The 57,671-nt window shown below is 45.0% G+C and carries 45 protein-coding genes (2 of these 45 running past the window's edge); 22 read left to right on the top strand and 23 right to left on the bottom strand.

What is annotated here, in order from left to right:
* On the bottom strand, positions 1 to 2,028 hold the 5' end (the start) of the coding sequence (locus HUX74_RS08490) for a hybrid sensor histidine kinase/response regulator transcription factor (protein WP_174646493.1). Its footprint begins 2,046 nt before the window's first position; 2,028 of the gene's 4,074 nt are visible here — the first part of the coding sequence; it begins with the start codon at positions 2,026 to 2,028; its stop codon lies beyond the left edge, outside the window.
* Positions 2,029 to 2,217: 189 nt separating this feature from the next.
* Between HUX74_RS08490 and HUX74_RS08485 the strand changes: the two genes are divergently transcribed.
* Both HUX74_RS08485 and HUX74_RS08480 read left to right on the top strand, forming a co-directional pair.
* Entirely contained in the window at positions 2,218 to 3,300 is a 1,083-nt protein-coding gene (locus HUX74_RS08485; protein ID WP_174646492.1) for a phosphotransferase enzyme family protein, read from the top strand.
* Positions 3,291 to 4,025, top strand: coding sequence for a carbohydrate-binding family 9-like protein (locus HUX74_RS08480; RefSeq protein ID WP_117599835.1), 735 nt, complete (start codon positions 3,291 to 3,293; stop codon positions 4,023 to 4,025). Before HUX74_RS08485 ends, HUX74_RS08480 begins: the two co-directional genes overlap by 10 nt.
* Before the next feature lie 562 nt (positions 4,026 to 4,587).
* On the opposite strand, the gene lpxA is transcribed toward HUX74_RS08480, so the two are convergent.
* The 4 genes from lpxA to HUX74_RS08460 all read right to left on the bottom strand — a co-directional run bounded on the left by lpxA (position 4,588) and on the right by HUX74_RS08460 (position 11,545).
* Complete coding sequence (gene lpxA / locus HUX74_RS08475; protein ID WP_117599834.1) at positions 4,588 to 5,355, bottom strand: acyl-ACP--UDP-N-acetylglucosamine O-acyltransferase; 768 nt, start codon at positions 5,353 to 5,355, stop codon at positions 4,588 to 4,590.
* A gap of 99 nt (positions 5,356 to 5,454) precedes the next feature.
* A complete protein-coding gene (locus HUX74_RS08470; RefSeq protein WP_117599833.1) occupies positions 5,455 to 6,840 on the bottom strand; it encodes a TolC family protein in 1,386 nt (461 codons plus the stop codon).
* Positions 6,841 to 6,859: 19 nt separating this feature from the next.
* On the bottom strand, positions 6,860 to 10,279 hold the full coding sequence (locus tag HUX74_RS08465; protein ID WP_174646491.1) for an efflux RND transporter permease subunit: 3,420 nt from the start codon (positions 10,277 to 10,279) through the stop codon (positions 6,860 to 6,862).
* A gap of 90 nt (positions 10,280 to 10,369) precedes the next feature.
* A complete protein-coding gene (locus HUX74_RS08460) occupies positions 10,370 to 11,545 on the bottom strand; it encodes an efflux RND transporter periplasmic adaptor subunit (RefSeq protein WP_117599831.1) in 1,176 nt (391 codons plus the stop codon).
* Between the two features lie 307 nt (positions 11,546 to 11,852).
* Here HUX74_RS08460 and HUX74_RS08455 point away from each other — a divergent pair, with 307 nt between their 5' ends.
* Positions 11,853 to 13,808, top strand: a complete 1,956-nt coding sequence (locus HUX74_RS08455; RefSeq protein ID WP_117599830.1) for an Ig-like domain-containing protein — start codon at positions 11,853 to 11,855, stop codon at positions 13,806 to 13,808.
* Positions 13,723 to 14,637, top strand: coding sequence for a DUF3108 domain-containing protein (locus HUX74_RS08450; RefSeq protein WP_174646490.1), 915 nt, complete (start codon positions 13,723 to 13,725; stop codon positions 14,635 to 14,637). Before HUX74_RS08455 ends, HUX74_RS08450 begins: the two co-directional genes overlap by 86 nt.
* On the opposite strand, the gene HUX74_RS08445 is transcribed toward HUX74_RS08450, so the two are convergent.
* Positions 14,582 to 15,025, bottom strand: coding sequence for a PaaI family thioesterase (locus HUX74_RS08445; RefSeq protein ID WP_005826009.1), 444 nt, complete (start codon positions 15,023 to 15,025; stop codon positions 14,582 to 14,584). The two genes, HUX74_RS08450 and HUX74_RS08445, sit on opposite strands and share 56 nt — an antisense overlap.
* Before the next feature lie 178 nt (positions 15,026 to 15,203).
* Between HUX74_RS08445 and HUX74_RS08440 the strand changes: the two genes are divergently transcribed.
* The 3 genes from HUX74_RS08440 (at position 15,204) to HUX74_RS08430 (ending at position 20,122) form a co-directional block, all read left to right on the top strand.
* Positions 15,204 to 16,403 (top strand): glycoside hydrolase family 88 protein, encoded by a 1,200-nt coding sequence (locus tag HUX74_RS08440; protein ID WP_117599828.1) that lies wholly within the window; start codon positions 15,204 to 15,206, stop codon positions 16,401 to 16,403.
* Positions 16,400 to 17,944 (top strand): sulfatase, encoded by a 1,545-nt coding sequence (locus tag HUX74_RS08435; protein ID WP_117599827.1) that lies wholly within the window; start codon positions 16,400 to 16,402, stop codon positions 17,942 to 17,944. Before HUX74_RS08440 ends, HUX74_RS08435 begins: the two co-directional genes overlap by 4 nt.
* Before the next feature lie 147 nt (positions 17,945 to 18,091).
* Positions 18,092 to 20,122, top strand: coding sequence for a patatin-like phospholipase family protein (locus HUX74_RS08430; protein ID WP_174646750.1), 2,031 nt, complete (start codon positions 18,092 to 18,094; stop codon positions 20,120 to 20,122).
* Between the two features lie 140 nt (positions 20,123 to 20,262).
* Here the strand turns inward: HUX74_RS08430 and cysS are convergent, their stop codons facing one another.
* On the bottom strand, positions 20,263 to 21,738 hold the full coding sequence (gene cysS / locus HUX74_RS08425; RefSeq protein ID WP_008662079.1) for a cysteine--tRNA ligase: 1,476 nt from the start codon (positions 21,736 to 21,738) through the stop codon (positions 20,263 to 20,265).
* A gap of 125 nt (positions 21,739 to 21,863) precedes the next feature.
* Between cysS and mnmA the strand changes: the two genes are divergently transcribed.
* Positions 21,864 to 22,916 (top strand): tRNA 2-thiouridine(34) synthase MnmA, encoded by a 1,053-nt coding sequence (mnmA, locus tag HUX74_RS08420; protein ID WP_174646489.1) that lies wholly within the window; start codon positions 21,864 to 21,866, stop codon positions 22,914 to 22,916.
* Positions 22,917 to 22,938: 22 nt separating this feature from the next.
* Here mnmA and HUX74_RS08415 read toward each other — a convergent pair whose 3' ends face one another.
* The gene (locus HUX74_RS08415; protein ID WP_174646488.1) at positions 22,939 to 24,450 is read right to left on the bottom strand and encodes a GH3 auxin-responsive promoter family protein; all 1,512 of its coding nucleotides are present in this window, start codon (positions 24,448 to 24,450) and stop codon (positions 22,939 to 22,941) included.
* A gap of 122 nt (positions 24,451 to 24,572) precedes the next feature.
* Here HUX74_RS08415 and HUX74_RS08410 point away from each other — a divergent pair, with 122 nt between their 5' ends.
* Positions 24,573 to 25,583 carry an ATP-dependent 6-phosphofructokinase gene (locus HUX74_RS08410; protein ID WP_035447667.1) on the top strand — a complete coding sequence of 337 codons (1,011 nt, stop codon included), beginning with the start codon at positions 24,573 to 24,575 and terminating at the stop codon, positions 25,581 to 25,583.
* Here the strand turns inward: HUX74_RS08410 and rnc are convergent.
* Genes rnc through HUX74_RS08395 form a run of 3 tightly spaced genes read right to left on the bottom strand, consistent with a single transcriptional unit; the run spans position 25,542 to position 27,951 of the window.
* Complete coding sequence (rnc, locus tag HUX74_RS08405) at positions 25,542 to 26,420, bottom strand: ribonuclease III (protein WP_226791290.1); 879 nt, start codon at positions 26,418 to 26,420, stop codon at positions 25,542 to 25,544. The two genes, HUX74_RS08410 and rnc, sit on opposite strands and share 42 nt — an antisense overlap.
* A gap of 7 nt (positions 26,421 to 26,427) precedes the next feature.
* A complete protein-coding gene (fabF, locus tag HUX74_RS08400; RefSeq protein WP_117599822.1) occupies positions 26,428 to 27,693 on the bottom strand; it encodes a beta-ketoacyl-ACP synthase II in 1,266 nt (421 codons plus the stop codon).
* A 21-nt stretch (positions 27,694 to 27,714) separates the two neighbouring features.
* Positions 27,715 to 27,951 carry an acyl carrier protein gene (locus tag HUX74_RS08395; RefSeq protein ID WP_004291965.1) on the bottom strand — a complete coding sequence of 79 codons (237 nt, stop codon included), beginning with the start codon at positions 27,949 to 27,951 and terminating at the stop codon, positions 27,715 to 27,717.
* Between the two features lie 149 nt (positions 27,952 to 28,100).
* Here HUX74_RS08395 and purN point away from each other — a divergent pair, with 149 nt between their 5' ends.
* Entirely contained in the window at positions 28,101 to 28,688 is a 588-nt protein-coding gene (purN, locus tag HUX74_RS08390) for a phosphoribosylglycinamide formyltransferase (RefSeq protein WP_117599821.1), read from the top strand.
* Here the strand turns inward: purN and HUX74_RS08385 are convergent.
* The 3 genes from HUX74_RS08385 to HUX74_RS08375 all read right to left on the bottom strand — a co-directional run bounded on the left by HUX74_RS08385 (position 28,679) and on the right by HUX74_RS08375 (position 31,953).
* Positions 28,679 to 30,436 carry a sulfatase-like hydrolase/transferase gene (locus HUX74_RS08385; protein WP_254592862.1) on the bottom strand — a complete coding sequence of 586 codons (1,758 nt, stop codon included), beginning with the start codon at positions 30,434 to 30,436 and terminating at the stop codon, positions 28,679 to 28,681. The genes purN and HUX74_RS08385 overlap by 10 nt on opposite strands.
* Before the next feature lie 211 nt (positions 30,437 to 30,647).
* Entirely contained in the window at positions 30,648 to 31,691 is a 1,044-nt protein-coding gene (gene pdxB / locus HUX74_RS08380) for a 4-phosphoerythronate dehydrogenase PdxB (RefSeq protein ID WP_174646486.1), read from the bottom strand.
* 46 nt (positions 31,692 to 31,737) lie between these two features.
* Entirely contained in the window at positions 31,738 to 31,953 is a 216-nt protein-coding gene (locus tag HUX74_RS08375; RefSeq protein WP_254592847.1) for a hypothetical protein, read from the bottom strand.
* 489 nt (positions 31,954 to 32,442) lie between these two features.
* On the opposite strand from HUX74_RS08375, the gene HUX74_RS08370 reads away from it, so the two are divergent.
* Positions 32,443 to 33,246: a hypothetical protein gene (locus HUX74_RS08370; protein WP_174646484.1), complete on the top strand. Its 804-nt coding sequence runs from the start codon at positions 32,443 to 32,445 to the stop codon at positions 33,244 to 33,246.
* Positions 33,247 to 33,428: 182 nt separating this feature from the next.
* On the opposite strand, the gene HUX74_RS08365 is transcribed toward HUX74_RS08370, so the two are convergent.
* The 4 genes from HUX74_RS08365 to HUX74_RS08350 all read right to left on the bottom strand — a co-directional run bounded on the left by HUX74_RS08365 (position 33,429) and on the right by HUX74_RS08350 (position 37,166).
* Entirely contained in the window at positions 33,429 to 34,475 is a 1,047-nt protein-coding gene (locus HUX74_RS08365; protein ID WP_129643291.1) for a CDP-glycerol glycerophosphotransferase family protein, read from the bottom strand.
* Positions 34,476 to 34,572: 97 nt separating this feature from the next.
* Positions 34,573 to 35,379, bottom strand: coding sequence for a phosphorylcholine transferase LicD (locus tag HUX74_RS08360; RefSeq protein ID WP_129643289.1), 807 nt, complete (start codon positions 35,377 to 35,379; stop codon positions 34,573 to 34,575).
* 9 nt (positions 35,380 to 35,388) lie between these two features.
* Positions 35,389 to 36,120 (bottom strand): sugar phosphate nucleotidyltransferase, encoded by a 732-nt coding sequence (locus HUX74_RS08355; RefSeq protein ID WP_016272077.1) that lies wholly within the window; start codon positions 36,118 to 36,120, stop codon positions 35,389 to 35,391.
* Positions 36,117 to 37,166, bottom strand: a complete 1,050-nt coding sequence (locus tag HUX74_RS08350) for a histidinol-phosphate transaminase (protein WP_129643287.1) — start codon at positions 37,164 to 37,166, stop codon at positions 36,117 to 36,119. The genes HUX74_RS08355 and HUX74_RS08350 overlap by 4 nt, the downstream gene beginning before the upstream one ends.
* A 212-nt stretch (positions 37,167 to 37,378) precedes the next feature.
* Between HUX74_RS08350 and HUX74_RS08345 the strand changes: the two genes are divergently transcribed.
* Positions 37,379 to 38,377 (top strand): glycosyltransferase family 9 protein, encoded by a 999-nt coding sequence (locus HUX74_RS08345; protein ID WP_174646483.1) that lies wholly within the window; start codon positions 37,379 to 37,381, stop codon positions 38,375 to 38,377.
* Here HUX74_RS08345 and hldE read toward each other — a convergent pair.
* The 5 genes from hldE to HUX74_RS08320 form a co-directional block, all read right to left on the bottom strand.
* Positions 38,358 to 39,788 (bottom strand): bifunctional D-glycero-beta-D-manno-heptose-7-phosphate kinase/D-glycero-beta-D-manno-heptose 1-phosphate adenylyltransferase HldE, encoded by a 1,431-nt coding sequence (hldE, locus tag HUX74_RS08340; protein ID WP_174646482.1) that lies wholly within the window; start codon positions 39,786 to 39,788, stop codon positions 38,358 to 38,360. The genes HUX74_RS08345 and hldE overlap by 20 nt on opposite strands.
* Positions 39,785 to 40,273: a D-glycero-beta-D-manno-heptose 1,7-bisphosphate 7-phosphatase gene (locus HUX74_RS08335; protein WP_174646481.1), complete on the bottom strand. Its 489-nt coding sequence runs from the start codon at positions 40,271 to 40,273 to the stop codon at positions 39,785 to 39,787. Before HUX74_RS08335 ends, hldE begins: the two co-directional genes overlap by 4 nt.
* Positions 40,266 to 40,847, bottom strand: a complete 582-nt coding sequence (gmhA, locus tag HUX74_RS08330) for a D-sedoheptulose 7-phosphate isomerase (protein WP_174646480.1) — start codon at positions 40,845 to 40,847, stop codon at positions 40,266 to 40,268. The genes HUX74_RS08335 and gmhA overlap by 8 nt, the downstream gene beginning before the upstream one ends.
* A gap of 36 nt (positions 40,848 to 40,883) precedes the next feature.
* Positions 40,884 to 41,633: a lipopolysaccharide kinase InaA family protein gene (locus tag HUX74_RS08325; RefSeq protein WP_174646479.1), complete on the bottom strand. Its 750-nt coding sequence runs from the start codon at positions 41,631 to 41,633 to the stop codon at positions 40,884 to 40,886.
* 83 nt (positions 41,634 to 41,716) lie between these two features.
* A complete protein-coding gene (locus HUX74_RS08320) occupies positions 41,717 to 43,531 on the bottom strand; it encodes an LTA synthase family protein (RefSeq protein WP_129643279.1) in 1,815 nt (604 codons plus the stop codon).
* A gap of 261 nt (positions 43,532 to 43,792) precedes the next feature.
* Here HUX74_RS08320 and HUX74_RS08315 point away from each other — a divergent pair, with 261 nt between their 5' ends.
* The 10 genes from HUX74_RS08315 to HUX74_RS08270 all read left to right on the top strand — a co-directional run.
* The gene (locus HUX74_RS08315; RefSeq protein ID WP_117599812.1) at positions 43,793 to 44,857 is read left to right on the top strand and encodes a CDP-glycerol glycerophosphotransferase family protein; all 1,065 of its coding nucleotides are present in this window, start codon (positions 43,793 to 43,795) and stop codon (positions 44,855 to 44,857) included.
* Between the two features lie 12 nt (positions 44,858 to 44,869).
* Positions 44,870 to 45,868: a glycosyltransferase gene (locus tag HUX74_RS08310; protein WP_174646478.1), complete on the top strand. Its 999-nt coding sequence runs from the start codon at positions 44,870 to 44,872 to the stop codon at positions 45,866 to 45,868.
* 20 nt (positions 45,869 to 45,888) lie between these two features.
* A complete protein-coding gene (locus tag HUX74_RS08305; RefSeq protein WP_174646477.1) occupies positions 45,889 to 46,866 on the top strand; it encodes a glycosyltransferase family A protein in 978 nt (325 codons plus the stop codon).
* 86 nt (positions 46,867 to 46,952) lie between these two features.
* Complete coding sequence (locus HUX74_RS08300; RefSeq protein WP_117964283.1) at positions 46,953 to 49,211, top strand: glycosyltransferase; 2,259 nt, start codon at positions 46,953 to 46,955, stop codon at positions 49,209 to 49,211.
* A 68-nt stretch (positions 49,212 to 49,279) separates the two neighbouring features.
* Complete coding sequence (locus HUX74_RS08295; protein WP_117964282.1) at positions 49,280 to 50,197, top strand: glycosyltransferase; 918 nt, start codon at positions 49,280 to 49,282, stop codon at positions 50,195 to 50,197.
* Between the two features lie 14 nt (positions 50,198 to 50,211).
* Positions 50,212 to 51,519: a glycosyltransferase gene (locus HUX74_RS08290; protein WP_174646476.1), complete on the top strand. Its 1,308-nt coding sequence runs from the start codon at positions 50,212 to 50,214 to the stop codon at positions 51,517 to 51,519.
* A 64-nt stretch (positions 51,520 to 51,583) separates the two neighbouring features.
* Positions 51,584 to 53,425 carry an ABC transporter ATP-binding protein gene (locus HUX74_RS08285; RefSeq protein WP_117599806.1) on the top strand — a complete coding sequence of 614 codons (1,842 nt, stop codon included), beginning with the start codon at positions 51,584 to 51,586 and terminating at the stop codon, positions 53,423 to 53,425.
* Between the two features lie 171 nt (positions 53,426 to 53,596).
* Positions 53,597 to 55,435, top strand: a complete 1,839-nt coding sequence (locus HUX74_RS08280; protein ID WP_119961736.1) for an ABC transporter ATP-binding protein — start codon at positions 53,597 to 53,599, stop codon at positions 55,433 to 55,435.
* Between the two features lie 491 nt (positions 55,436 to 55,926).
* The gene (locus HUX74_RS08275) at positions 55,927 to 57,006 is read left to right on the top strand and encodes a Gfo/Idh/MocA family protein (protein ID WP_117599804.1); all 1,080 of its coding nucleotides are present in this window, start codon (positions 55,927 to 55,929) and stop codon (positions 57,004 to 57,006) included.
* Between the two features lie 66 nt (positions 57,007 to 57,072).
* On the top strand, positions 57,073 to 57,671 hold the beginning of the coding sequence (locus HUX74_RS08270; RefSeq protein WP_005825899.1) for a Gfo/Idh/MocA family protein. The gene runs 889 nt beyond the window's last position; the window shows 599 of its 1,488 coding nt (coding positions 1–599); its start codon is at positions 57,073 to 57,075; the stop codon falls past the right edge of the window.

Raw genomic sequence — 57,671 nt, 5'->3', positions numbered from 1 at the left:
GGTCTCATCTCCCACTTGTATTTCCGTTCCGTTCACAATGAGGCGGGAGAGGATGATTTTGTAGGGGTTCGGCGTGAAGTTCAACTCCATTTCATGGAAGGAAATCATTCCCTGCGTGCCTCCCAGGAATATTTCTCCGTCACGGGTCACGCAAAGGGCATTCTCATTGACGGCAGTCATTGGGAAACCGTTTTCGGCACTGTAGTTCAGGAATACCTTCTGCCGGTAGTCGAAGATGGAGAAGCCTTCGTTGGTGATGAGCAGCAGTTTGCCGCTGGTGGGGGATTCCTGCGTCTCGTAGATGCAGTCGCTGGAAAGACCGTTCTTCGCTTGGTCAAAGTTCTCGAAGTCGTTGCTGGCAGGGCGGTATAAGTCCAGTCCGCTGCCCGAAGTGGCGAACCACAGATTGCCTTTGCTGTCTTGGGTAATGTTGTTTACATTGTTGTTGCTGATGCTGTGTGGGTTGGCAGTATCATGGCGGTAGTTGGTCAGTTTGCCGGTATCGAAACGGTAGCTGAACACACCTTCGCCCGTGGCTGCAATCCAGAGCGTACCGTTGCTGTCGAAAGTGATGTCTGCCACCATCTTGATTCTTTTGCCTTCTTTGCTGTCCTGGAACAGTTGTTGGCATTTCCCGTTGGCAGGGTCGAAGAGGCAGATTCCGTTTTGGGTGGCCACTACCAGCTGGTGCTGATAAGGCACGATGTCGCGGATGATGTCGGAAGGCAGGGTTTCCGGATTGTCTGCTTCCATGCGGTAGTGTGTGAATCGGCCTGAGTGTATGTCCAGTCTGTTCAGTCCGCCCAGATGGGTTCCTATCCAGATGATGTCTTTGGAGGCATCATAATAGAGAGCCTTGATGTTGTTATGGGAAATGCTGTTGGGACTGCTTCCCGGGCGGAACCATTTGAATTCACGGGTACGGCGGTTGTAATAGTTCAGTCCGCCCCCTTCGGTGCCAATCCACAGATTGCCGTTCTTGTCTTCGATGGTGCGGCCTACAACCGGATTGCTCAGTCCTTTCTTTTCGATGGGCGAATACATATAGCGGCTGTATATCTCGTACTCGGGGTTGAAATAGTTGACGCCGCCAAAGTAGGTTCCTAGCCACAGCGTTCCTTGGTTGTCCTTTACGATGCACCAGATGGAAGAGTGTGTCAGTCCGTCGCTCTGGGCATCACTGGCAGTGTGGTTCTGGAAGAGTCCCGTACTTTTGTCATATCGGTTCAGACCGTTGAAGGTTCCAATCCAGATGTTTCCCAGATTGTCTTCACAGCAGGCTCGCACGAAGTTGGAAGAGATGCTGTAAGGGTTCTTTGCGTCGTATTCAAAGATTTCGATGGTTCCGTCGGTCTTTACATGGTGCAGCCCTTCTTTCCAGCTGCCAATCCATAACTCGCCTTCGCTGTCTTGGTATATGCTGGTGATGTTGCCTTTCAGGATGGGGTGGGTCAGCTCGTTCTTGTCCAGTTGCAGGCGGTATGCTCCGTTGGTGGTCGTTCCAATCCACATTTGTCCTTTGTCCAGATGCATACAGCAGATTTCCAGACTTTTTCCGGGAAGCTGGTAATAGAGGTCAAAGTTCCCAGTCTGCTCGTTATAGCGGTAGATTTCATTCTGTTTTCCGATGAAAAGGGCCTCTTTGTAATATATGCTGTGCACATTTCCTTGCAGCAGGGTGGTGAATCTTTGGGTGGCGAAATTGAACTCGGCTACTCCTTCCGTACAGAGCAGGTAGATTTTTCCGTTACGGTTGCCGGCCATGCGTAGCACGGTGTTGCAGAAAAGGCTGTAAGGGTTGTTCTTCTGCAGCTTGTAAGTTTGTATGTCTTCTCCGTCATAACGGTTCAAGCCTTCTCGGGTTCCAATCCATAAAACACCGTTTTCATCGATGTAAAGACTGTTCACGGAGAATTGTGACAGACCGTCGTCGGTCGTCAGATGGTTGAAGGTGATGTTCTGCGCCTGCAGAGTTGCAGCAATCATGCTTACTGAAACAAGAAGCAGCCGGATGATAAACGTTCGCACTTTTCGGGTAGTTTTTAAGGTTTCAGTTACAAATATAGGTATATTTTGTACAAGACTTCTTATTTATTAGGCGGTTTTTGCGGTTATGTTTGGATAAATGTATAATTTTGGAAGCGCGCCGAACGATACTTGCCTTTTGGTATAAGGCAATCAGCGTATCTTTGTAAACAAATTAATTCATTTATTATCATGAAAGACCTTTTATCTATTGTATCTCATTTTCAAATGCAGGGTACAGTTCGTGAAATCAAGCCTTTAGGCTCAGGCCTGATTAACGATACGTACAAAGTGACCACTGCTGAGGCCGGTGCGCCGGACTATGTTCTGCAACGTATCAATCATGCCATTTTTCAGAATGTAGAGATGTTACAGTCCAATATCGAGGCTGTGACCAGGCATATCCGTAAGAAACTGGAAGAGAAAAGAGAGGCCGATGTCGAGCGTAAAGTACTTCATTTCATCCCCACGGCCGAAGGGAAAACCTATTGGTATGACGGTGAGAACTACTGGCGTATCATGACTTTTATTCCTCGTGCCAAGACTTACGAGACGGTAAATCCGGAATATTCCTATTATGCGGGAGCTGCCTTCGGTAATTTCCAGGCTATGCTTGCCGACATTCCAGATACATTGGGCGAGACAATTCCCGATTTCCACAACATGGAGTTCCGCTTGAAGCAACTCCGTGACGCTGTGGCTGCCAATGCGGCGGGACGTGTGCAGGATGTGCAGTATTTTCTGGATGAGATAGAAAAACGTGCTGATGAAATGTGTAAGGCAGAACGCTTGTACCGTGAAGGCAAACTGCCCAAACGGGTATGCCACTGTGATACGAAAGTAAACAACATGATGTTCGACGAAGACGGTACGGTGCTTTGTGTCATCGACCTGGATACGGTGATGCCCAGCTTCATCTTCTCCGATTATGGCGATTTCCTTCGCTCAGGTGCCAACACGGGGTTGGAAGATGACAAGAATCTGGATAATGTGAACTTCAATATGGAAATATTCCAGGCATTTACCAAGGGTTATCTGGAATCGGGCAAATCCTTCTTGTTGCCGATAGAGATTGAGAATCTGCCTTATGCGGCTGCCTTGTTCCCATACATGCAGTGCGTACGCTTCCTGGCAGATTATATCAACGGTGATACTTATTATAAAATCCAGTATCCGGAGCACAATCTTGTTCGTACCAAGGCTCAGTTCAAACTGTTGCAGAGCGTGGAGGAACATACACCGGAGATGAAAAAGTTCATTGACTCATGTATCTGAAAAAGTATCTGATGACGATAGCAGCAGCTCTTTGCATGCTGCCGTTGTCTGCAATTAATCCCCAAAATAGTAAAATGAAAGAATTGAATGTAAAGAAAGTAAGTGTGGCCAATATACCGGTAGAGTCGGTTCCGGCTCTTCTGGATGAAGAGAAAGTGGCGTTTCAGCCCGTAAATACAGTGAATTGGGCTGCTTTTCCTTATGCTCCCAGTGTGGAGTTCCGCATAGCGCATACGGAAGATGCCATTCTGCTGCATTTCAAGGTAAGGGAAGCGAGTGTACGCGCAGTGGCAGGACACGATAACGGTCCGGTCTGGGAAGATGCGTGTGTAGAGTTCTTCTCTGTGCCTGCCGGTGACGGAGTGTACTACAATATGGAGTGTAATTGTGCCGGAACGCTGCTTATCGGGGCAGGTGCCGGACGTGGAAACCGCCAGCATGCCCCGCAAGAGGTGCTCGATAAAGTACAGCGTTGGGCTTCTTTGGGACGTGAGGCTTTCGACGAAAGAGTAGGTGAGTGTGCCTGGGAAGTGGCTCTGGTCATCCCTTATTCCGCTTTCTTCCTGCATGACATCACTTCGTTGGATGGAAAGACGCTCCGTGCCAATTTTTATAAATGCGGCGATAAGCTCCAGACTCCCCATTTCCTTTCATGGAATCCGATAGGTCTGGAGAAGCCGAACTTCCATTGTCCGGAGTTTTTCGGCACCCTGCATTTCGAGTAGTAGTAGAACAAAAAGTTACTCAACCTGCCCTCACCACTATCACTGTTTTCCTGAAACTCCCTATTCGTCGCCCTTCCAGGGGTGAGTGAGGGCAAATAAAAAGGGTGAGGGCAAATTTTACCCTCACCCTTCCGGGCGTACCCGGTTGCTTCCTGCTTCTTTCCCCGTCTTTTATAGGACAAGACAAACCATTGTCTACAGAAACAGTATAATAAATACCCTTTATATACTTAATCCGTTAGTTCACAACACTGAACACTTTGTTCCAGCATAGAGAACACTTTGTTTCAGTATAGAAAAACACTTTGTTTTCATATAATGGAACGAACTGTTTTGTTAAGGGAAACAAAGTGTTCTCTATAAGGAAACAAAATGTTTAGTTAAAGGAAACAGTTTGTTTTACTTAGCATACTGCTTGGAATGAGTGTGCATTAAAAAAGGATAAAGACTATGCAGGAACTATTGTAGAGGTATATAGAAAATGGCACGAACTACGCAGACTTGCAGAAAAGAATCTGTCCATCCATGATTGTCTGCGTGATTCGTGCCCGAAGAAGGGTGTTTACTTCACGATTCCTTTGGAATTCTTGATGAAGTTGATGATATTGTGTATCTCGTCACTCATCGGTACTTGGTCTTCAATCTTCTGCAAGGCATCCTGCACGCTGAAGTTTCCCTGGTATACCAGACGGTAGGCATTTACGATATGGCGCAATACACGTTCACTCACCTGGTGTTTGTGTTGAAGCACAGCAGCGTTGATACCGTGGTATTCCGCCGGATTACCGTTCATGATGATATAGGGCGGCACATCCTTTGATATGCGGCAGCCAGCTTGAATCAGTACCCAACTTCCAATGTGGCAGTATTGGTGCAGAATGACGTTGCTGCTCAGAATGGTGCAGTCGTCTATCTGACATTCTCCGGCTACGGTAGTCTTGATACCCAGTACACAATGGTTGCCTATCTGCACGTCGTGGCAGAGGTGTACACCATCCATCAGGTAGTTTTCATTGCCGATGCGGGTAGCGCTTTCTGCATGGGTGGCACGGCTGACAACCACGTTCTCGCGGATGTCGTTATTATCACCGATAATCAGCATGCTGTTCTCTCCCGTATAATGGAAGTCTTGCGGTTCGGCACCCAGAACGGCATTGTGATGTACCTTGTTCCCTTTTCCCATGCGGGTACCGTGCAGAATTTTTGCACCCGACATAATAATACAGTCATCACCGATTTCCACGTTCCCTTCGATAAATGCAAAGGGCTGGATGGTTACATTCTTGCCGATTTTTGCGGCAGAATCTACATAAGCTAACGGACTTATCATAGTAATTAGCGATTAATGATTAATGATTAGTGATAAATGGTCAGTGATTAGGATTTACTATTTCATTAATCGCTAATCACTAATCACTTATCGCTCATTTTATTCTCTTCCTCCTCCAAGCGCTTGATACAGGCTGATGACTGCCTGCATGCTGCTGAAGGTGTCGGATACTTCTGCAAGCTGTGCGCTGAGGTAAGACTGCTCGGCAGACAAGACTTCCAGATAGGTCGACGTGCCTAAGTTAAACAATTCTTTTGTATCTGAGGCAGCTTGGCGGGCAGAATTTACTTGAATAGTGCGTGAAACGGCTTTGTTCTTCTCCATTTGATACAGGTGCAGGGCGTTGCTCACTTCATTTCCGGCATTCAGCAGGGCGGTTTGGAACTGAATCTTAGCCTGCTCCTCTTGTGCCTTGGCTTGTTTCAGACGGGCAATGTTGGCACCGCGATAGAACAAGGGTTGCGTCAGCGAACCGATGGCAGAAGCCAGCAGTTTGCCCGGGTTGACGATACCTGCACCGGAGTTATTGGTCCAGCCTCCCGAACCGCTCAATGTAATCTGCGGGTAGAAGGCGGCACGGGCGCTATTGGTGTTATAGTAGTTGGCAGCCAGTGACATCTCGGCAGCTTTCACGTCCGGACGGTTGGATAGCAACTGCAAGGGGATACCTACTGAAAATTCCGTAGGAAGCTGTTGATCTTCCAGTACACCGCGTGCGATGCTCTGTGCCGGTTGGTGCAACATCAGGCAGAGAGCGTTTTCGGTTTCGCGTATGCTCTGGCGTATGTCGGGCAGTGATGCCATGACTTGAGCGTAGGCGGTGCGGCTCTGCTCTACGGCAGCAGAAGTGGTTCCGTAGATGCCTGCATCTTTCATGGCTTGCACGGTCTCCAAGTTCTTTTTCAGAATCTCGACGGTGCCTTCGGTGATTTGCAGTTGGCGGTCCAGCATCAGCAGGGTGTAGTACATGTTGGCTACACCGGCGATGACTTGCGTCTGAACGGCTTGTTCGTAGAATTGCGTCTGCTTCAAGCTAACCTTTGCTTGTCGCTTCGGGTTCAGCAATTGACCGAAGAGGTCGATTTGCCAGCTTGCGGTAACGGGCAGGGAGTAGATTTGTGTAGCCTTTCCCTTGTCCCAGCTGCTGACGGTTCCTTGCGGAGACAAGGCAAGCGTCGGAGCATAGGCAAGACGGGCAGACATCAGTGCGGCTTGTGCTTGTTTCACGTTCAAGGCGGCACTGCGCAGGTCACCGTTGTTGGTGAGTGCTTGCTCGATAAGTGTCTGCAGCTGCGGGTCTGTGAACACTTCTCTCCAAGGCAGATTACCGAAGTTGGCTGTATCTGCGGCTAATGTATCGTTCACGGACGCCGTGTCGCGATACAGTCCGGCAGTTGTTATGTCTTCGGGTCTGTCGTATGATTTGTAGATGTGGCAACTGCTCAATAAAGCAGTTGCGCACATCAGGCATATTATTTTCTTCATAATCGCTAATCGTTAATCACTATTTTGTATATTGTTCAATCTCAGGTTCTGCATCCGAGTTGTCCACATCTTCCCATTCCATCGGTTTGAATTTCTCCTGCAAGTACTGGAATGCCACGAACAGTGCGGGCACTATGAAGATTTGCAGAATCATACCGATTAACATACCGCCGATGGCAGACGTACCCAGCGTACGGTTACCGTTGGCACCCGCACCGGAAGCAAACATCAGCGGAAGCAGGCCGACAATCATTGCCAATGACGTCATCAAGATAGGACGCAGACGGGCTGCAGCACCCAATACGGCTGCCCAGGTGATACTCATACCCATTCTGCGGCGTTCAAGGGCAAACTCTACAATCAAGATGGCATTCTTGGCCAACAGACCCATCAACATGATGAGGGCAATCTGCATATAGATGTCATTGGACATCGTGCCCAGAATCATCTTCAGTGCCGGGATACTGCCCAATGTACCTATACCGCTTACAAAAAGGAAGCTACCCAGCAGACCGAACGGCACGGACAGCAATACGGATAAAGGTAGGATGTAACTTTCGTACTGGGCACTCAGCAACAGATAAACGAATACGAAGCACAATATGAAGATGAGTCCCGTAGTGCTTCCACTCGTTTCGGCCTCTTCACGCGCCATACCTCCCAGCTCGTAACCGAAACCGGCAGGCAGGTTTTCCTGCGCCACTTCGGCAATGGCTTGCAGAGCTTGACCGGAAGTGTAGCCTGATGCGGGAGCCACCATCACTTTCATGGAGGTGTAAAGGTTGAAACGGCTGATGACGTCAGGACCATATACTTTCTTGATGGAGATGAATTGCGTGATAGGTGCCATTTCGTTGCCGTTGCGCACCTTGATGCTCTGTAGTGTTTCCATATTCTTGGTAGCGTCAGGTTCGGCTTGTACCATTACGCGGTACATCTTACCGAAGCTATTGAAGTTGGAAGCATACAAACCACCGTAATATCCCTGCAAGGTAGTCAAGATGTCATTGGGGCTGCTGCCTGCTTTCTTACAAGCGGCAGCATCAATGTCCAGCTGGTATTGCGGGAAGTGGGGGTTGAAGGATGTCTTGGCAGAGTTGATTTCAGGGCGTGCTTCCAGGGCTGCGGTATAGTTGTTCACCACGTCGAAGAAGTGGTTCAAATCACCACCCGTCTTGTCCTGCATGTTCAACTCGATGTCACTTGAAGCCGAGTAACCCGGAATCATAGGTGGAGCGAAGAACAATACCTGCGCTTCCTTGATAATCTTCTGGGCACGCATGTATAATGTGGCATAGACAATGGTAGAGTTCTGCATGGTGGAGCGTTCTTCCCAGTTCTTCAGCTTGATGATGATAGAACCATAGGAAGGACCTTGTCCACCCAGAAAACTATAACCGGAAATGACGGTACGCGATTCTACTGCAGGGTCGGCAGCAACCAGACTGTCTACGCGATTCAGAACCTCTTGAGCACGTTCTTGTGAAGTGCCGGGAGGCAAAGTAACGGCACCCATAATGGTACCGGTATCTTCGTTGGGCACCATACCGGTAGGAGTAATCTGCATGAAAACACCCAGCAATACGATGGAACCGATAACCAATCCTGCCGATAGCCATCGTTTTTGGATGAAGAACAGCACTTGTTTCTTATACTTGCCCAAGATACCGTTGTATGAGTCATTGAAGGAGTGTTTGAACTTGTCGGTAGTCATGCCTGCCAACGCCAGCACACTGATGATAATCATCAAGCTGCACAGAATGGGGTGTTCGCTGAAGCTGAACAGACCGAAAATCATGCCCAGAATAGCTACCGTCACGAAGAGCAACGTGATACCTGGGCGCATCAACCGACCGAGAGAGTCGACATAACGAGCAAGCATAATCTTGCGCGCTTCCTTGGCGGCAACGCCTACACGCTCTTTCAGACTTTCGTGTCCTCCATTATGAGGTTTCAAGAAGATAGCACACAGAGCAGGACTCAGGGTCAAGGCGTTCAAAGCCGAGAAACCGATAGCAATAGCCATAGTCAAACCGAACTGACGGTAGAAAGTACCTGCTGTACCTCCCATGAAGCTCACAGGGACGAATACGGACATCATGACCAGCGTAATGGAGACGATAGCGCCGCCCAACTCACTCATGGCGTCAATGGAAGCTGTACGGGCTGATTTGTAACCCTGGTCCAGCTTGGCATGGACGCCCTCGACGACGACGATGGCATCATCGACCACAATCGCAATGGCAAGTACCATGGCCGAAAGGGTCAGCAAGTTGATACTGAAACCGATCAGCTTCAATACGAAGAAGGTGGCAATCAATGCCACGGGAATGGCGATGGCGGGAATCAACGTAGAACGCATATCCTGCAGGAAGATATACACCACGATGAACACCAGGATAAAGGCTTCGATCAATGTCTTGATTACCTCATGGATAGAGGCGAAGAGGAAGTCGTTGGCACTCTGTGCAATGTTTATCTTCAAGCCGGCAGGCAGTTTGCTGGAATAGTCGTCCAGCAGGGCCTCGATATCCGAGATGGTTTGTGTGGCATTACTGCCTGCCATCTGGAAAATGATGCAACATACGGCTTTATGTCCGTTAACCATATTGTTGAATCCATATGACAGACGACCCAGTTCCACATTTGCTACATCCTTCAGACGGAGTATTTCACCGTTTTCCAAAGCTTTGATGACAATGTTCTCGAACTCTGTAGTCTGTTGCAGACGTCCTTTATAGCGCAGGGTATATTGGTAAGTTTGGTTACCGCGCTCACCCAACTGGCCGGGAGCCGCTTCGATGTTCTGTTCGCTCAAGGCGGCAACCACATCGTTGGGGATAAGTTTGTATTGGGCCATTACATCAGGTTTCAGCCAGATACGCATGGAGTAGTCCTGTCCCAATACCATGGCATCACCCACACCGTTGACACGTTTCACCTCAGGGATAAGGTTGATGTTGGCGTAGTTTTCCAGGAACTCGATGTTGTACTGGTCTTTTTCATCATAGATGGAGAATACCATCAACATGGAAGTCTGGCGTTTACGGGTGGTTACACCGATTTTGGTAACTTCGGCAGGCAGCAAGCCTTGTGCCATGGAAACGCGGTTCTGCACGTTCACCGCTGCCATATCGGGGTCGGTACCTTGCTTGAAGTAGATGGAGATGTCGCCCGAACCGCTGTTGGTGGCGCTCGAACTCATGTACATCATATTTTCCACACCGTTAATCTGGTCCTCCAACGGAGCGATAACGGAGTTCAGCACCGTTTGGGCATTGGCACCTTGGTAAGTTGCACTTACCGATACGGTAGGGGGGGCAATGTCCGGGTATTGGGTGATAGGCAAGGTCGCCAGACCAATAACTCCTAAGATTACTATCAGGATGGAAATTACCGTTGATAGTACCGGACGGTTAATAAATCTATCTAGTTTCATTTTATTTAGTGATTAGGGGTTAGTGATTAGTGATAAGCTCGTGTGATATAATGGCGCAGCCGCTTATCATTAATCACTAACCGTTAAACATTAATTGAATGCCGTTTGAATGTTACCTTCTTTCTGGTCTTTCAAGGCCTTCTGGTATTCGGCTTCCTTTTCAGCAGGCGTAATAGGTGTGATGGATTGTCCGTCCTTCAGGTTCTGTACCCCTTCGATAACGATTTTATCGCCTGCTTTCAAACCTTCCGTCACGTAATAATACTTGCCATCGTCTAAGCTGAACACTTTGACTTCGGTATTTTTCAACGTATTGTCCGGTTGCAGAACGAAAACGAACTGCTTGTCCTGGATTTCGGTAGTGGCGGCCTGTGGAATCATGATGACATCATGCAAAGGGTTGGGGAATACCACATTGCCGGTGCTTCCGCTACGCAACACGTTGTGCTTGTTGGGGAAGAGGGCACGCATGGTTACCGAACCGGTAGTTTGATCAATGACTCCGCTGATTGTCTCCACGCGGCCACTGTCGGCATACATGGTTCCGTCGATGAGCTGCAACTGTACATCCGGCATCTTTTCCAGAATTTCCTTGATGCTGCCGCCTTCACGAATTTGTGACAAAAGTTGGCGTTCGGTCATGGAGAAATAGGCGTACATTTCGGAGATGTCGGCAACGGTAGTCAGCGGGCTGGCTACGGAAGGACTAACTAGGCTACCTACGCGGTAGGGAATGCTACCTACTACACCGTCACTGGGGCTGGTTACACTAGTGTATGACAAGTTGTTCTTGGCATTGACCAATTGGGCATTGGCTTGTGCTAGTTGCGCCTTTGTCTGTGCCAGTTGGTTTTCGGCCATTTGCAAATCGTAGTCACTGATGATGTTTTTCTTGTTCAGTTCACGTTTGTTGTTTACAGTCAGTTCTTGTGTGTTTACGGCAGCTTTGGCTGTTTCAACAGCAGCTTTGGCCGAATTTACGGCTGCCTGATACTGTACGGGGTCGATGCTGAACAACACTTGTCCTTTGCGTACTGTTGCGCCTTCGTCGACGTGCAATTTTGTGATGAAACCGCTCACCATCGGGCGAATTTCTACATCTTGTTTACCCTTGATAGTAGCAGGGTAGCTGTTTGTCAAGTTGGCAGTGGTGGTTTTTGCCTCAATCACTGCAAATTCGGGAGCTTTACCCGTTCCTTTGTCGCCTTGTCCGCAACTGCTGAGCAGTGCCAGGCAACATGCCAATAATACTAATCTACTCTTCATACTCTTTTTGTTCTCTGTATAATTTTATATTCTTCTTTTTTCGATTCTTGAAAGGCGTTTTGGTGTGCAATTCATAATTTAGAAATAAGGCAGGAAAAAGAAAACTGAATACTCCTATTCAGTTTTTCGTCTGCAAAAATATTCTTTTCTTAGTATATAAGGTGTGAAACAGTTCCTTTTTTAACTATGTTTCATACATAGATGAGAACAAAAGGACATTTTTTGATTAAAATACTGTAAAGCATACCGCTAATTGGCAGATAACCTTTATTTTTGCAGCATGTTAGAACGTAAACGCCATACTAAAATGAGGCCGCTTTTCCGCAGGTTGTTGGGGGGTGTTGCCATAGCTGCCGCACTGTATTCTTGTGCCAGTGTGGGCCGTATTGAAGGAGGACCTTATGATGAGACTCCTCCGCGTTTTATTTCCGGTACTCCCACGCCCGGTGCACTCCATCACAATAAAAATAAACTTTCCATTGAGTTCGATGAATTTATCAAGCTTGACAAGCCGAATGAGAAGATTGTAATATCCCCTCCGCAGGTGCAGCAGCCCGAAGTTAAGTCTAATGGGAAGAAGGTGGTCATCACCCTGCAGGATACATTGAAACCCAATACCACTTATACATTCGATTTTGGTGATGCCATCCAGGACAATAATGAGGGGAATCCCTTAGAGAATTTTTTCTATTCTTTCTCTACGGGCGACCGCCTCGACTCTATGGCTGTGGCCGGCACAGTGCTGAATGCGGCTAATCTTGAACCGGTGAAAGGGATGCTGGTCGGCCTGCATGCCAATCTGACCGACTCTGCTTTTACCAAACTTCCTTTTGAGCGGGTGGGGCGCACGGACAGTCGCGGACGCTTTTCTATCCGTGGAGTGGCTCCCGGCAAGTATCGCATCTATGCCTTGCAGGATGCCGACCAGAATTTTACCTATTCTCAGCCGACGGAAGTGATAGCTTTCAATGATTCCATCATCATTCCTTCCATGGAAGAACGCATGCGCCAGGATACGACCTGGATAGACTCGCTGACAGTAGATACGGTTGTAGAACGTCAATATACCCACTACCTGCCAGACGATATCCTGTTGCGTGCTTTCAAGGAGCTTTCCTTCTCGCAGCGTTTCTTGAAGGCCGAACGGTTGACTCCGGAGAAGTTTTCGCTCTATTTCACTGCTCCGGCAGACACGTTGCCTTTATTGAAAGGATTGAACTTTAATGAGGAAGATGCGTTTGTTATAGAACAGCCTACCGGCCGGAACGATACGATTCATTATTGGATAAAGGATTCCCTGCTCTATAAGCAGGATTCCCTGAAAATGAGTATCACCTATTTGTATACGGATAGCCTGAAACAACTGGTGCCCCGTACCGATACTTTGAATGTGTTGGCGAAGTTGACATACGACAAGCAGCAGAAACAGAAGCAGGAAGCGAAGGAAAAGGAACAGAAAGAGCGTGAGAAGAAAAAGAAGAAGTTGAAAGAAGGTGAGGTGGAAGAGCCCGAGCCGACGGAATTCCTGGCTGTAGATGTGTATGCCCCTTCTGCAATTGATGTATATGATTATCTTACTCTGTCGTTTACGGAACCGGTGGCAAGCATAGATACCGCCGCTTTCCATCTGAAACAGAAAGTGGACTCGTTGTGGCAGGATATCCCGTTCGACTTTATGCGCGACTCTTTGGACTTGAAGCGTTATAATCTGTTTGCCGAATGGGTACCCGGTGAAAGCTATACATTTGAAGTGGATTCTGCTGCCATACGTGGGTTGTACGGGTTGTTTTCCGATAAGATAAAGAAGGACTTCAAGGCCAAGAAGCTGGAAGAGTACGGGCAGATATTCTTTAATGTGCATGGAGCAGACTCTCTGGCTTTTGTGGAACTGCTGGACGGTCAAGACAAAGTGCTGCGCACGGTGCCGGTGGTGGATGGGAAAGCCGATTTCTATTTTCTCAATCCGGGCAAATATGGAGCGCGGCTGATAAATGATACGAATGGGAATGGCGTCTGGGACACAGGGAATTATGCCGAGAAGCGCCAGCCTGAAATGGTTTACTATTATCCGATGGTTTTGGAGCTTAAGGCAAACTTTGATTTGACGCAGGAATGGAATATTAAGGCCAAGTCTCTGGATAGGCAGAAACCGGACGAACTAAAAAAACAAAAGCCAGATGAAGACAAGAAAAAGCAAAACAGGAACAAAAATAACCGCAGTGGCAATAGCAGCCGCAATAGTGGTAGGGGCTATAGCTATTAGGCGGAAGCAATTGTTCGTTCTATTGATGGTGGGAGCAGTCTGTTTGGGAGCCTCCCAGTCTGTTCAGGCCCAATGTGCTGCAAAGAATGAAGCTTTTCAGTCGGGCGAGCACGTCATGTACGATTTATATTTCAATTGGAAGTTCATTTGGAAGAAGGTGGGGCTGGCAAGCCTCACTACCAATGCCACGACTTACCATTCCGAGCCTGCATTCCGCTTTAACTTGCTTTGTGTAGGCAGTAAAAAGACCGATTTTTTCTTCAAGATGCGCGATACGCTAACTTGTTATGTCAGCGACAAGTTGGAGCCACTCTATTTCCGCAAAGCGGCAGAGGAGGGAAGCCGCCATACGGTGGACGAGGCCTGGTTCTCCTACTCGGACGGACTGGCGAATGTAAAGCAGAGACGCACTTGGCACAATCCCGTGCGTGAAGCTCAGGAGATGGAATACAGTGATAGTCGCTGCATCTTCGATATGTTGAGCATTTTGGCGCAGGCACGCTCCTATGACCCTAAAGACTACAAGGTAGGGCAGAAGATACTCTTTCCCATGGCCACGGGGCGCAGGGTAGAAGAGCAGACGTTGATTTACCGCGGCAAGGAGGAGGTCAAGGCGAATAACGACACCATTTACCGCTGCTTGGTATTCTCTTTTGTAGAGTACAAGAAAGGTAAGGAGAAGGAGGTCATCACCTTCTTCGTATCCGATGATAAGAACCACCTTCCCATTCGCCTGGACATGTATTTGAATTTCGGTTCGGCCAAGGCATTCTTCAAGAGTGTCCGGGGCAACCGCTATCCGATGACGTCTGTGGTAAGGAAAAAGTGATGTTATCCCCTTTTCTAAATACACTGGATTCGAAAGTGGCAATCAGTTTTCCCTCCTGGTTGGTGACGTCGATCTGGTAATATCCGGTGGTGCGGCCGATGTAGCGTTCGCGCGCTTCGGCATACAGCACATCGCCCGGTCCGCTGCTGCGCAGGAAGGTGATATTGGACGAAAGAGAGAAGGCCAATGTTCCGTGGGAGTTGGCTGCTGCTGCCAGTGCCAGGTCGGCAAGGGTGAAGATGGCACCCCCTTGCGTACGGCCTCCCGCATTGAGATGCTCTGCCGTGATAACCAGGCGTGCCTTGCTGTATCCTTCCTTTATTTCTATCAGTTCTACGCCTGCATTCGTGGCGAAGCGGTCGTTCTTGAAAAACTCTTGTGCGGTCATGAGGGGTAATGATTAATGTTTAGTGATTAGTGATTAATGGGTGGAAAATATGTGCTTCCGGACGCAAAAGTAACGATTTTAGCCATTAATTGAATTATTTAGGCGGGTCAAATCTGTACGCTTGCCCTACTTTTGCAGCAGGAAAAATCATAAACTCTTAATAAATAAATCCCTTATTATGAAAACAGTCCTCACTACATTGGGAATCTCCCTCCTTGTATTGGCAGGTTGCGCAGGGCAAAAGCAGGCTGAAAGCAACTTTATCCAAGAAAACATTGATAATGCTGTGGCTCAGGAGACAATTCAGACAGACATTATCGAGAAATCTGGTAAAATCCTTAATCCCCGCACCATTGATAAGGATGGGAACATTGTCTATGTACCTATCGACGATTGGTGTTCCGGTTTCTTCCCCGGTAATATCTGGCATATGTACGAGCTGACCGGTGACCAGAAGTGGCTGCCGCTGGCAGAGAAGTATACCGAGGATTTGGATTCGGTACAATACCTTACCTGGCACCATGATGTGGGATTTATGATTGGCTGCAGTTACCTGAACGGATACCGTTTTGCGGGTAAGGAAGAGTACAAGCCGGTCATCATACAGACGGCCAAATCGTTGTCTACCCGTTTCCGCCCTGCAGCAGGCGTACTTCAATCATGGGATGCAGATAAGGGATGGCAGGCTGAACGTGGCTGGAAATGTCCCGTTATCATTGATAATATGATGAACCTCGAACTGCTGTTCGAAGCTTCCAGGCTGTCCGGCGACTCCACTTTCTACAACATAGCCCGGAAGCACGCCGATACGACTATGGCTAACCATTTCCGTGAGGACAACAGCTGCTATCATGTGGTGGATTATGACCCCGAAACCGGTGAAGTCCGTAAGAGACAGACTGCACAAGGCTATGCCGACGAGTCTGCTTGGGCACGTGGACAAGCGTGGGCCTTGTATGGCTATACCATGTGCTATCGCTATACACACGATGCCAAATACCTGGAACAGGCTGAAAAGGTCTACAACTTTATCTTCAACAACAAGAATCTTCCGGAAGACTTGGTTCCCTACTGGGATTTCGATGCCCCCAATATCCCGAATGAACCTCGCGATGCTTCGGCAGCTGCCTGCACGGCGTCCGCCCTTTACGAGCTGAGCACTTATCTGCCGGATAAGGGATACAAGGAAACCGCTGACCGGATTATGGAAAGCCTCGCTTCTCCTTCTTATCGTGCTAAGGTGGGTACCAACGGCAACTTCATCCTGATGCACTCTGTGGGCAGTATTCCTCACGGTGCGGAGATTGATGTACCGTTGAACTATGCCGACTATTACTTCCTGGAAGGATTGATGCGTAAAAGAGACTTGGAAAAATGAAAACTCAATTAAATATTTTGTTAGGTGGTTTAGGTTTGTTCGCCTTGCAGGGCTGTAAAGCCCCGCAGGCAGAACAATCCGTCCGGCCGAATGTCATTTACGTTTTTCCCGACCAATACCGTAACCAGGCGATGGAGTTCTGGGGCCAGGAAGGTTTTCGGGAGAAAGTGAACTTTCGGAATGACCCGGTGCATACCCCACGCTTGAATGATTTTGCCCGGGAGTCGGTGGTATTGACATCTGCCATGAGCAACTGCCCGTTGAGCAGTCCCCACCGTGGCTCTCTGTTGACGGGAATGTATCCTAATAAGAGTGGTATTCCATTGAATTGCAATTCGAGCCGTCCCATCAGCTCCCTGCGTGAGGATGCTGTGTGTGTGAGTGATGTTTTCTGCAATGCCGGATATGACTGCGCCTACTTTGGCAAACTGCATGCCGACTTTCCTACCCCCAACGACCCCGAACGTCCCGGACAGTATGTGGAAGACCGCGTACCTGCATGGGATGCCTATACATCGAAAGAACGTCGTCATGGGTTCAATTACTGGTATTCTTACGGTACCTTCGACGAACACAAGAATCCGCATTACTGGGATACGGAAGGCCGTCGCCACGACCCGCGCGAGTGGTCGCCGTTACACGAATCGGGCAAGGTGGTGTCTTATCTGAAGAACGAGGGGAATGTACGCGACCCGAAGAAACCTTTCTTCATTATGGTAGGCATGAATCCTCCCCATAGTCCGTACCGTTCTTTGGACGACTGTATGGAGGAAGATTTCAATCTCTATAAAAACCAGCCTCTGGACAGCTTGCTCGTCCGTCCGAATGCCGACTCCAAGATGCTCAAGGCAGAGAGTGCACGCTACTACTTTGCTTCTGTGACGGGTGTCGACCGTGCTTTCGGTCAGATACTTGATGCCTTGAAGGAACTCGGGCTGGACAAGAATACCATTGTCGTGTTTGCCTCCGACCATGGAGAGACCATGTGTAGCCAGCATACGGAAGACCCGAAGAATTCCCCGTACTCCGAGTCCATGAACGTTCCTTTCCTGGTGCGTTTCCCCAATAAGATTAAACCCCGCGTGGACGACTTGATGCTTTCCTCGCCGGACATCATGCCTACCTTGTTGGGCCTTGCCGGCCTTGCCGACTCTATTCCGGCTGAGGTGCAGGGACGCAACTATGCACCGCTTTTCTTCGATGAAAAGGCAGATATTGTACGTCCTACCGGTGCTCTTTACATCCAGAACTTGGATGGTGAGAAGGATGCGGAAGGTATGGTCCGTTCTTATTTCCCTTCATCGCGCGGCTTTAAATCGGCGCGCTATACGCTGGCGCTCTACATTGATCGCGAAAACCATACGCTGGTCAAAAGCTTGTTGTTTGACGATGAAAAGGATCCGTATCAGATGAATAACCTTTCTTTGGAAGAAAACCAAGAAGTCGTAAAAGACCTTTGCGCAGAGATGGGCAAAGTATTGAAAGAGATTGATGACCCTTGGTATAAGGAAGGCATCTTGAAGGATATGATACCTTATTGATTGGAAATGGGTTATAGATAATCCTCCATAAATTGTTTGAACGTTTTTTGCGACCCGCTTCGACTGATAGTGAACTATTTGTCGGAGCGGGTTGTTTGATTCAGAATAGAATAAATTTACCAATACGTATTTAAGTAAATGATGGAGATGAAGTATAGACTATGGGCTTGTCTGTTGTTTTTGCCGATGGTTCTTTGGGCGTCCGGGCGTCTGAAAGTGGCTGTCGTACTCAGTGGGGGTGGCGCCAAAGGGACGGCGCATATCGGTGCTCTGAAAGTAATTGAAGAAGCGGGTATCCCTATAGATTATGTGGTAGGTACCAGTATGGGGGCCATTGTGGGAGGTTTGTATTCTATCGGATATACCCCGCAGCAATTGGACAGTATGGTGAATGCCCAGAACTGGAAATTCCTACTCTCGGATGCACCCAATCCTAAGGATGTGTTGCTGGACGACCGGTTGAAGTCGGAGCGCTATGTACTCTCTATTCCATTTTCTTTGAAATCTGCCGCTGTTTCGGATGCGGGTATCATAAAAGGGAAGAACCTGGCACGTTTGTTCTCCACGTTGACAGAAGGTTACCAGGATTCCGTGGATTTTAGCCGTCTTCCTATTCCGTTTGCCTGCGTGTCGGAAAATCTGGTGAATGGTAGTGAAGTCGTGTTCCGTGAGGGAATACTGGCCACTGCCATGCGTTCCAGCATGTCCATTCCCGGTGTGTTTGCTCCGGTAGACCTGGATGGAATGGTGTTGGTGGACGGTGGAATGGTGAATAACTATCCGGTAGATGTGGCGCTTGCCATGGGGGCCGACTACGTTATCGGGGTGGATGTGCAGAGCCTGCTGCTTAAGGCTTCCGAGCTGAAATCGGTGAAAGACATCTTCGGGCAAATCATCAATCTGCAAGGAGAGAAGAAATACCGTGAGAATCTGCGTAATACCGACGTATTGATAAAGGTGGATGTCACCGGCTATTCGGCTGCAAGTTTCACCAAAGAGGCCATCGACACTTTGATGGTGCGGGGAGAACGTGCTGCCATGGACAGTTGGGACGGACTGCTTGCCCTGAAACGGAAGCTGGGACTTGCAGACGATTATCAGCCTCGCCGTCCGGGACCTTTCCGCTTGCCCGGCGTGGCTGTTGATAGGGAGATTCCCGTTGATTCCCAAATAGCCGTCCCTGCTGTGCGGGAGAACAAGCTGAATGTCGGTTTTCGCTTTGATACAGAAGAACTGGCGGCGTTGCAGGCAAATACGGACTTCTATTTCGGCCGGCAGCGCGAGTCGCTGGTCAGCCTTACTGTCCGTCTGGGCAAGCGTACACTGGCACGACTCGGATATAGTTACCAGTGGGACGGTGGATGGCAGGCGGGACTTGCCTATCAGTTCGACTATAAAGATATGAATATTTACAATGAAGGCAAACGGGCGCTGGATTTGACTTTTACACATCAACTGGTCCGTATGGGGGCGGCGAAGGACTGGAACAATATCCAGGTCAGTCTGGGCATTGACTTTGATTACTACCACTATCATGATTTGCTGTCGCTCGACCCGTTGGCTTCGGCACTGTTTGAAAATTCGTCCTTATTCAGTTACTTTGCCGGACTTGTGTTCAACAACTTGAATGAGAGGAGCGCCCCTACAAAAGGCATGTCGTGGGCGGTATCCTATCATCTCTATACGGATAACTTCTTCCAGTATAAGGACAACAATCCTATTTCTGTTTTCGATGCCCGTTGGCAGGGATGTTTCTCTCCCTCGAGTAAGTTCACTGTCACTCCTTCGTTTTATGGACGCGTATTGTCCGGAAGCGGTAATTATCCTTTTGCCATCATTAATATGGTGGGGGGAACCATACCGGGGCGCTATATGCCACAGCAGATACCGTTTACGGGCATCAACCGTGCGGAACTGTCACAAGCCGCACTGCTGGTTGCAGGGCTGAACCTCAGACAGCGTATCTTGAAAAACCAGTATATATCAGTGATGGGCAGTTATGGGCGAAACTCCGGGAAGTTTCATCAGATTCTTGACTCTTCCGAATCGGCTGATATGGCAGGGGTAGGCATCGGCTATATGTACAAGAGTTTTCTGGGACCAGTGGAGATACAGTTGAACTGGTCTAATCAGACGAAGAAACTAGGGTGGTATGCTGGGTTCGGATTCGTATTCTAACGAGGGATATATCAAAATATTACATGGATTTTATTTTCAGACAAAAGAACAGAAGAACAAGAGAAAAATATATTCTTTTGTTCTTCTGCCTAAAACTTACCCCAATCTGTATGATTCTGCGGTGAGTTATGATACTTTCATTATTTATTCAGCTTCCATTCGCTTCCGTCCTTACCGTCTTTAATCTCGAAACCGAGTGCGGTGAGTTCATTACGGATTTTGTCGGATGTGGCCCAATCTTTGTTGGCTTTTGCCTTTGAACGCTCTTCCAATAGCATGTCCACTACTTTGCCGAAGGCGGCTTCACGCTCTTCGTTGGAGGCGTTGTCTTCTTGTAATCCTAAGATGTCGAAGCAGAAGAGGTGGAAGGTTTCCTTCAATTCTTTCAGGTCTTCGGCTGTGATGGAATCGTTTCCAGCCAGGATATTGTTTACCATCTTGGCGCCGTCGAAGAGGTGGGCGATGACAATCGGTGAGTTCAAGTCATCATTCATGGCTTCGTAACACTTGGCACGCAGGGATTTCACGTCTATGGTGGAGGTTGCAGCAGGGGTAATCTTGTCCAGTCCATGTACAGCATCCATCAGTCTTGCCAATCCCTTTTCGGCGGCTTGCAGAGCTTCGTTGCTGAAGTCTACCGTACTGCGGTAGTGGGCTTGCAGGGTGAAGAAGCGGATGGTCATTGGGCTGTAGGCTTGCTCCAGCATGGGGTGTGTGCCTTTGAAGAGCTCTTCCAATGTGATGAAGTTACCGTAAGACTTACCCATTTTCTGTCCGTTCACGGTCAGCATGTTGTTGTGCATCCAATAATGTACCATATCTTCCCCTTGGGAAGCTACGGATTGTGCAATCTCGCATTCGTGATGCGGGAAGATAAGGTCCATGCCGCCACCATGAATGTCGAAGTGCTCGCCCAAGTATTTCTTTCCCATGGCTGTACATTCGGCGTGCCAGCCGGGGAAGCCGTCGCTCCACGGGGAAGGCCAACGCATGATGTGTTCCGGTTGCGCACATTTCCAGAGGGCAAAGTCTGCGGGGTTGTGCTTCTCGCTCTGTCCGTCCAGTTCGCGGGTGGTGTTGAGAACATCATCCAGGTTGCGTCCGGAGAGCTTGCCGTAGTGATGGTCCTTATTGTATTTTTCTACATCGAAATAAACGGAACCTTCACTTTCGTAGGCATATCCGTTCTTCAATATCTCCTTTACAAGTTCTATCTGTTCGATGATGTGGCCGCTGGCATGTGGCTCGATACTGGGAGACAGCACATTCAATGCATCCATCGCCTTATGATAGCGGTTGATGTAGTACTGTGCCACTTCCATTGGTTCCAGTTGTTCCAGACGGGCTTTTTTCGCAATCTTGTCTTCACCTTCGTCGGCATCGTGCTCCAGATGGCCCACGTCGGTAATGTTGCGGACATAGCGCACCTTGTAGCCGATGTGCGTCAGGTAGCGGAACAGCAGGTCGAAAGTGATGGCAGGGCGTGCATGTCCCAAGTGCGGGTCACCGTACACGGTCGGTCCGCAGACATACATGCCTACATGCGGTGCATGCAGCGGTACGAACAGCTCTTTTTTTCTATTTAAAGTGTTGTAAATGGTCAGTTGATGTTCCATAACAGTTGATTATTAGTTCTTTTAGGAGTACAAAGGTATAATAAATCTGTGAAAATCTATAATGATATTCTGTTTTATAAGAGTAAATGCAACGGATTTCACCTTCGTTTATTACTTTTGTATCCATGAAGTCAGATAAACGTGTATTGCTTGGCATGAGTGGCGGCACGGATAGTTCCGTGGCCGCCATGAGGTTGCAGGAAGCCGGTTATGAGGTGACTGGCGTGACTTTTCGTTTCTATGAGGCAGGAGAGGAGACCGGGTATCTGGAAGATGCACGGGCTCTGGCCCTGAAGCTGGGGATGAAACACATTACCTATGATGCACGCGAGCTTTTCCGTTCGCGTATTATCCGCTATTTTGTGGAAGAGTATCTAATGGGGCGCACTCCCGTTCCTTGCACGGTCTGCAATAATGAGCTGAAGTGGGTGCTGTTGGCTAAAATAGCCGATGAAAAGGGAATTTATTGGATTTCTACCGGACATTATGTGCGCAAGGTCTTGTCCGGAGCAAAGTATTATATAGCTCCTGCCGCGGATAAGGACAAAGACCAGACTTTCTTTCTATGGGGATTGAAGCAGGACATCCTGCAGCGTATGTTGCTTCCGATGGGAGATATTACGAAAAATGAGGCGCGCTCGTATGCGGCGGAGCGTGGTTTCGAGCAAGTGGCTGCAAAGAAAGACAGTATGGGGGTGTGCTTTTGCCCTTTGGATTACCGTTCCTTTTTGAAGCGTGAGGTTCCTGAAACACTATTACCCGGTAAAGGTAGATTCGTCGATGAAAAGGGGGATTTCTTGGGATGGCATGAGGGCTATCCGTTTTATACCGTAGGGCAACGTAGGGGCTTAGGTATCCATCTGAACAAGGCTGTTTTTGTGAAAGAGACAAGAGTGGAAAGCAATGAAGTCGTTCTTGCTCCACTATCTTCCCTCTACAAGCAGGAAATGTGGCTGGGAGAGTGGAACCTGGTGGAGAACAGCCGCGTGCTGGGTGCAGACGAGGTTATTGTGAAGATACGCTACCGTAAGCAGGCAAACCACTGCAAGGTAAGTCTTACAGTGGAGGGACTACTGCATGTCCGCTTGATAGAGCCGCTCGAATCTATTGCGCCAGGGCAGGCAGCGGCTTTTTATGATGAAAGCGGTCTGCTGCTGGGCGGTGGAATTATTTTGTGATAAAATCTGCTTTTATATTTTGTTATTTATTAAGCTTCAGCATTTCTTCTATGTATTCCCTTGTGTTGCTGAGTCGGGGTACTTTATGTTGTCCACCGAGTTTCCCCTTGCTATCCAGCCAATCGTGGAAGAGGTTGGGACGGGCGACGATGATTTCCAGTGGTTGCAGTGCCAGGTTATTCTGTCTTTTAGCTTCATAGTCGGAGTTTACCTCTTTCAGGGTGTCGTCCAATACTTTGGCGAACTTCTCCAGGCTGTCCGGCATTTGTGCAAATTCTATCAGCCACTGGTGGCGGCATTTAGCATTCCGGTCCATAAAGACTGGGGCGGCAGAATAATCTATGACCCGTGCATCGGTTTCGGCACATGCTCTGGCAAGTCCTCTTTCCGCATTGTCCACAATCAGCTCCTCGCCGAATGCGTTGATAAAGTGCTTGGTACGTCCGGTGATGACGAACTTATAGGGATTCTTCGATGTAAACTTCACTGTATCCCCAATCATATATCGCCATAAACCGGCAGAAGTGGAGATTACCATGGCGTAGTTCTTGTTCAGTTCCACCTCTTCGAGGCAGAAGGTACGCGGATTCTCCTTGCCTGCATCTTCCAGCGGGATGAACTCGTAAAATATACCGTAGTCAATCATCAGTAACATGGCAGGATCGGTAGGGTCGTTCTGAGTTCCGAAGTAGCCTTCGGATGCATTGTAAGTCTCTACATAATGCATCTTGCTGCTGCGGATCACGTCTTTGTATTGCTCGCGGTAAGGAGTGAAGGCAACGCCGCCGTGGAAGAACACCTCCAGATTGGGCCATATCTCCTCAAGGCTCTGCTTTCCTGTCTTTTCCAATATATGTTTGATGAGTACAAGCATCCAGGACGGTACACCGGAAAGGTTGCTGACGTTTGCATGGATGGTTTCGCGGGCGATGGCCTCCATTTTGGGCTCGAAGTGCTCCATTAGGGCCGTCTGCTTGCTGGGTACGCGGACAAAGTTTACCAGCGGGTTGATATTTTCTATGAGGATGGCGGAGAGGTCGCCTACAAGACTGTGGTTGGTGTTCAGGTTGGGAGCGTGGCTGCCTCCAAGGATAAGCCCTTTACCGGAAAAGAAACGACTTTCGGGATTCTGTCCCAGATAGATGGCAACGGCATCCCGGCCTCCCTTGTAATGCGTGTCGTGCAAGGACTCCCGGCTGACGGGCAGGAACTTGCTCTTGTCGTTGGTGGTACCCGATGATTTGGCAAACCAACGTATTTCCGAAGGCCAAAGCAGATTCTGCTCACCGGCACGCAGGCGGGTTACATAAGGCTTTACTTCTTCGTAAGTTTGTATGGGAAGGCGCTTCTTGAAATCTTCATAAGTACGGATAGAGGCATAGTCATACTTCTTTCCCCATTCCGTATTTGCCGCTGTCCGGATGAGACGCTGCAATACAAGCTGTTGCAATTCACCTGCATGGCTGGTGTATTGTTCGATTTCTTTCAGACGGGGAGCAAAATATACCTTATTCAGAAACTTTGTAATATTCATCGTTCTTTGTGAAATCTTATTTTAAACCGCAAAAGTAATCTTATTTATCGGCATCTCTATCTTTTTTCTCTTTTTTTTCTATCTTTACGGACCTATAGAACAATAATTCAAACAAAAATATCATGAGAATAGGTATTTTGACTTCAGGGGGCGACTGTCCTGGCATCAACGCTACCATTCGCGGTGTATGCAAAACAGCTATCAACCATTATGGAATGGAAGTAATTGGCATTCACAGCGGTTTTCAGGGGCTGCTGACCAAGGATGTGGAGTCGTTTACCGAAAAGTCCTTATCCGGTTTGCTGAACTTGGGAGGTACGATGCTCGGTACTTCGCGTGAGAAGCCCTTTAAGAAGAACGGCGTGATGTCCGACGTGGACAAACCGGCACTGATAGTGCGGAATATCAAAGAGATGGGACTTGATTGTGTGGTCTGCATCGGTGGAAACGGTACGCAGAAGACAGCCGCCAAACTCTCCGCTATGGGGCTGAACATCGTATCCGTGCCAAAAACAATAGACAATGACATTTGGGGAACCGATTTTTCCTTCGGATTCGATTCTGCCGTCAGTATTGCTACGGATGCCATCGACCGGCTGCACAGCACGGCCAGCTCGCACAAACGGGTGATGGTGATTGAGGTGATGGGGCACAAGGCAGGTTGGATAGCCTTATACTCCGGTATGGCGGGCGGTGGTGACGTGATTCTGATTCCGGAGATTCCCTATAATATCCACCGTATCGGAGAGACGATTCTGAATCGGCTGAAGAAAGGAAAGCCTTACTCCATCGTGGTGGTGGCCGAAGGCATACAGACGGACGGGCGGAAGCGTGCCGCCGAGTACATCGCTCAAGAGATAGAGTATGAGACGGGTATTGAGACCCGCGAGACTGTGTTGGGATATATCCAGCGTGGCGGCTCACCCACACCTTTCGACCGTAATCTTTCCACACGTATGGGCGGACATGCCACGGAATTGATTGCCAACGGGCAGTTCGGGCGGATGATTACCTTAAAGGGAAATGAAATAGCTTCTGCACCGCTGGAGGAGATTGCGGGTAAGTTAAAGCTGGTGACGGAAGACAATGACTTAGTTGTCCAAGGACGTCGGATGGGAATCTGTTTCGGCTAATCTTTCTTGTGAGGATTTTTCAACAGCTTCTGCCATGGGATTATCTTCTGTGGCGGTTTCTGTTGAATGGTTTCGCTCTTTGGCTGCCTGGACTTCCTCCTTGAAAGCGGCATCCTTAATTTTTTTCAATGCCATTTGTGCCGCATTTTGTTGCGACTCCTTCTTGGAATAACCGGTGCCGGTGCCTGCCGATATCCCTTCGATGCGGACTTCGGTGTGGAACATCGGATTGTATTCTTCGTCGAGAAACTGTTCGATAAGCTCGAATGACACTTCCATTTTGTTCTTCTGGCTCCATTCGATGAGTTTTGACTTGAAGTTGACCTCTTTGCGAGACATCTTGTCGAGGTCGATATAGTTTTTGAAAATCTTCTCTTCCATGAACTGCTTGCAGCGGTCGTAGCCCTGGTCCAGATAAATGGCTCCAATGAAGGCTTCGAATGCATTGCCGTACATATAGCTGTTGTGGGACGAGGAGCGGGTGGAGTATTTCACCAGTTTGTCCAGTCCGATTTCCACGGCCAGTTTGTTGAGTGTTTCCCGCTGTACAATTTTGGAACGGGTGTTGGTGAGGAAACCTTCGCGGCGTCCTTCGAAATGGCGGTAGACAATATCTCCTACAATGGCGTCGAGGATAGCATCGCCCAAGAATTCCAGCCGTTCGTTGTTGATGGGACGTCCTTTTTCGGAGCGCATGGAGATGGATTTATGCAGCAAAGCCTGCTGATAGACCTTGATGTCACGTGGAAAGAAGCCGAGAATTCTGTAAAAACAAAAATAAGACTCTCTATCCTTGCGGAACAAGAGCCTTATTTTATCTATTTGGTTACGTAACACGACCTTATTATTCTGCGTATTTCTTGAAAATGACACACGCATTATGACCACCGAATCCAAAAGTATTAGACAAAGCTACGTTCACTTCGCGCTTTTGTGCTTTGTTGAACGTGAAGTTCAGGTCATAGTCGATGTTTTCGTCGTTATCACCCTCTTCGTGGTTGATGGTCGGAGGAACAATGCCATTCTTGATGGCGAGGATGCTTGCAATGGATTCTACCGCACCGGCAGCGCCCAGCAAATGACCGGTCATGGATTTTGTTGAACTGATGTTCAACTCATACGCATGCTGTCCGAATACCTCTTTGATTGCTTTTGCTTCCGAAATATCACCTACGGGAGTAGATGTACCGTGAACATTGATATAATCTACTTCTTCGGGTTTCATTTCTGCATCTTCCAACGCATTCAACATCACTAACTTGGCTCCCAAACCTTCGGGGTGAGAGGCTGTCAGGTGATGAGCGTCGGCAGACATTCCTACGCCGGCAACTTCCGCATAGATTTTGGCACCGCGTGCCTTGGCGTGTTCCAGTTCCTCTAGAACGAGACAACCGCCACCTTCACCCATGATGAATCCGTCACGGCTTGCGCTGAACGGACGGGATGCAGTTTCGGGAGAATCATTGCGGGTTGACAATGCATGCATGGCATTGAAACCGCCTACACCGCAAGCGGCGATGGCAGCTTCCGAACCACCGGTTACGATAGCATTGGCCTTACCCAGACGGATGAGGTTAAACGCATCGGCAATGGCATTTGTGGAAGTGGCACATGCAGAACAAGTTGCGTAGTTAGGACCATGGAAACCATACATGATGGAAATTTGTCCGGCAGCAATGTCCGAAATCATCTTGGGGATGAAGAACGGATTGAATTTGGGGCCGTTTTCCTTACCGGTCAGGGCATAGTTGCCCGCCTCTTCTTCGAATGTACGGATGCCACCGATACCGGCGCCGAAGATGACACCGATTCTGTTTAAATCCTCATTTTCGACGTCAAGCCCAGAGTCACCTACCGCTTCTTTGGCTACTGCAATGGCATATTGTGTGTACAAGTCCATCTTGCGGGCCTCTTTGCGGTCCATATATTTGGTAGCATCGAAGCCTTTTACTTCGCATGCAAACTGAGTCTTGAAAAGCGATGCATCGAAATGAGTAATAGGTCCTGCTCCACTAACCCCATTCACAAGATTTTCCCAGAATTCGGGAACACTGTTGCCAATGGGAGTAATGGCGCCGAGACCTGTTACTACAACTCTTTTTAATTCCATGTTATAAACGAATGGATAAGATTACTTAGCGTGTTCTTCGATGTAAGATACAGCATCACCTACAGTACCAATCTTTTCAGCCTGGTCATCGGGAATAGAGATACCGAATTCCTTTTCGAATTCCATGATAAGTTCTACAGTGTCAAGAGAATCAGCTCCCAGGTCGTTAGTGAAGCTAGCTTCGTTAGTAACTTCTGATTCTTCTACGCCTAATTTATCGACGATAATCGCTTTCACTCTTGATGCAATTTCAGACATAACTTTAAGTTTTTAATTAATAATTAGTTTTATTTCTTTAAATTTGCGGTGCAAAGGAATGAATATTTATCATTCCTCGCAAATATTTGATGAATTAAATGCACCTTTTTGCACATTTTTCACGGTTTTGTGCAGTGATTGGAGGGATTATGGGAAAAAATATCGCAGTTTTAGCGTCGGGAAGTGGTACGAATGCCGAGAATATCATCCGTTATTTCCGGGAAAAAGGTTCGGCACGTGTGGCTCTGGTTTTGACTAACCGGCAGAATGCGTTCGTTTTAGAGCGTGCCAAGGGGCTGGGAGTGCCTTGTGTCTGGTTTGCCAAGAGCGATTGGGAAAGTGGAGAGCTTATTTTGTCGACGCTTCGAGAGTATGATATTGATTTTGTGGTATTGGCAGGATTCCTGGCACGTGTGCCGGACAATATTCTGCATGCTTATCCCAATAAAATGATAAATATACATCCTTCGTTGCTGCCCAAGTTCGGCGGAAAGGGGATGTACGGCGACCGTGTGCACGAGGCAGTGATTGCTTCCGGCGAAAAGGAAAGCGGTATTACCATCCATTATACGAATGAGCATTATGACGAAGGCGGAATTATCTGTCAGCAGAAATGCCCCGTACTGCCGGGCGATACGCCGGAGGAGCTGGCGCAACGCATCCACCGGCTGGAGTATGAATACTATCCGAAGGTGATAGAGGAGTTGGTGGAAGGCCTCTCTCCCAGTTATTTATAGAATCGGTTAAGGGAGAGGATGGCTTCGTTCAGCTTGCGGTTGTCTATCTTGTAGTTTTCCAGGGGATTCAATGCACTGTCATTGATCTCTATATATCCGGAAGGGTGTTTTTCTAGAATAGTATGATTTTCTACGATAAAGGCATAATTGAGATGGTCACCCATGATATGCCAGTTCCGTGGACAAGTATCGGTTATTAAATGCCCCATACTGTAATCGGAAGGCGGATTGGTTACATCCAGCACTTTATTCATTAAGGTTGGTGCAAAATCATAGTGCGTGGTACGGTGATGGTAAGTATGTGGCTGTTCTCCCGGTTCATATAATAGGAAGGGGATATGTGTTTGTACCGGTGAATAATTACTGCCGTGACCCCAATAATTTTTATGATTCTCATTGAATTCTTGTCCATGGTCTCCGGTAATGATGACCAGGGTATTGTCCAGCTGTTTCTTTTCCTCAAGTTTGTGGAGGACGCATCCCACCAGTGAGTCGGCTTCCGCCACGCAGTTGTAGTAGAGGTTCAGGAAAGGAGTAGGGTCTATGTCGTTGTTCAGTTTCATATAGTCGGCGAACTCCCAGGACGGTTGGAAACGATAAAGCTTGTCCTTCGGCACTTCATATCCGTGTGCCAAATCATAGAAGAGAAAGGAAAAGAAAGGTTTTGTACCGCTGCCCAGCGTATCGAGTGCTTGCAGATAATCTGCTGTAATACGGCAGTCGCGGTCATAAACGGTTTTTCCTTCGGTATGGGTACGCAAGTCGGGTACCTTTGAGAAAAGTATTTTGGCAAATGGCGGGTTGACGATTGTAGCACTGGGATAAATACCTATCTGATAATTCTGCTTCAATAGTTCTTCTATGAGCAGGGGCTGTATGCCCGATACCTCAAAATCAGTCCAGTAGATGGATGAGAGACTGAAGAAAAGCCCGAAGATACTTCCACGTGTGCCATTGCTGCTGCTTAGATGGGAGGTGAATCTGCTGCAACTGTCGGCAAAGTGGCTGATATGAGGTGTAATGTCCTGGTTAAAGGCGCGGTAGTTCCATGAGTCTATGGCTATCAGCACTACATTCTTGGGGTTGGAATGGACTTCGTATTTCAAAGAATCTATCGGATAGTTGAGGTCAGCAGACTGCTTTTTGTTGTTGAAGTTCATTTTAATGACATCCTTGGATGAGACCACTCCTAACTTCATCATCAGGCGAGTTGCCGTAAGCGGGAAGTAATAGGGCAGGCAGGGGGCGCTGCGAATCACTGAAGTCTTTTGCGCTACGGCGGCATAGGCATGATAAAAGTTAGAGAATAGTGCAAACAAAATCAGAGTGGCAAGTACAGGACGGAAGCCACAGCGGTGAAAGCGGGTATAACAATGGCCTGCGAGTATTCTTAGCAAAGTATTGGCGGCAAATATACCCACTAATACTCCTGCAATCTTCAGATAAAGCCAGAAGCTGAATGTGAAAATCTCACTGTTGCCCTCTCCAACCAGGAGATTCAGTACAAAACCATTGATATGGAACTTGTAAAGACTGTACACACTGCCGTCTATGTAAGCAAGTATATTGAGTAATGATACAAGAATAATGTGTGTGATGGCGGCGGCTTGATGGCGCCGGACGGTAATGGCTACGATTAAGGATATGATGTAAGGAATAAGTGCCCACAAGGCGGCATGTGAGCAAGCGGCCGTTATATAAAACATCCAGCCTCCCACGTCCATCATGGCGAGCCGGGGACTGTGAATCAGATAAAATAGAAATTGTATGGCAATCGTCAGAGTTGAATTGCATAAAAAATAAATCCTTCACTGAGTGATTTCTCTAACTGTATTTTTTGCATTGATATTGTAATGTTTTGCCTATAGTTTCCTCTGATTCGGCATTGATAGTAAAGGCGTGAGGAGCTTATATAGTGACGTCTTTTGTATTATCGGGCTGTATCTCTAAATGTATGTGCTACTTTGGGATATAAATGTAAGCATCTTTTTCTCTTCGTAGCGGGTAGTCTCCCCGCAATTTTTCAAATTGTTCGGGATGTGTTTTCAGTGCTTCGCTGTCCCTTCTCGGGTCATACATTTGCAGATATGCTTCTGCCAGGTTGCCGGCGGTAATAATCGGGTTCCGGGGTTGGGGGGGAGCGATGCGGTAGTCGGCTTTGATGTGAAAGAAACGGCAAAGGGCATCCAGGGACATACGGGTGGCATTGGCTTTTCCGTCGGCTGAATAACCGGCTATATGGGGAGTTCCAAGGAACACTCTATTTAATAAGGTAAGATTGATATCAGGCTCATTCTCCCATACATCAATGATGGCATCGGAAATCAGTCCGTCTTCTAAGGCATTCAGGAGCGCATTGGTTTCAATCACCTCTCCACGTGAGGTATTGATAATGACGGGACAGCGTTTTAATGACCGGAAGAAAGTATGGTCTGCCAAATGGAATGTTTTGTATGGCCCTTCCTTATATAAAGGTATGTGGAAGGTGAGGATATCACATTCTGCTGCGAGTGCTTGCAAGGAACTGAAATCGCTCTCTCCTTCCTTGTCTTGCCGGGGCAGGTCATTCTTCAGGACACGCATGCCTAGTTCTTGCCCTACTTGGGCTATTTTGCTACCCACATTGCCTACGCCGATGATGCCTAATGTCAATTCGGACAGTTGTACTCCTTTGAGTTGTTGCAATAATAGTAAGGCTGATTGCACGTATTGAGCTACGGATGCTGAATTGCATCCGGGGGCATTGGTCCAAGCGATGCCTGCTTCACGGCAATATTCCGTATCTATATGGTCGAAGCCTATGGTAGCGGTGGCAATGAAGCGGACTTTACTGCCTTCCAGCAGTTCCTTGTTGCAGCGAGTGCGGGTACGTATAATCAGTGCATCGGCATCTTTTACCAACTCCGGAGTGAAGTCTCTGCCGGGAGTATAAATCACGCTGTCGGCTATTTTTTCGATGGCTTCTTTAATGAAAGGTATTTTGTTGTCAACAATGACTCTCATAATGCTGCTGTTCTTTTCGACGATTTTCCATCGTGCGAAGATACGACTAATCCGTCAAAGTGGCTAAGTAATGCCCGGAAAATAATTTGACTCTTTCCGTTTTTAAGTTTGCATTTCTGCCCTCACCGCTCTCACTCTTTTCTTTAACTTCCCTATTCATCGGCATTGCAGGGGTGGGTGAGAGCAATCGAAAAGGGTGAGGGTAAATTTTGCTCTCACCCGTGTTTTCTTCCGTTCCGCATCCTTCTTTCTTCTGTTGCATCCTTTTCATTCTTTCGTTTTACTTTTGGATTCTTCAGCAGCCCACGTTAGTGAGCCGTGATGTTCACTTGAGTGAACTAAACAGCTCACTAGTGTGGTTGAATTGGTTCATAACAGTGGGCCGATGATGAATAAAGTAGTTTTCGGGAAGGAGATAAGGTGTTTGAAGGATAAAACAATGGGCCAGTACGGATTGAACAATGGGGATGTGCCCGATTCCGTACTTGGTTTTTGTAACAGACAGCAAGTGATTGCTCATTTCAAGTTTCGTACATTGTTGAATTTGCCAGTTAACAAGGTTTTAGTTAACAAGTTTACGAAAGAGGTTACTAATTCCTTGAAGATGGAATTATGTGAATGAATTTTTAGATTATTGAAATTCAGGAATAGTTGTTGATGCATTATTAAAAAATGTGGATGATATCTTTTGCTTGTTTTATAAAATTGGTTATATTTACAAAATATTATTAACAACTTAAAATCAAATGTTATGAAAAGGAAAGAATTTATTGTGCTTGTAATGCTTCCTCTATGGTTGTTCTCTTGTAATCAAGATAATGACTTGTTAGAAAACAACTTTGCTGAGCTGGCTAATTATGATGTGATTGCTGGAAAAGTAACTTCTGAATCAGATAATTTAGGAGATGAAAATGTTATTGGTGTACTTAAGTTTACTTATAAGGGAGAAACTTATGTTTCTGATTGTGTGTTTGGTGATGGGTTTCAAATAAAGGATGAAACTATTAAACGTATCTTTGATGAATTAAATAATATTCCTAATGTAGCTATAGAAATAAAGCCGGACTTGTCTATTGAATTTTATGATTCTAAAGAAGAACTAGATTATGCCTATGAATTGAGAAGACAGTATCCTCTTACGAGAGCGGAGTTTGAGCCCGATGGCTCATATATAAGGAATTTTGAATTGCGGCTTTGGGATCGTGCTAAAGGGCGTAAGAAAGGTGGTCCATATACGCATTTTTATTCGAATGGCATACAAGGAAATCAATCTCCAGCTCCTGTAAGATATGATGAAGCCTATATGACTAGAATAGGGTTTAATAATAATATTTCTTCTTGTCAAATGTGGGGAGAAGTTCATATGACCAATGTCATGGGATGTCTGTCTGGTCAATATAAGAGCGTTAGAGTGACATTCTATGATGGAAATTTTACCGGAAAAACTTTGACTTTTGATGATGTTACTGTGAAGAAAACATATTCAGAAAGAGATTATTTTAGTGGCTTTGGATTTAATGATTTAACAAGCTCTTTTAGCATAAGTTATTATTGATATCACTTTGTGTACATCGTGTACTGTGAATAATTCTTTTTTGTAATAAAAGGCTGTTGTGTTTTTATTGTCAGTTGTTTTTGTTTTAAGCCTTTTATTGTTCTTATTTGGGAATGTGTACATAGAACCTACTGACTAGTCGGAGAGAATTTCAGGCTGGTCAGTATTTCTTGAAGATTTGTTTACCATTTGAAATATTTGAGTTGCCACCTCAACCTTAACTTGCGGAAAATATTAAGGGGCTTTGATTTGATGTGTCCTTGATGATATGTAATGAAATCATCCACTGCCTCTAATACGCGAGCAGAGTTTTTTCCATCGCGGTGACTTTCATGGTAGGAAGTGTATTTTTGAATTTCTTGCATTAGCTCATTCGGATGAGTTAATGCCCTTTCTATTGCGGGACCTACTTCATCTTTTGTTTGCACATCAAGTAGAAAAGGTCCGGGATGGGTGTTGCGGAAAGTTACTACGGGTTTGTCCAGCATCATATATTCTACAATCAGTGAAGAACTATCGCATAATAAGATGTCGCTTTCTCTAAAGGTTTCCAGTCCTTTGTTCACTGAACGGAAATCTATATTTGTATACTTTTCTGCCAGTTTTATGTATTGCTGTCGAAGAATTGCATCGTCCAGTTTAGGATGAAAGGTGATAATCCAATTCCATTCTTTTTCTTTAGCAAGTTTTTCGATGACGGAAGTCATTTCCCAAGCGGAAGATATTCCTTTAGTAAAAGTAGGGGCATAAAGTATAGTTGGTTTTTCTCGGTGGGGTTCTGCTGGCAGTTTTGGATTGAAAAAACTGTCTACTTTGCACCAGCCGGTTTCGTATATCTTGAAATAGCGGTGTTTTTTTTCCAAATAGGTGAAATAGGGTGTACTACTCTTACCTTGTGTACAATATATATCGAACCAACCACGTAAGGTAAAATGGTCGTCAATTTTTTCAATACGTTTCTTCATAGGGTAGCCATGAAAAACTTCTACTTTTACTCCGGGAAAGAAATCATAGACCCAGTTACCAGGAACAAATACAGCAATGGGATTAAAGCGGAACACTTCATCGAACGTCTTTAGCCGAATTTCATGCTTTTCTAATAAATCCGGGCAAGAATCTTCCAAATACCAAGCTACTATGTCACCACGCCGGTGTATTTCTTCTTGCAAAGGGCGCAAGATGCTGTAAGCATAAGTTAACGAGGCAAAAAAAAGGTAATGTTTTTTCATTGCTTTTCTTGTTATAGCTTAAGTTGTATTTAAACAGTGAAGAATACTTGCTGAAAGCAGTTGTTCGTATTTTGGGAGTAAATATAGATATTTGTTTTTAAATAAACTCGCTATATGGATGTTTTAAGTCTAAATAATGAAACTCATGTTGGCGCTGTTCGCCTAATCGGGGTATGGTCATATAATCTCCATATTTTTGTGTAAGGTACTTGTCGTATTTTTCTATACCCCATACTTCTTTTCCTTCAAACATAAACTGAGTTGGCCGACCTACCACTTCTTTAGGCATGATTCCCTTTAGCCCATCATCATAGTCGCATACGAAACGGCTGTTGTCAAAGTCGTGTTTTGTCATTAACTTTCGTATCTTCATCTGGATTTGGGATGAAGTGAATAGTTTACGGCATATTAGTGGAACCCACGAATTGATTCCTTTACCATGTTTGTAGGGGTCACGGTGTATTAGATAGAGTAATTGTTTATATAGCTTATAGTAGGCGAAATGGCAATGTTGCGATAGTTTTCCGGTGGGTACGCCATCCAACGGGAAGATATCTAGATAAACACCTCCTAGCCTAGAGTGCTTGCGCTCGATAAGTGTAGTGCTGGCGTCTTGGATTTTAGCAAAAGGAAAAGGGTATTTGCTATTGTTCTCGGCACAGACCAATTCGTAGGGAACTGGCAACCATTCGGAGGCATGCGCTATCAGTTTGTCGTAATCGGCTCTTGGCATACCTATATCCAAATCATCGTCCCAGGGAATAAATCCTTTGTGACGTATGGCGCCTAATAAAGTGCCTGCCATGATGTAGTATCTTAATTGTTGTTCTTTACATACTCGATCAATAGCAAGCAAAATTTGCAGGATATGGAGTTGTAGAGGGCGGATGTCGTATGTTGCCATAGGGTTTTATTAGTAGAGGTGGGACGGTATTAACTGCTGTGCTTGGTGAAAGTCTTCTACGGTGTCCAGCTCAATTGAGAAAAACTGCGAGGTGTCCGTCGTATAAAAGCTGTATCCTTGTGGGATTAAACGCTCAAATGCCCCTTCATAGAATATGTTATCTAACTTTTCTTGTCGAATCATAACATCCAGTTCTTGAAAAAGGGCATCAGTATATGCTGCTGACATTTTTTCAATGCCTATGGATTCTCCCATTGCTTGACTAATGGAGCAGGTTTTGCTAATTTCAATTATCTTCCCTTCGGCGTCTGCTATGACTTTGATTTCTTCTTCTCCTAGTTTATGCTTGTTGACTGCAAGTGTGTCTGCTTTTTCGGATTGGAGTAATTCCGTGATAACTTTGGGGTCAAAAAGAATATCACTGTCCAAGAGTAGGATGTCTTCTTTTGTTGTCTGCGGGGCAGTAAGCCATAAAGAGTAGATGTTGTTGGTTGATGCATAACGTTCGTTGTATATGAACGTTATGTTTTGTAGTGGATAGCGCTTCTGAAGGAAGTCGATAATCTGCTGCTGGCGATAGCCGGTAACAATGATAAACTCCTTGATATTGTTGCTGATAAGAGCGTCCATAGTGCGTTCTAAAAGACAACGTTTTCCTATTTTGAGGAGGCACTTGGGTTGGGTGTCAGTCAATGGACGAAGACGTGAGGCAATTCCTGCGGCTAAGATAATGGCTTTCATCGTGTGGCAATCTTTTTGATAGTATCAATGACAATACGGTTCTGTTCCGGGCGTCCCAGTGTGATACGTAAATGTGTATTGATGTCCGGTTCGTTCATGAATTTAATTTTGTAGCTTTGTTCTGCAAAGGCCTTCTGTAGAGCCTCTTTCAATTCAATGGGGTATTTGATAAGGATAAAATTGGCTACGGAACGATAGACCTTGAAACCGGGAAGAGAACCGATTTCGGCTTCGTAATGTGTACGGTCTTCGTTCATCATGTGTGCGATGTTACGATAGTGTGTATCTGATTTTAAAGCGGCAATGGCCAAATCCTCGGATATACGATTGTAGCCGAGATATTTATTGCTGTATTTAATGAATCGTTCCAACTCTTTGCTGATGAAGCCGAAGCCCATACGTAATCCCGGCAATCCATAGAATTTGGAAAGGGTGCGTGAGATAATGAGATTTGGATATTTGTTAATTAATTTGCGGATATAAGAGGCATCGGCTGAAACAAAAGAAGCATATGCTTCGTCTACCACTACTGTGGTATATGCTGGAATGTCTGCCAATAATGTATCGAGTTCTTCGGGTGTCAGTCCATTGCCGGTAGGATTATTGGGAGAAGCGATTAAGATGACTTTAGGCTTTTCGTGTTCTACCATCTCTTTTATTGTATGAAAATCATACTTAAAAGTATCTCCATCCTCATAAAGTGGATATTGCAGAGCGCGCCCACTTACTTCATCGGCAATTGATTTATAGTACCACCAGGAAAACTTGGGGATTAATATGGTTTTGTTCGTTTTGTCTTCGGTCAGGAAGTAGTGTACGGCTTGTTTCAGAATGTCTTCGCCTCCATAGCCGAGTAGGATTTGGGATTCTTCTATATTATAAAGTTCTGATAAGAAAACGGATAGTATACTTTTTTTCCCTTCGTCATAGATACGGGTATAAAAGCAAAGTTTTTTCACATCGAAGTTTTTTAAAGCTTCTACCACTTCCTCGGATGGCTGAAAGTTGAACTCATTACGATCTAAAAAGTTTGATTCGTTTTTCATACTATTTTTTGTATTATTTCTTAGGCTTTTAATACCTCTCTTTAAAATTTTACAAAGATAAAGATATTATTTAGGAGTGGCAAGAAAATGGGATATAACTGATAATATACATTAGTAGGCAATGTTATATGGCATCTTTTTTACAGTCTGGTTTGTTTTTTCGTTGTTAACGCTTACTTTTGTGCCGAATCAGCAATTCTAATAAATTTGTTATGACCAAATTCTTAATTATCCGTTTCAGCTCGATAGGGGATATTATCCAGTGTATGGGAATTATCGGTGGAATACGTGAACGGTTTGCAGATGTGGAAATTCATTGGATTACCCGGAAAGATATGGTGGGGACCTTGTCGATGGATGGCAGGATTGATAAAATTTGGGCGTTTGACAAGGAGACCGGACTTGCCGGATTGTTGAAAATGGCGGCTGATTTGAGAAAAGAGCATTTCGACTACATTTATGACGCTCATAGTAATATCCGTTCCAACATATTGAAGCTGATAGTGTCTCCATTGCCTTTTGTGAAACCTTACGTTGCTCTGCGGAGCAAAGAGAGAGGCAAACGCTTTTTGTTGTTTAAACTGGGAATCAATCATTTCGACAAGCCTTTCAGGGGGATGGTGTCTTTTCAGAAACCATTGAAGAAATGGGGAATTACGCATTTTCCAGACAACTATCACGACTGGTGTTTCCCGGATGAAATACGTAGCAAGTATGAGAACTTTGTAACCAAAGATATGGTTACGCTGGTGCCGTCTGCCAACTGGGAAATGAAACGCTGGCCCGTTTCCTATTGGAAAGAATTGGTTGCCCTTCTTTCTGAGTATAGATTTGTTATTCTGGCTGGTCCGAAGGATACTTTCTGTGAGGAAATCAGAAGTGCTGCACCGGAACGGGTAGTTAACCTTGCGGGACAAACCTCATTGATGGAATCTTCTTACATAGTGTTGCGTTCCAATCTGGTAATCAGCGCTGATACGGGTTTTATGCATGCCGCTGATTTGTTCCGTGTTCCTGCTTTTGCCTTGATGGGACCTACAGCCTTCGGTTTCCCTACGGGACCTACGGTGGAAATACTCGAAACAGCCCTGCCTTGCCGTCCGTGCACCAAAGACGGACGGGGTAAATGCAAGCTGGCTGTTTATCAGAAGTGTATGGTGGATATTACCCCCCAACAAGTCGCTGAAAAGATTATTGCTTCTCTTGGTTGATGGCGCCTATCGTCTTTGTAGTGGAATAACCGTCTACGAAAGGGATAGTTACTGTTTCTTGGGCGTACTCCCTGCCTACAATGTTTTCTATGGCATAGTCGCCACCTTTTACCAACACGTCCGGTGCAACTGTCTTGATGAGATTCAGAGGGGTGTCTTCCGTAAAAATCACTACGTAGTCCACTGCTTCCAAGGCTGCCAGGACTGTGGAACGGGCGTTTTCATCATTGATGGGGCGCGATTCCCCTTTCAGACGTTTTACTGAGCTGTCCGAATTCAATCCTACGATAAGTACGTCCCCCAGTCTTTTGGCCTTTTCCAGATAGCACACGTGTCCTTTGTGCAGAATGTCGAAGCAGCCGTTTGTGAATACGATTTTGCGCTCCTGCGCACGCAGTTGTTTTATAGTATCTGCAAGTTGGGGAATAGGAATAAGTTTGCTGGCCGGTTTCCCGATTTGTAGCTCGTCCTGCAACTCTTTGAACAGAATGGGGCTGGTGCCTATTTTCCCGACTACAATGCCGGCCGCTTTATTGGCAAGATAAATGGCATCTGCAATAGGGATACCGGCTGCCAGCGCAGCTGCTAAAGTTGCCACGACAGTATCGCCTGCACCTGAAACGTCATATACTTCCCTTGCTTCGGTAGGAATGTCTTGTGAGACTTCCGGAGCTATATATGACATCCCTTTTTCGGAACGTGTCACTAATAGAGAAGTAAGGTTATACTCCTTCAGTATCCGGTCTGCCGCGCTATGGATTTCTTTATCCTCATTTCTCACATCCATTCCCGAAACGGCTGAAAGTTCTTTTAGATTGGGGGTGATGATGGTTGCGGAACGGTATTTCTCCCAATTTGTCCCTTTGGGGTCTATAATGACTTTCTTCCCTTGCCCGGCAGAGGCGGATATAACCTGCTGGCATACTGTATCATTGCATACTCCCTTGCCATAATCCGAAATCACGACAATGTCCACTTCGGGGAGTGCACGCTTCACGGCATCCAGCAATTTCTGCTCAGTCTCTTCGTTCAGGCATTCATTTTCTGTTTCAAAGTCCAGCCGTACTACTTGCTGGCTGTTGCCTATTACGCGGGTTTTGGTGATGGTTGGGTGTTCTGTATGAAACAGTTCGTTTCTGATACCCAAATCAGCAAACATCTCCTGCATTGTGTTTCCGTTGTGGTCGTTGCCAAGCAGGCTGACGACATACGGCGAGCAACCCAATCCCAACAGATTTCTTGCAACATTGGCCGCTCCTCCCAATACATTGTAGGTGCGGGTGACACGGACCACTGGTACGGGGGCTTCGGGAGAAATCCTTTTCACGTCCCCTATATGGTAAGTATCCAGCATCACGTCTCCGATAACGAGTACCTTCTTTCCCTTTATACTGTTCAATTCTGTATTCATAATAGGTTGTTTTTTAATTGGTTGGCCCAATATAGAAGTGAGTGCTCAGAGGTGACCCGGAAGGACTTGACACCACTTCTTTCGCCGCATTCCGTATCCGATTTCTTATCTCCGAACATATAGGATTGGGATGGGTCGATTTCATATTTCTTCATCGATTCCGTCACCATGAAAGGAGAAGGCTTACGGCATTCGCAATGTTCTTCCGGAGTGTGAGGGCAAGTATAGAAATCATTCAGTATAACTCCATGTTTCTCCAGCTCTTGGGCGAGTGCCCGGTTGAACTGTTCGGCGTCCTCCAACGTAAAGTAGCCACGTCCAATACCGGATTGGTTCGTGATGACAATCAGCAGATAACCCAATTCCTGAAAAATACGGAGTGCTTCGGCTACACCGGGCAATAATTCAAGCTCTTGGGTCTTGTAAACGTAGCCGAAATCAACATTGATGGTACCGTCCCGATCGAGGAAAATCGCTTTATTCATGGGAGAACAGTTTTTTGTCAACGATACCGCACAAGATATGTCCGATAGTTATGTGCACTTCTTGAATCCTGGCAGATTCGGCGTGCTGTATAATCAACGGGTAATTGCAAAGTTCCTTGCACCTTCCTCCATCCCTTCCCAGGAGCCCTATGGTGGTGATGCCCATAGATTGTGCCTTCTGCAAGGCATGCTCTACGTTGGGAGAGTTGCCGCTGGTAGAAAGGCCTATCAGAATATCACCTTTCGTTCCCAAGGCTGCTGTCTGCCGTTCGAAGACGCGTTCGAAGCCATAATCATTGCTGACTGCGGTCAGGATGGAAGTGTCGGTTGTCATGGCGATGGCGGGCAGGCCTTCCCGTTCGGTCACGAAACGTCCGACGAGTTCGGCAGCGATATGCTGGGCATCGGCTGCACTGCCGCCGTTACCGCAAAGCAAGACTTTGTGCCCTTGTCGAAGGGCTTGTACTATCAGATTGCCGACAGTTTCAATGTCGGCAAGCATTTGCCGGTTGTTCAGGATATTTTCTTTGAGCCTGATACCTTCTTGGATGGACTGGGTGATATAATCTTGCATAATTTTCTAATCTCGTTGGTACAAAGATACGACATTTCAGAAATGAAGCTTGCTTTTGACGAAATTTTTAAATTGTCTTTGCTTTCTCCATTTCAGTCTGCTGAAGAGAGTGAAGAATATGCATTCTTCAATATCGAATCCTCTTTGCTCGGCATATAGAGGTATTATTTTCATGAAGTCATCGGCGGGAATACCCAGTTGGCTGAAGGCATTCATGGACATTCTGATACCGGGCACTTTACCGAGCTTCAGGCGGTTGATGTCAATGAGGGCGAAGTGATATTTGCCGTTTGTCTTCCGGTAAAATATATTCTTGGGATTATAGTCCAGAGGCAAGACCTTGTTCAGATGTAATTGGAGAGTGAAGTCTACGAGGTCATGTCTTAGCCGTTTTTTCTCTTCTTCCTCCATTTCCGTACCGAGCATATCCGTTACAAGCGGGTAGGGGAGGTATTCGGAAATAAAGTATCCGGTGTGGAAGAAACCATTCTTTTTGATTTCTATATAAGCTACCGGAGGGGCGGTCTCTATTCCCCGTTGCAGAAAAAGTTCTGCATATTCAAAGGCGCGCTGCGCTTTGCTTTTGCGAAACCAAGTGTAAATGAGGCAGTTTATGAGGGCAGGCCTTTTGTATTTCTTGATTACGAAGTCCTTGTCTCCGAACCGCACTCTTTCGACAGTGTTTCTTCGGTTACAATAAACCTCTTCCCGTTCATATTCTTCCGATGGGATGGCTCGGATATAACTCTCGTAGGCGGCATAATGCGGATGAATATGTACCTTCATTGTTTTTATTTACATTTTACTTCTTTTGAACGGTGCAAAGATAGTGCAAACCGAAAGCAGAACAAAATGAACTTGTTCATTTTTTATTTTGAGGTGCCGCCTATCTTCGCTTTTGAGCAAAGATAATCAAAATGTATCATCTGGTCGGAAATATCGTATGCTTTTTTGGCGAACTCGGCTTCCGCCGGGGTGGGCTCTTCACCTACCACCTCCATTTGGGGGCTGATGGCGAACCCTTTCTTGCATGGGTCGAGGATACTTTGGCCCAATCCGCTCCAGTAGTAATCATCCAGTTGGAGCAGGTTCAGCAGGGTGGGGTACATGTCGATTTGTCCCATCACTTTATCATAACGCATGCCTACCGGAGAATTTACTATGATGAAAGGGGTGAATGTCTTGTCGGATACGATGCCCTTGCCACCGGGTGCGTTGCACAGTTCTTCACGGTAGGTAGCCAGTCCTTCGTGGTCACCGGTGATGACGATAAGGGTCTCGTCGTATTGTGGTAGTGTTTTCAGGTACTCCACGAATTTTCCTATCGCCTTGTCCGTATAGCGTGCGGTGGTCATGTAGTCATTCATTTTCTGCGGAATGGCCGGAGAGAAATGAATCTCTTTCAATTCTTCTGGCAATTTGAAGGGAGCATGGCCGGAGTAGGTCACCAGCTGCATGTAAACATTCTCCCCCTTCTTCCAGATTTCCCCCTTCTCTATTTTTTGGCGGCATTGCGCCAGGAAGGAGCCGTCTCCGGTACGTTTGTGCGTGCCAAAGGCTTCTGTCAGTTCAAAGTCATGATAAGCAATGATGGTGTCGGTCCCGAAACTGTAGGCTATGACGCCTTGGTTCCAGGTCGATACTTTATCAATGGTCAGGAGGTAGTTGCGCGAGTTCTTCTGCTGATGCATGGCTTTCTGCAGGGTTCCGTAGGTGTGGTCAGGATATTGGCTGCTGTATGTGCCGCTGTTGATAGGCAGCATACCGGCGCAAAGCAACAGCTGTGCATCAATGGAGCGCCCTCCTTTCACTTGCGTTAGTACGTGGGGAGCGTATAAGGTGGTGGAGTCTTGCAGCAGTTTGTTGAGATATGGAGTAATCTCTTGCCCTTCCACTTCCCTTTCGAGTACCCAGCTTTCCAGAGATTCTGCCAGGATGACGATGCAGTTGTTGCGGATTCCGATACGTCCGGCCAAAGGGTGATGTCCGGGTTTCTGGCTCAGCCACTCCTTTATCTCTTGCTGTATCTGTGGGGTGGCCTCCTGCTTCTGGTTGATGAGGTCATAGCATAGGCTTCCGAAGACGGTATACATGGAAGTGGTGCTTGCACACAGATAGGCTTTCTGGCGGACGGTGTTGTATGCTTCCTTGAATCCTCCTTTGGCCAGGGTGGTGATGGCAAACAGCAGGATACCGATTCCCAAAGCCCCTCCGTAATACTTGTATGATGTTCTTCCGGCGGTATTTCTTTTGTAATGCCAATAAAGGGGGATACTGGCAATGGTAGATAGAGGGAAGAAGATGTCGTACCAGCGGAAAGAGTCATAAACGCTTCCGGTGAAATCGGCTAGGTTTCCAGAAAGTCCATAGCTGTTAAGTGGAATGGCAGTATAGTAGGTGCGGAAATACATCAGGTTGACAATCAGTAGTATATCCAGCAAAAGCATGATGACTATCTCTGTTTTCCAGAACCGGAAGAACTTATAGGGGACGAGAAGTACGAGGGTGGCTATTATTTTGGTCGCATAAAATTCGATGGTAGAGAATGAAGCGAATGTGGTGGGTATGCTCCAGATGAAATCGAATAGCAGGAATTTGAAAAAAATGGTGATTCCGAATAAAAGAGTCACTTTATCTGTTGCTCCTTGTTGGCTGTTGGAGCAATGAAAAAGATTTCTTCTCATAAAATAGTACTTTTAAAATAGTGGGGTGCAAAGATAGATATTTTAGAGAAGAAAAAGCTTCATAAACAGCAACTTTTGGAGAAAAGTTGATAAAAGTCATTTTTTTTTCTGGATTGATGCAGTATATGCAGAATTCTTGTATTTACTTTGCAGACGTTTAAAGCAAAGAAAGCAAAACTGTTACAAACTAAGGGCTGAATTTTATTGTTCTATTGGTAAAATGAGGTGACGATTGTGTCGTTGCCGTGATATTTTGAGTGTATGAAGAAGCATTATTTATTTTTCGTTTCGGTAGCCTATTCCTATCCTATACTTCGCCCGCTTCAGGACGAAATCAGGCGTAGAGGGGATGATGTTGCATGGTTTATCGAGTCAGACTGCCCGGTTCTGTTGGCCCAGGATGAGAGGTGGCTTCAATCCGTCCAGGAAGTGATGGATTATCAGCCTATTGCTGTTTTTGCACCGGGCAATTATATTTATGATTTCTTCCCGGGAGTGAAAGTCTCCCTTTTCCATGGCTACCCCATCAATAAGCGTGGCGATGAAAAGGATGACCATTTTTCTGTTCGCGGATGGTTCGATGTCTATTGCACACAAGGAGAAACGAGCACTCTTCCCTTCAAGGAGCTTGAGAGGAAATACGGCTTCTTTAAGGTATATGAAACTGGCTGGTGCAAGGCGGATACTTTCGTGAAGGAACGTGCACATACTCCTCATAATGCACGTCCGGTAGTCTTGTACTCTTCTACGTTTACCAAAAATATAACTTCTGCTCCTCATCTGTTTGATACCATCAAGAGACTGGTACGCGAGAAGAACTGGGATTGGATTATTTCGTTCCATCCGAAATTTTCGGATATGGAAGTCCTCAAGAAATACAAGGAACTGGCCGCTTCCTGCCCCAATATTACTTTCCACGAGAGTGGACTTGTTGATGCCAAGCTGCTGAACAGTGCGGATGTATTGTTGTCCGATGCTTCGTCTGTGATTGTTGAGGCGATGATGTTGGACAAACCGGTTGTGACCTATTGTAACACCATGCCAGGGGATCATTTGCTGAATGTCACTGAGACGGATGCTGTAGAAGGAGCGATAGAAAAGGCCATTTCCCGTCCGGCAGAACTGATGGAGCGGATGCGTGCCTACGTGCACAAGCATGAGGCGCATCTGGACGGTGAGTCCTCTTCACGGGTACTGGATGCCGTAAACAACTACATCTGGTATTTTCAAGGTAAGACCAGAACCAAGCCTTGGAATCTGGTACGTAAGTTTAAATTGCGATGGCGGGTGGGCTATCCGTTGATGGCCACTTTGCGGTTGTGGTAATTGTTGCGGCTTATGGAGAACGCTGAATCATTGCCTCTGATAAGTATTATTGTACCGGTCTATAATGTGAAGGATTATCTGAGTAAATGCCTGCAGTCCATTTGCGGGCAGACTTATAAGAATCTGGAAATAATATTGATTGACGATGGCTCTTCCGATGGTTCGGGAGAGCTTTGTGATTTATTTGCCCAAAGGGATGGGCGGATAAAAGTTATCCATCAGGCAAATGCAGGTCAGAGTGCAGCTAGGAATAGAGGTTTGGCGGTAGCTCAAGGTGAATTCCTTGGTTTCGTGGATAGCGACGACTGGATTGAACCGGATATGTACGAATTTTTGTACTGCTTGCTGAAGGAAAATGAGGCGGATATATCCATTTGCTCACATTGCCGGGACAAGGATGGGAGAAGTGTGGCGAAGTATGCTTCGGGAAAGCAGTTTGTGTTTACTCGTGACGAGGGTATCCGTGCACTGGCAGTAGATAAACATATAAGGAACTATGTTTGGGATAAATTATATAAGCGTTGCTTATTCTCTGATATAGCTTTTCCGCTCAATCGTATTTTTGAAGACATAGCTATCTCTTATCAAGTATTTTATAAAGCAGAAAATATTGTGATGCGAGATCTTCCTAAATACCACTATGTTATTCGAGAAGGAAGTGCTATGCAGGGTAAGTATAATCCCCAGAAAGAGTATCAATTGTTTTTGGCTGTATGTGAGCAGAATGATTTTATCCTTGCAAAGGGAATTTGGGATAGATCCCCTATATTTGTTATTCAGAGAGGATTGCATTTAATAGATCATATCCAGTTAGTGGAACGTTCTTTTGCGGCAGAAGATATTGTAAATAAGGTGCTTTTTGAAATACATAAGTACGATAGGTTTAGCTGGCGGCATATTGGAATATCTTGTGCGATAAAGCGTTGGATGATTTGTAATCATTTATTTTTATACCGCGGTATATATCATTTTTTCAGGTTAGTATTTAAATCAAAGCGGCATCGCTTTTGAAATGAATTTTGATAATAGTGATGAATAAAAAGCCATTAGTAAGCGTTATTGTACCTAATTATAATTATGCTCGTTTCCTGGAACAACGTATGGAGACGTTATTATGTCAAACGTATAAAAATATTGAGGTTATACTTTTGGATGATGCGTCTACTGATGAAAGTTTGGAAATAATAAAGTTATATCAACATAATTCCCGTGTTTCTCATGTAGAGATAAACACTTGTAATTCCGGTACTCCTTTTATTCAGTGGGCTAACGGATTGGCTTTAGCTCGTGGTAAGTATGTTTGGATCGCTGAAAGTGATGATTACTCAGAACTTTCTTTTTTAGATATGGCAGTTCCTTTAATGGAAGAAAATGAAGATGCTGCTTTATGTTTTGTGGGAAGCTTCTGTGTGGATGAATTTGGGAATAAAATTGGGATTGATCATGATAGATGGGGAAAAAAACAGTATTCTTGCAAAAAAGGATATAAGGTTTTTAATGGAAATGATTATCTCTTGTATAATATGTATTGGCGCTGTTATATATACAATGCAAGTGGGGTCCTTTTTAGACGTGATTTTGCGGAGACGGTGGATAAGACAAAATATTGTTCTATGAGATCCAGTGGAGACTGGCTGTTTTGGATTGAGATGATGCGTCAAGGAAAGGTGATTGAGATATATAAAAAGTTGAATTTTTTTAGATATCATCAATCTACTTCGATGAAAGCGAAAAAGGCGGGTATTGCTTTGGAAGAGGATTTTGAGATTATAAAACAAATGGAAAAATATCTACCTCAACTAACTTTTTATAAAAGAACGCTAAGGCGTGGTGTCTTTTATAAAAAAATAAAGAGAGCTGATGTTGACCCTATGATAAGGCTTTCTTTATTTAATAGATTGAAAGAGGATTTAGGAGGTGGGTTTGGCGCATATGTAATAGAAAGAATTAATAGGTATTTAAGTTTCTTTTTACCTTGTTTATGTACGGAACAAAGGGAACGCTTGTGATTTTAGGCAGTTGCTTGAATCTTTTAAACGATTGTGGTATAATTTAAGTATTGTGACATAAATAGACTATATAAAATTTGACTGTTATGAATGGAAATAAGATTACCTTTTGGAGACGTAAATTTTTGTCATTTATATATGAGAAGAAGATTCGTGGAAATGGTATATACACTATTGAAAAATATAGAATACTGAAAGTAACTTTGCTTAAAAAGGTGATTTCTTATGATGAAGTTAATTTTACATATTTAAAATTCCTTCATTTTACTAGGAAAGTTTCAGAAAAAGAACTATTGTTTAAAGTGAATAATCGTTGTTTTGATGTTCTTGATATTCCTTTGGATCAGGATAGTTTACCTTTAGTTAGTATTATTGTTCCAAATTATAATCATGCTCTATATTTAAGAGAACGTTTGGATTCAATTTATAGCCAAACGTATAAAAAGTTTGAGGTAATTCTATTGGATGATGCATCTTCTGATAATAGTGTTGAAATATTGACTGAATATGCTCAGAAATATCCACAAAAAACCCGTTTAATAGTCAATGAGAAGAATTCGGGAAAAGTTTTTGCTCAATGGAATAAGGGATTGAGTTTGGCCAAAGGAGAGTATATATGGATAGCTGAAAGTGATGATTATTGTGATAAAGGTTTTTTAAAAGAAGTACTTTTAGGGTTGCGCCACCAATCGGTAATGCTTTCCTTTGCAAGGAGTGTATTCATGAAAGATGGTAAAAAAATATGGTCAATAGAGAGATATCTAAAGGATTCGTCAATATCTTGGAATGCTCCTTTTGTTATGTCGGCTCACATGCTTGTGAATAAGGCTTTTGGGATTAAAAATGTAGTCCCAAATGTCAGTAGTGCGGTTTTTAGAAATGTGGGTACTATACCTGATGAGATTACTGCTATCTGGAAAGATATGTCCTTATGTGGTGATTGGTTATTTTATCTATGGTTGATTCGAGGAGGAGCTGTCAGCTATACTAATAAAGTGACCAATTATTATAGAATACATGAGAATAGTACTTCATTGAAAGTTCAAGATACATTGGATTATTATATTGAAACTTTTCGTGTTTCTTGTTTTGTAGCCCAGAACTATGCAGTAGATTTATCGATTTTTGATACTGTTAAGAATAACTTAGTACGGCATTGTATAGATAGAAAACATGAAAACAAGGTAGAGGAGGTTGAGAGAATATACGATCTTAATCAGATAAAAGAGTGTGCAAAATGTCGGCGTCCGAATGTTGCTATTTGCGGCTATTCTTTAATTCAAGGTGGGGGAGAGGTATTTCCCATTTATTTGGCAAATGAATTGAAAAAGCAGGGGATAGCAGTAACTTTTGTTGATTTTAGAAGAGCAAATTATGACGAAGGAATCAGGAAAAAACTGGATAGAGATATACCATTAATCGAACTTAGTGACGTTAAATTCTTTAATGGTGTAATTTCTGCTCTTGGAACGGAGATCGTTCATACTCATGAAGGGACTGTGGATTACTTTGTAGCTCGCGTTATAAGGAATAAGGAAGGTGCTTGTAAGCATATTATTACACTTCATGGTATGTATGAAGCTATTTCTAAAAAGAACTTGGATGGAATATTGGAGTTTGTGATCCCAAGCTGTTCTTGTTTTGTATATATTGCTGATAAAAACTTGCTTCCGTTTAAGGGCCTATTTCAAAACTTGCAATTTCGGAAAATAGGAAATGGGCTTCCGCAAATACCTATTGTTCCCCACAAAAGACTTGAGTTGGGTATTGAAGAAAATGCTTTTTGTTTGACATTGGTTAGTAGAGCTATTTTTGAGAAAGGCTGGATAGAAGCGATAGAGGCTGTAAAAATAGCAAGGAGGAAGTCAGAGCGACCGATTCATTTGATATTGATTGGGGAAGGAGAATGTTATGACTTTTTAAAAGGTAAAAACCTTCCTTCTTATATTCATTTGCTGGGACGCAAAAGTGATGTCAGGAATTATTTTGCTATGTCTGATGTGGGATTGTTACCTTCTCGGTTCAAGGGTGAGAGTTTCCCTTTAGTTGTGATAGAAAGTTTGATGAGTGGTTCTCCAGTCGTGGCGAGTGATATAGGAGAAGTTCGTAATATGTTGGCTGATGAAGCTGGTAATATGGCTGGTATGTTATTTAAACTTAGGGAGGGTGAAATACCAGTTGATGAATTGGCGCAGATTATTTTGCTTTTGGCTACAGATAATGAAAAGTACATGCAGTTGAAGAGGCGGACTAGTGAGGTTACTAAAAAAATGAATATTACTCATACTGCAGAACGGTATATTGGTGTGTATAATGAAGCCTTGAATACTTTGCCAAAGGAATGAAGTTGTAGTAGTAAGCCTATGATAGAAGCATTTTGACTGCTTTATATGATTAATTGTTATAACTAAAGATGGAGAAAAAACTGGCAATAATTATACCTGCTTATAAAGCTCGTTTTTTGAGAGAAACTCTGGATTCAATACTTAAGCAGAATAGTTCAGAATTTATTGTATATGTGGGTGATGATGCGAGTCCGGAGAATATAGAAGGGCTTGTCCATGATTATGATGAGAAGTTAGATATTGTTTACCATCGGTTTAGTACGAATCTTGGAGGCGTAGATTTGCCTGGGCAGTGGGATAGATGTATTGCTTTATCCAATGAGCCGTTGGTTTGGCTTTTTTCTGATGATGATATAATGCCGTTTGATGGGGTTAAAAGAGTAATGCAGGCTGTTGGGAAATATGGAGATAAGCTGGTGTGTATGCGTTTCCCTTTAATGGTAATAGATGCTTGTGGTAACATGAAATATCAGAATCCTCCTTTTGAAACGGAACGGATTTCTGGATATGAGTTTTTATTGGATAAGTTATCAGGAAAGATTAGTTCGGCTGCTTGTGAGTATGTTTTTAGCCGTGATGTTTGGAAACAAATAAAAGGTTTTGTGAAGTTTCCGTTTGCATGGTGTTCGGATGATGCTACTTGGGCAAGTTTTGCCGATTTAACAGAAGGAATTATTTCTCTACCTGGGAGGGCTGTGTGTTGGCGAAATGTAGAAGGTGAGAATATTAGTAATTCTGTAGGTTTTGATAAGGAAAAGCTTAGAGCAACAGGCCTTTTTTTTAATTGGATAAACAGACATTATCCTTGCAATCTTAGAGATGCTAGATTGAGAAAAGCTTTAGAAGCTTATACTCATACGATTTTGTCTTGCTCAGTTCGTGGTAACTTCAGTTTGTGTGATCTTGTCCGTTTATGTTATGCTCTTGGTAAAATAGATTATGTTGCCGCTTTACACGTGGCGTATCGCCATTTGTTGAAAAAATGAGTTTTTGAGAAAATATGAAAAAGATACTTTTTATAATTCCCTATATTCCATATCCTTTAGATTCAGGAGGTAATCAGGCCTTTTTTAATATGGTTAATTATATCCGTAATCGAATGTCGGTGTCAATTTTGCTTTGCTCAAAATCCGAAGAACATGATAAAAATATAGTGGCCCTGAAAAAATTGTGGGCAAATGTAGATTTTTTTGTATATAAATGGCCTAAAAAGAAATCTGTACATATTGAAGTCCGTAATCCATTATATTACAATGTTTTGAAAAGAGTGAAGGCTTCTGTGGAGCGCAAAATGAGAAGGCAGATTGTGAATATGGGGGTAGATATGGAATCAGGTTTAGATCCAGTTCGCGAGAATTCTGCTCTTTTAAGATCGGTTTTTGAGCCCCTTGAATCTGGATATGCTCAATATATTTGTCAGGTTATAAAGCAAGGATATGATATTATTCAGGTTGAATTTTATGAATTGATTTCTGTAGGATATTTATTGCCGGAAAATGTACAAACGATTTTTGTGCATCATGAATTAAGATATGTCCGTAATGCTAATGAAATGTCTTTGTTTGAAGAGATGATAGATGAAGATCGCATGCTTTTCTCTGTGGCAAAGGACTATGAGCGAGCTGCCTTGCTAAAATATAAGCATGTAATTGCTTTGACTGAAGTAGACAGACAACTGCTGATTGATTTTCTTGGTCGTAAAGAACGTATTTATGCTTCTCCAGCGGTGGTGCAGATGTCAGATACTTCTATTGAAGAATTTACTCCGGCAATTACTCATAGATTAACGTTTGTTGGAAGTGGAGATCATTATCCGAACTTAGATGCGATTACTTGGTTTTGCAAAGAGGTGGCTCCTTATTTGCATAAGCAAGGATTCTCTTTTGATTTTAGGGTTGCAGGACGGTGGGATTGCTCTCATATAGTAAGACTTTCTTCTGTTTGTCCAGAAATAAAATTTGTAGGTTATGTGGAGGATTTGAGTGATTTTCTTAAAGGTAGTATTGCTCTTGTTCCTATACGCATCGGTAGTGGGTTGAGAATGAAAATATTAGATGCTGTATCTTTGGGCATTCCTTTTGTTACTACTTCTAAAGGAGTAGAGGGGATTAGTTTTAATGATAATGAAGAGTGTTTAAAGGCGGATACAGCTATGGATTTTGCAGATGCGATTATTAGGTTGGCTAATGATAGTAACATGCAGTGTAGACTTGTTTTACAAGCTAAACGTAAATTAGAAGATTTATATGATTGGAAAAAGATGTTAGAACAGCGTATGGCTATTTATTCTCATATTCTGAATTTTTAAAATTTTTATTTTGAGTATTTAGGTATTTTCGTGTAATTTAGCAATTTAATTATAATCAAAACTTATGGTAAAACAGTTTTTCTCTTTGATGAAGCGATATATCATGCCGTATCGCAAGTATTTAACGTGGGCATTGATACTGAATTTCCTTTCTCAATGGCTGAACGTTTTTTCTTTTATGGCTATTATTCCTATTTTAAACATATTGTTTAAGATTGACACTAAAGTGTATGAATATATGCCCATGGACTGGGGAAACTTTGACAAAGATGTTCTTATTAATAATGCTTATTATTGGATCAGTAATTTTGTTTTGGAACATGGCGCTTTTCTTACACTTGTTATGATGGGATGTATATTGGTTTTTATGACGTTATTGAAGACTGCAGGTTACTTCGCTTCTTCTGCAATTATGGTCCCTCTTCGTACAGGTATTGTTCGTGATATCCGTATTCAAGTATATAATAAAGTATTGGAGTTGCCTCTTAGTTTCTTTTCTGAGGAGCGTAAAGGGGATATTATTGCTCGTATGAGTGCGGATGTTACTGTTGTTGAGAATTCTTTAACCAGTTCCATTGACATGTTAATTCGTAATCCGATAGCTCTTTTGGTTTGCTTTGTCACTTTGTTTACTGTAAGTTGGGAGATGACTTTGTTTGTCCTTATAATTCTTCCATTGGCTGGATGGCTCATGGGAATAATCAGCCGTAAATTGAAAAGACAATCATCAGCGGCACAAGCCCAATGGGGAGATATAATGTCTCAATTGGACGAAACCTTGGGAGGATTACGTGTGATTAAAGCTTTTCTTGCAGAAAAGAAAATGTCTGCGCGTTTTGCAAAGACCAATAATGAATTTAGAAATGCTGTGAATGAAATGGTAATCCGTCAGAGTTCAGCTCATCCGATGAGTGAATTTTTGGGTACTTGTATCATCGTTATCGTATTGCTGTTTGGTGGTTCATTGATTTTGAGTAATACTTATTCTCCCATGGATGCAGCCACTTTTATTTTCTATTTAGTTATTCTTTATAGTATCATTAATCCCTTAAAAGAGTTCTCTAAGGCTTTTTATAATATACCTTTAGGGCTTGGCAGTATGGAACGTATTGACATGATATTAAAGGCTGAGAGCCATATAAAAGATCCTATGCAGCCCTTATCATTAAATGGCTTTGAGAATAAATTGGAATTTCGTGATGTAAGTTTCAGTTATATAGAGGGAAGACCAGTTTTGAAACATATTAATTTGACGGTTCATAAAGGTAAGACTATTGCTCTGGTAGGACAGTCAGGATCAGGAAAATCCACTTTAGTAGATTTGGTTCCTCGTTATCATGATGTCACAGAAGGAGCCTTATTGATAGATGGTAAGAATGTGAAGGATGTTTCCATAAGCAGTTTAAGGTCATTAATAGGCAATGTGAATCAGGAAGCTATTCTGTTTAATGATACTTTTTTTAATAATATTACATTTGGTGTCGAGAATGCTACGATGGAGCAGGTTGTTGAAGCTGCAAAGATAGCTAATGCACATGATTTTATTATGGAAACTGAGAAAGGATATGATACTATGATTGGTGACCGTGGTGGGCGTTTGTCTGGTGGGCAAAGACAACGTGTCAGTATAGCGCGTGCGATTTTGAAGAATCCTCCTATTTTGATTTTGGATGAGGCCACTTCTGCACTTGATACAGAGAGTGAACGTTTGGTGCAAGAAGCTTTGGAACGTTTGATGAAATCACGTACTACCATTGCCATTGCCCACCGTTTGTCTACAATCAAAAATGCAGATGAGATATGCGTACTTTATGAAGGTGAAATTGTGGAACGTGGAACGCATGATGAGCTTATAGCTCTTAATGGATATTATAAGAAACTGAATGATATGCAGTCACTTTCATAAATATATTTTGTGAGGAATATATGACTATTGATGGTCAGTGATTTTTTATGTAGACAGCGGATTAGTTAATAGTCCGCTGTCGTTTTATATTTAGAGATAAGCATCGAACTTAGATGTTTTTCATTTTATTCTTGTACCTTTGCAACCTTATAATTCACTTAACTACAATCAATGAAGGAATTCCTACAACTGATGCGGCGCTTTGTGTCGCCTTACAAGAGATATATCGGTTGGGCAATCGTGCTCAATGTGCTGTCCGCTATATTCAACGTCTTTTCATTTACATTGTTAATCCCTATCCTTAACATCCTTTTCAAGACTGGGGCGAATACCGAGGTATATCACTTCATGGAGTGGGGAAGCGGCAGCCTGAAGGAAGTGGCGGTGAACAACTTCTACTACTACGTCACCCAGATGATTGAGACACACGGGCCGCAGATGACACTGCTGTTCATGGGGCTCTTCCTTGCTTTCATGACCATGCTGAAGACCTCCTGCTACTTCGGTTCTTCTGCTATAATGGTTCCTTTGCGTACGGGAGTAGTACGCGATATCCGTGTGATGGTCTATTCCAAAGTGATGCACTTGCCACTTGGTTTTTTCTCTGAAGAAAGAAAAGGGGACATCATTGCACGTATGAGCGGTGACGTAGGCGAAATTGAAAACTCCATTACCAGTTCACTGGATATGCTGCTCAAGAATCCTATCCTGATTCTGCTTTATTTTTCCACTTTGATTGTAACCAGTTGGCAGCTGACCTTGTTTACTGTCCTGGTATTGCCGGGTATGGGCTGGCTGATGGGAAAGGTCGGCAAGAAGCTGAAACGCAAGTCGCTGGAAGCCCAGGGGAAATGGAGCGACACGATGTCGCAACTGGAAGAGACGTTGGGCGGACTGCGCATCATCAAGGCTTTCATAGCCGAAGACAAGATGGTGGACCGTTTCAAACAATGTAGCAACGAGCTGCGTGATGCCACCAACAAGGTAGCCATCCGTCAGTCGTTGGCACATCCTATGAGCGAATTCCTCGGTACGTTGCTCATTGTATTGGTTCTGTGGTTTGGTGGTCTGCTTATTTTGGGCGATGGTACTTCCATGGAAGCTTCAACGTTCATTTTCTATATGGTGATTCTGTACAGTATCATCAATCCGTTGAAAGACTTTGCAAAGGCAGGATACAACATTCCAAAGGGTCTGGCATCCATGGAACGTGTGGACAAAATACTGAAAGCCGAGAACCCCATTAAGGAACCGGTAAACCCGTTGCCGCTGCACGGGATGAATGACCGGATTGAATTTAAGGACCTCTCCTTCAGTTACGACGGCAAGCGCGAAGTGTTGAAGCACGTCAATCTGATGGTGCCCAAAGGACAGACCATTGCACTTGTCGGTCAGTCCGGCTCCGGCAAGTCGACATTGGTGGATTTGCTGCCGCGCTATCACGATGTGCAGTTGGGTGAGATTACAATTGACGGTGTGAATATTAAGAATTTTCGCATCCACGACTTGCGTGCGTTGATAGGAAACGTGAACCAGGAGGCCATCCTGTTCAATGATACCTTCTTCAACAACATTGCTTTCGGTGTGGAAAATGCAACAATTGAGCAGGTGGTTGAAGCTGCAAAGATTGCCAATGCCCACGATTTCATCATGGAGACCGAGCTCGGTTATCAGACCAACATTGGCGACCGTGGTGGCAAGCTTTCCGGCGGACAGCGCCAGCGCATCAGTATTGCCCGTGCCATCCTGAAGAATCCACCCATCCTGATACTCGATGAGGCTACTTCCGCACTCGACACCGAAAGCGAACGCCTGGTGCAGGAGGCGCTGGAACGGCTAATGAAGACCCGTACCACGATTGCCATCGCCCACCGCCTTTCCACCATCAAGAATGCGGATGAAATTTGTGTGCTCTATGAAGGTGAAATCGTGGAACGTGGTAAGCACGAGGAACTTCTCGAGAAGAACGGCTATTATAAGAGGCTGAATGATATGCAGTCTCTCTCATAGAAATAAAGTTCTGCGCACCTTGCTTCCATCCGCTTGTGCTATGTTGTTATGACTAAATAGGAAGTTAATCCATTGTAAGGCAATGTATTGATTTCGTGTGTCCCTTCTTGTTGATACTTTGTAAATAGGAAGTTAATTTCCTGCAAACAGCATATTAATTCTTCTTTCTCTTCTATACTTCTTACGCAGAATTTATGATGTAGGTGGGTGTTGATGGCTACCGGCAGAGTGCTTCACGGCTGTTAGGCGATGATGAATAAAGGGCGTTCTTTTGCCTTTTACGCTTTTTTAATATCTGCTTGCTTCCATTCTATCACTAATTATCCTATTTTTGCAAAGAACACATACATAAACATTGCAAATATCATGAAAAAATTATACCCAATGTCTACGACAACAGCTACTATGACTATTAGTCCAAGTACTCTTAATCATGTAATTCAATTGACCCCGATAATACTATAACTGTAAATATTTAATATTCGCCTACCATGAAAATAAAAGTTGGTTTGATAGGGTTCGGCAGAATGGGGCAAATGTATTGGGAGGAAATGCAGAAAAGCGGTCGATGGGACATCGCATATATCTGTGATACCGATCCGGCCTCCCGAGAATTGGCAAGAAACTTTTCCCCTTCATCCAGAATCATATCCGATGAACAAGAAATCTTTGACGACCAGAGTGTAGAAGCTGTTGGTCTTTTTGCATTGGCAAATTCCAGAAAAGAACAAATAGAGAAAGCTGTCCGAAGCCATAAGCACATCCTGACGGAGAAACCCATTGCCGATACCATTGACAAGGAATGGGAAATTGTGGACCTGATTGAAAAGTATGACCGCATTGCTGCTGTCAACCTTTATCTGCGCAACTCCTGGTATCACCAGGCTATGAAGCAGTTTATCGATGAAGGCGAAATTGGCGAACTGGCCATCTTGCGCATCTGCCACATGACTCCGGGATTGGCGCCGGGCGAGGGACACGAATATGAGGGTCCCGCCTACCACGACTGCGGCATGCACTACATAGACATTGCCCGCTGGTATGCCGACAGTGAATACAAGACCTGGCATGCGCAAGGCATGCGGATGTGGGACTACAAGGACCCTTGGTGGGTACAGTGCCACGGTACGTTCGAGAACGGCATCGCCTTCGATGTCACACAGGGATTCGTCTATGGACAACTCTCCAGAAACCAGACTCATAATGCATATACGGACATTATTGGTACAAAAGGTATCGTGCGCATGACGCATGATTTCCGGACTGCCGTGGTGGAGCTTCATGGCGTGAACCGTACGCTTCGTCTGGAGAAGCCGTTTGGCGGGAAGAATCTGGATAAGCTATGCAATATTATGGCTGACTCCATCGAGAGCGGGAAACGCGATCCGAGATTGCCGCAGATGCGAGACTCGGCCATTGCTTCCCAATACGGATGGACCTTCCTGGAGGATGCGCGCCGCCACGACCTGCCTGGCATAGGCGACTTGCAGACGCTGGAGGAAATTAGGGAGCGCCGGAGGCATATGAAGGAAGGTTACGGACTGCTCCGTCCGAAGAAGACGGTAGTCTGATGCCTATTGTAATGAGAAGTGTTTTAAAACTTAATTATATTAACCGATTTTAAAATCTAAAGAACCATGTCGAAATTTACAAGAAGAGAGTTTCTTAAGACCGGAGGTTTAGCTTTGGCGGGTCTTACCATTGCTCCAAGCAGCATTTTGGGTAAGAGTCACGGACACGTACCTCCCAGTGACCGTTTGAACATTGCTGCCGTAGGTATCGGTGGTATGGGACACACTAACATTAATCATGTGAAGGCTACGGAAAATATCGTGGCGCTGTGTGACGTAGACTGGCGCTACGCGAAAGGTGTGTTCGATGAGCTTCCCAATGCGAAGAAGTATTGGGATTATCGTAAGATGTACGATGAGATGGGCAAGGATATCGATGCCGTTATCATCGCTACGGCCGACCATACACATGCCATCATCACTGCTGATGCCATGACGATGGGCAAACATGTATATTGCCAGAAACCGTTGACGCACTCTGTATACGAGTCCCGTCTGCTTACCCGCCTGGCCGCTTCTACGGGAGTAGTTACTCAGATGGGTAACCAGGGTTCTTCGGACGAAGGTACCGACTTGGTATGCGAGTGGATATGGAACGGCGAAATCGGTGACGTGACAAAGGTGGAATGTGCTACCGACCGGCCCATCTGGCCGCAAGGATTGAA

It is taken from the genome of Bacteroides sp. Marseille-P8574 (assembly GCF_902825465.1).
Classification (GTDB): domain Bacteria; phylum Bacteroidota; class Bacteroidia; order Bacteroidales; family Bacteroidaceae; genus Bacteroides; species Bacteroides uniformis.
Note: the sequence above shows the minus strand (reverse complement) of the source record. Positions and strands in the feature narration are given on the sequence as shown.

What these genes read in the sequence shown, in the direction of transcription:
- HUX74_RS08485 (WP_174646492.1), top strand. Translation starts at nt 2,218, where the DNA reads ATGAAAGACCTTTTATCTATTGTATCTCATTTTCAAATGCAGGGTACA.
- HUX74_RS08480 (WP_117599835.1), top strand. Translation starts at nt 3,291, where the DNA reads ATGTATCTGAAAAAGTATCTGATGACGATAGCAGCAGCTCTTTGCATG.
- lpxA (WP_117599834.1), bottom strand. Translation starts at nt 5,355, where the DNA reads ATGATAAGTCCGTTAGCTTATGTAGATTCTGCCGCAAAAATCGGCAAG.
- HUX74_RS08470 (WP_117599833.1), bottom strand. Translation starts at nt 6,840, where the DNA reads ATGAAGAAAATAATATGCCTGATGTGCGCAACTGCTTTATTGAGCAGT.
- HUX74_RS08465 (WP_174646491.1), bottom strand. Translation starts at nt 10,279, where the DNA reads ATGAAACTAGATAGATTTATTAACCGTCCGGTACTATCAACGGTAATT.
- HUX74_RS08460 (WP_117599831.1), bottom strand. Translation starts at nt 11,545, where the DNA reads ATGAAGAGTAGATTAGTATTATTGGCATGTTGCCTGGCACTGCTCAGC.
- HUX74_RS08455 (WP_117599830.1), top strand. Translation starts at nt 11,853, where the DNA reads ATGAGGCCGCTTTTCCGCAGGTTGTTGGGGGGTGTTGCCATAGCTGCC.
- HUX74_RS08450 (WP_174646490.1), top strand. Translation starts at nt 13,723, where the DNA reads ATGAAGACAAGAAAAAGCAAAACAGGAACAAAAATAACCGCAGTGGCA.
- HUX74_RS08445 (WP_005826009.1), bottom strand. Translation starts at nt 15,025, where the DNA reads ATGACCGCACAAGAGTTTTTCAAGAACGACCGCTTCGCCACGAATGCA.
- HUX74_RS08440 (WP_117599828.1), top strand. Translation starts at nt 15,204, where the DNA reads ATGAAAACAGTCCTCACTACATTGGGAATCTCCCTCCTTGTATTGGCA.
- HUX74_RS08435 (WP_117599827.1), top strand. Translation starts at nt 16,400, where the DNA reads ATGAAAACTCAATTAAATATTTTGTTAGGTGGTTTAGGTTTGTTCGCC.
- HUX74_RS08430 (WP_174646750.1), top strand. Translation starts at nt 18,092, where the DNA reads ATGAAGTATAGACTATGGGCTTGTCTGTTGTTTTTGCCGATGGTTCTT.
- cysS (WP_008662079.1), bottom strand. Translation starts at nt 21,738, where the DNA reads ATGGAACATCAACTGACCATTTACAACACTTTAAATAGAAAAAAAGAG.
- mnmA (WP_174646489.1), top strand. Translation starts at nt 21,864, where the DNA reads ATGAAGTCAGATAAACGTGTATTGCTTGGCATGAGTGGCGGCACGGAT.
- HUX74_RS08415 (WP_174646488.1), bottom strand. Translation starts at nt 24,450, where the DNA reads ATGAATATTACAAAGTTTCTGAATAAGGTATATTTTGCTCCCCGTCTG.
- HUX74_RS08410 (WP_035447667.1), top strand. Translation starts at nt 24,573, where the DNA reads ATGAGAATAGGTATTTTGACTTCAGGGGGCGACTGTCCTGGCATCAAC.
- fabF (WP_117599822.1), bottom strand. Translation starts at nt 27,693, where the DNA reads ATGGAATTAAAAAGAGTTGTAGTAACAGGTCTCGGCGCCATTACTCCC.
- HUX74_RS08395 (WP_004291965.1), bottom strand. Translation starts at nt 27,951, where the DNA reads ATGTCTGAAATTGCATCAAGAGTGAAAGCGATTATCGTCGATAAATTA.
- purN (WP_117599821.1), top strand. Translation starts at nt 28,101, where the DNA reads ATGGGAAAAAATATCGCAGTTTTAGCGTCGGGAAGTGGTACGAATGCC.
- pdxB (WP_174646486.1), bottom strand. Translation starts at nt 31,691, where the DNA reads ATGAGAGTCATTGTTGACAACAAAATACCTTTCATTAAAGAAGCCATC.
- HUX74_RS08375 (WP_254592847.1), bottom strand. Translation starts at nt 31,953, where the DNA reads ATGCAACAGAAGAAAGAAGGATGCGGAACGGAAGAAAACACGGGTGAG.
- HUX74_RS08370 (WP_174646484.1), top strand. Translation starts at nt 32,443, where the DNA reads ATGAAAAGGAAAGAATTTATTGTGCTTGTAATGCTTCCTCTATGGTTG.
- HUX74_RS08365 (WP_129643291.1), bottom strand. Translation starts at nt 34,475, where the DNA reads ATGAAAAAACATTACCTTTTTTTTGCCTCGTTAACTTATGCTTACAGC.
- HUX74_RS08360 (WP_129643289.1), bottom strand. Translation starts at nt 35,379, where the DNA reads ATGGCAACATACGACATCCGCCCTCTACAACTCCATATCCTGCAAATT.
- HUX74_RS08355 (WP_016272077.1), bottom strand. Translation starts at nt 36,120, where the DNA reads ATGAAAGCCATTATCTTAGCCGCAGGAATTGCCTCACGTCTTCGTCCA.
- HUX74_RS08350 (WP_129643287.1), bottom strand. Translation starts at nt 37,166, where the DNA reads ATGAAAAACGAATCAAACTTTTTAGATCGTAATGAGTTCAACTTTCAG.
- HUX74_RS08345 (WP_174646483.1), top strand. Translation starts at nt 37,379, where the DNA reads ATGACCAAATTCTTAATTATCCGTTTCAGCTCGATAGGGGATATTATC.
- hldE (WP_174646482.1), bottom strand. Translation starts at nt 39,788, where the DNA reads ATGAATACAGAATTGAACAGTATAAAGGGAAAGAAGGTACTCGTTATC.
- HUX74_RS08335 (WP_174646481.1), bottom strand. Translation starts at nt 40,273, where the DNA reads ATGAATAAAGCGATTTTCCTCGATCGGGACGGTACCATCAATGTTGAT.
- gmhA (WP_174646480.1), bottom strand. Translation starts at nt 40,847, where the DNA reads ATGCAAGATTATATCACCCAGTCCATCCAAGAAGGTATCAGGCTCAAA.
- HUX74_RS08325 (WP_174646479.1), bottom strand. Translation starts at nt 41,633, where the DNA reads ATGAAGGTACATATTCATCCGCATTATGCCGCCTACGAGAGTTATATC.
- HUX74_RS08320 (WP_129643279.1), bottom strand. Translation starts at nt 43,531, where the DNA reads ATGAGAAGAAATCTTTTTCATTGCTCCAACAGCCAACAAGGAGCAACA.
- HUX74_RS08315 (WP_117599812.1), top strand. Translation starts at nt 43,793, where the DNA reads ATGAAGAAGCATTATTTATTTTTCGTTTCGGTAGCCTATTCCTATCCT.
- HUX74_RS08310 (WP_174646478.1), top strand. Translation starts at nt 44,870, where the DNA reads ATGGAGAACGCTGAATCATTGCCTCTGATAAGTATTATTGTACCGGTC.
- HUX74_RS08305 (WP_174646477.1), top strand. Translation starts at nt 45,889, where the DNA reads ATGAATAAAAAGCCATTAGTAAGCGTTATTGTACCTAATTATAATTAT.
- HUX74_RS08300 (WP_117964283.1), top strand. Translation starts at nt 46,953, where the DNA reads ATGAATGGAAATAAGATTACCTTTTGGAGACGTAAATTTTTGTCATTT.
- HUX74_RS08295 (WP_117964282.1), top strand. Translation starts at nt 49,280, where the DNA reads ATGGAGAAAAAACTGGCAATAATTATACCTGCTTATAAAGCTCGTTTT.
- HUX74_RS08290 (WP_174646476.1), top strand. Translation starts at nt 50,212, where the DNA reads ATGAAAAAGATACTTTTTATAATTCCCTATATTCCATATCCTTTAGAT.
- HUX74_RS08285 (WP_117599806.1), top strand. Translation starts at nt 51,584, where the DNA reads ATGGTAAAACAGTTTTTCTCTTTGATGAAGCGATATATCATGCCGTAT.
- HUX74_RS08280 (WP_119961736.1), top strand. Translation starts at nt 53,597, where the DNA reads ATGAAGGAATTCCTACAACTGATGCGGCGCTTTGTGTCGCCTTACAAG.
- HUX74_RS08275 (WP_117599804.1), top strand. Translation starts at nt 55,927, where the DNA reads ATGAAAATAAAAGTTGGTTTGATAGGGTTCGGCAGAATGGGGCAAATG.